Source organism: Ferrimonas kyonanensis DSM 18153 (assembly GCF_000425405.1).
In the GTDB taxonomy this organism is placed as follows: domain Bacteria; phylum Pseudomonadota; class Gammaproteobacteria; order Enterobacterales; family Shewanellaceae; genus Ferrimonas; species Ferrimonas kyonanensis.
Window position 1 is genome coordinate 1 of sequence record NZ_KE384364.1, and the last position, 46616, is coordinate 46616.

General features: G+C 57.1%; 48 protein-coding genes, 1 tRNA gene and 1 pseudogene. 24 read left to right on the forward strand and 26 right to left on the reverse strand.

The features are described from left to right. Positions 1 to 18 precede the first annotated feature (18 nt). The 3 genes from H598_RS0115450 to H598_RS24635 all read left to right on the forward strand — a co-directional run bounded on the left by H598_RS0115450 (position 19) and on the right by H598_RS24635 (position 1813). Positions 19 to 94: transfer RNA gene (locus H598_RS0115450), tRNA-Val, on the forward strand. Between the two features lie 173 nt (positions 95 to 267). Then, positions 268 to 492, forward strand: a complete 225-nt coding sequence (locus tag H598_RS0115455; protein WP_028113800.1) for a hypothetical protein — start codon at positions 268 to 270, stop codon at positions 490 to 492. A gap of 112 nt (positions 493 to 604) precedes the next feature. Next, the gene (locus H598_RS24635; protein WP_051252783.1) at positions 605 to 1813 is read left to right on the forward strand and encodes an MFS transporter; all 1209 of its coding nucleotides are present in this window, start codon (positions 605 to 607) and stop codon (positions 1811 to 1813) included. On the opposite strand, the gene H598_RS0115465 is transcribed toward H598_RS24635, so the two are convergent. Beyond that, positions 1810 to 3282, reverse strand: a complete 1473-nt coding sequence (locus H598_RS0115465) for a gluzincin family metallopeptidase (protein ID WP_028113801.1) — start codon at positions 3280 to 3282, stop codon at positions 1810 to 1812. The two genes, H598_RS24635 and H598_RS0115465, sit on opposite strands and share 4 nt — an antisense overlap. 108 nt (positions 3283 to 3390) lie before the next feature. Between H598_RS0115465 and H598_RS0115470 the strand changes: the two genes are divergently transcribed. After that, positions 3391 to 4278 carry a LysR family transcriptional regulator gene (locus tag H598_RS0115470; RefSeq protein ID WP_028113802.1) on the forward strand — a complete coding sequence of 296 codons (888 nt, stop codon included), beginning with the start codon at positions 3391 to 3393 and terminating at the stop codon, positions 4276 to 4278. 18 nt (positions 4279 to 4296) lie between these two features. Here H598_RS0115470 and maiA read toward each other — a convergent pair whose 3' ends face one another. The 13 genes from maiA to pspA all read right to left on the reverse strand — a co-directional run bounded on the left by maiA (position 4297) and on the right by pspA (position 16380). Continuing rightward, the gene (gene maiA / locus H598_RS0115475) at positions 4297 to 4941 is read right to left on the reverse strand and encodes a maleylacetoacetate isomerase (protein ID WP_028113803.1); all 645 of its coding nucleotides are present in this window, start codon (positions 4939 to 4941) and stop codon (positions 4297 to 4299) included. Between the two features lie 16 nt (positions 4942 to 4957). Then, positions 4958 to 5938: a fumarylacetoacetate hydrolase family protein gene (locus H598_RS0115480; protein WP_028113804.1), complete on the reverse strand. Its 981-nt coding sequence runs from the start codon at positions 5936 to 5938 to the stop codon at positions 4958 to 4960. 10 nt (positions 5939 to 5948) lie between these two features. Further along, positions 5949 to 7079 (reverse strand): homogentisate 1,2-dioxygenase, encoded by a 1131-nt coding sequence (locus tag H598_RS0115485; protein WP_028113805.1) that lies wholly within the window; start codon positions 7077 to 7079, stop codon positions 5949 to 5951. Positions 7080 to 7128: 49 nt separating this feature from the next. Then, complete coding sequence (gene hppD, locus H598_RS0115490) at positions 7129 to 8196, reverse strand: 4-hydroxyphenylpyruvate dioxygenase (RefSeq protein ID WP_035416037.1); 1068 nt, start codon at positions 8194 to 8196, stop codon at positions 7129 to 7131. 208 nt (positions 8197 to 8404) lie between these two features. Beyond that, entirely contained in the window at positions 8405 to 9952 is a 1548-nt protein-coding gene (gene tyrR, locus H598_RS0115495; protein WP_028113807.1) for a transcriptional regulator TyrR, read from the reverse strand. 160 nt (positions 9953 to 10112) lie between these two features. Continuing rightward, entirely contained in the window at positions 10113 to 10451 is a 339-nt protein-coding gene (locus H598_RS0115500) for a 4a-hydroxytetrahydrobiopterin dehydratase (protein ID WP_028113808.1), read from the reverse strand. A 15-nt stretch (positions 10452 to 10466) separates the two neighbouring features. Then, on the reverse strand, positions 10467 to 11258 hold the full coding sequence (gene phhA, locus H598_RS0115505; protein WP_028113809.1) for a phenylalanine 4-monooxygenase: 792 nt from the start codon (positions 11256 to 11258) through the stop codon (positions 10467 to 10469). Then, positions 11255 to 12460, reverse strand: coding sequence for a trans-sulfuration enzyme family protein (locus H598_RS0115510; protein ID WP_028113810.1), 1206 nt, complete (start codon positions 12458 to 12460; stop codon positions 11255 to 11257). The genes phhA and H598_RS0115510 overlap by 4 nt, the downstream gene beginning before the upstream one ends. Positions 12461 to 12588: 128 nt before the next feature. Then, positions 12589 to 13587: a YcjF family protein gene (locus H598_RS24640; protein ID WP_051252785.1), complete on the reverse strand. Its 999-nt coding sequence runs from the start codon at positions 13585 to 13587 to the stop codon at positions 12589 to 12591. Next, positions 13584 to 14981 carry a YcjX family GTP-binding protein gene (locus H598_RS0115520; protein ID WP_028113811.1) on the reverse strand — a complete coding sequence of 466 codons (1398 nt, stop codon included), beginning with the start codon at positions 14979 to 14981 and terminating at the stop codon, positions 13584 to 13586. The genes H598_RS24640 and H598_RS0115520 overlap by 4 nt, the downstream gene beginning before the upstream one ends. 98 nt (positions 14982 to 15079) lie before the next feature. Beyond that, complete coding sequence (gene pspC, locus H598_RS0115525; protein ID WP_028113812.1) at positions 15080 to 15463, reverse strand: envelope stress response membrane protein PspC; 384 nt, start codon at positions 15461 to 15463, stop codon at positions 15080 to 15082. Then, the gene (gene pspB, locus H598_RS0115530) at positions 15453 to 15695 is read right to left on the reverse strand and encodes an envelope stress response membrane protein PspB (protein ID WP_084144501.1); all 243 of its coding nucleotides are present in this window, start codon (positions 15693 to 15695) and stop codon (positions 15453 to 15455) included. Before pspB ends, pspC begins: the two co-directional genes overlap by 11 nt. A 16-nt stretch (positions 15696 to 15711) precedes the next feature. Continuing rightward, the gene (gene pspA, locus H598_RS0115535; RefSeq protein ID WP_028113814.1) at positions 15712 to 16380 is read right to left on the reverse strand and encodes a phage shock protein PspA; all 669 of its coding nucleotides are present in this window, start codon (positions 16378 to 16380) and stop codon (positions 15712 to 15714) included. A 185-nt stretch (positions 16381 to 16565) separates the two neighbouring features. On the opposite strand from pspA, the gene pspF reads away from it, so the two are divergent. The 7 genes from pspF to H598_RS27020 all read left to right on the forward strand — a co-directional run bounded on the left by pspF (position 16566) and on the right by H598_RS27020 (position 23195). Next, positions 16566 to 17621: a phage shock protein operon transcriptional activator gene (gene pspF / locus H598_RS0115540; RefSeq protein ID WP_028113815.1), complete on the forward strand. Its 1056-nt coding sequence runs from the start codon at positions 16566 to 16568 to the stop codon at positions 17619 to 17621. A gap of 69 nt (positions 17622 to 17690) precedes the next feature. Then, positions 17691 to 19295, forward strand: coding sequence for an ABC transporter substrate-binding protein SapA (sapA, locus tag H598_RS0115545; RefSeq protein ID WP_028113816.1), 1605 nt, complete (start codon positions 17691 to 17693; stop codon positions 19293 to 19295). Further along, positions 19295 to 20326 carry an ABC transporter permease subunit gene (locus H598_RS0115550; RefSeq protein WP_028113817.1) on the forward strand — a complete coding sequence of 344 codons (1032 nt, stop codon included), beginning with the start codon at positions 19295 to 19297 and terminating at the stop codon, positions 20324 to 20326. The genes sapA and H598_RS0115550 overlap by 1 nt, the downstream gene beginning before the upstream one ends. Further along, positions 20313 to 21203, forward strand: a complete 891-nt coding sequence (locus tag H598_RS0115555; protein WP_028113818.1) for an ABC transporter permease subunit — start codon at positions 20313 to 20315, stop codon at positions 21201 to 21203. The genes H598_RS0115550 and H598_RS0115555 overlap by 14 nt, the downstream gene beginning before the upstream one ends. Then, complete coding sequence (locus tag H598_RS0115560; RefSeq protein ID WP_028113819.1) at positions 21203 to 22198, forward strand: oligopeptide/dipeptide ABC transporter ATP-binding protein; 996 nt, start codon at positions 21203 to 21205, stop codon at positions 22196 to 22198. The genes H598_RS0115555 and H598_RS0115560 overlap by 1 nt, the downstream gene beginning before the upstream one ends. Then, on the forward strand, positions 22195 to 22983 hold the full coding sequence (locus tag H598_RS0115565) for an ATP-binding cassette domain-containing protein (protein WP_028113820.1): 789 nt from the start codon (positions 22195 to 22197) through the stop codon (positions 22981 to 22983). Before H598_RS0115560 ends, H598_RS0115565 begins: the two co-directional genes overlap by 4 nt. Beyond that, positions 22980 to 23195, forward strand: coding sequence for a GDCCVxC domain-containing (seleno)protein (locus H598_RS27020; RefSeq protein WP_084144502.1), 216 nt, complete (start codon positions 22980 to 22982; stop codon positions 23193 to 23195). Before H598_RS0115565 ends, H598_RS27020 begins: the two co-directional genes overlap by 4 nt. Before the next feature lie 85 nt (positions 23196 to 23280). On the opposite strand, the gene H598_RS0115570 is transcribed toward H598_RS27020, so the two are convergent. Beyond that, the gene (locus H598_RS0115570; RefSeq protein ID WP_028113821.1) at positions 23281 to 23856 is read right to left on the reverse strand and encodes a sugar O-acetyltransferase; all 576 of its coding nucleotides are present in this window, start codon (positions 23854 to 23856) and stop codon (positions 23281 to 23283) included. Positions 23857 to 23996: 140 nt separating this feature from the next. Between H598_RS0115570 and H598_RS0115575 the strand changes: the two genes are divergently transcribed. Continuing rightward, positions 23997 to 24947, forward strand: coding sequence for a LysR family transcriptional regulator (locus tag H598_RS0115575; RefSeq protein WP_028113822.1), 951 nt, complete (start codon positions 23997 to 23999; stop codon positions 24945 to 24947). A 42-nt stretch (positions 24948 to 24989) separates the two neighbouring features. On the opposite strand, the gene H598_RS0115580 is transcribed toward H598_RS0115575, so the two are convergent. After that, entirely contained in the window at positions 24990 to 25475 is a 486-nt protein-coding gene (locus H598_RS0115580) for a YajQ family cyclic di-GMP-binding protein (RefSeq protein ID WP_028113823.1), read from the reverse strand. Positions 25476 to 25654: 179 nt separating this feature from the next. Here H598_RS0115580 and H598_RS0115585 point away from each other — a divergent pair, with 179 nt between their 5' ends. Together H598_RS0115585 and H598_RS24645 are read left to right on the forward strand one after the other, a co-directional pair. Next, a complete protein-coding gene (locus tag H598_RS0115585) occupies positions 25655 to 26020 on the forward strand; it encodes a VanZ family protein (protein WP_245595609.1) in 366 nt (121 codons plus the stop codon). Further along, positions 26005 to 26898, forward strand: coding sequence for a ketopantoate reductase family protein (locus H598_RS24645; RefSeq protein WP_051252786.1), 894 nt, complete (start codon positions 26005 to 26007; stop codon positions 26896 to 26898). Before H598_RS0115585 ends, H598_RS24645 begins: the two co-directional genes overlap by 16 nt. 42 nt (positions 26899 to 26940) lie before the next feature. On the opposite strand, the gene thiI is transcribed toward H598_RS24645, so the two are convergent. From thiI to pomA, 3 genes are all read right to left on the reverse strand, one after another. After that, positions 26941 to 28395: a tRNA uracil 4-sulfurtransferase ThiI gene (gene thiI, locus H598_RS0115595; protein ID WP_028113825.1), complete on the reverse strand. Its 1455-nt coding sequence runs from the start codon at positions 28393 to 28395 to the stop codon at positions 26941 to 26943. Between the two features lie 138 nt (positions 28396 to 28533). After that, positions 28534 to 29457 (reverse strand): flagellar motor protein MotB, encoded by a 924-nt coding sequence (locus tag H598_RS24650; RefSeq protein ID WP_035416089.1) that lies wholly within the window; start codon positions 29455 to 29457, stop codon positions 28534 to 28536. 9 nt (positions 29458 to 29466) lie between these two features. Beyond that, a complete protein-coding gene (gene pomA / locus H598_RS0115605; protein ID WP_028113826.1) occupies positions 29467 to 30231 on the reverse strand; it encodes a flagellar motor protein PomA in 765 nt (254 codons plus the stop codon). A gap of 175 nt (positions 30232 to 30406) precedes the next feature. Here pomA and xseB point away from each other — a divergent pair, with 175 nt between their 5' ends. From xseB to H598_RS0115640, 8 genes and pseudogenes are all read left to right on the forward strand, one after another. Next, the gene (gene xseB, locus H598_RS0115610; RefSeq protein WP_028113827.1) at positions 30407 to 30646 is read left to right on the forward strand and encodes an exodeoxyribonuclease VII small subunit; all 240 of its coding nucleotides are present in this window, start codon (positions 30407 to 30409) and stop codon (positions 30644 to 30646) included. A 2-nt stretch (positions 30647 to 30648) separates the two neighbouring features. Beyond that, positions 30649 to 31536, forward strand: coding sequence for a (2E,6E)-farnesyl diphosphate synthase (ispA, locus tag H598_RS0115615; RefSeq protein WP_028113828.1), 888 nt, complete (start codon positions 30649 to 30651; stop codon positions 31534 to 31536). 28 nt (positions 31537 to 31564) lie between these two features. Next, positions 31565 to 33430, forward strand: a complete 1866-nt coding sequence (gene dxs, locus H598_RS0115620; protein WP_028113829.1) for a 1-deoxy-D-xylulose-5-phosphate synthase — start codon at positions 31565 to 31567, stop codon at positions 33428 to 33430. Between the two features lie 158 nt (positions 33431 to 33588). Then, entirely contained in the window at positions 33589 to 33837 is a 249-nt protein-coding gene (locus tag H598_RS26885; protein ID WP_211227313.1) for an HAD family hydrolase, read from the forward strand. A gap of 18 nt (positions 33838 to 33855) precedes the next feature. Continuing rightward, positions 33856 to 34299, forward strand: a pseudogene (locus H598_RS26890) (HAD family hydrolase); the annotation flags it as partial. A gap of 410 nt (positions 34300 to 34709) precedes the next feature. Continuing rightward, positions 34710 to 35195: a helix-turn-helix transcriptional regulator gene (locus H598_RS26135; protein WP_169629302.1), complete on the forward strand. Its 486-nt coding sequence runs from the start codon at positions 34710 to 34712 to the stop codon at positions 35193 to 35195. Between the two features lie 270 nt (positions 35196 to 35465). After that, positions 35466 to 37145: a hypothetical protein gene (locus H598_RS0115635; RefSeq protein ID WP_028113831.1), complete on the forward strand. Its 1680-nt coding sequence runs from the start codon at positions 35466 to 35468 to the stop codon at positions 37143 to 37145. A 153-nt stretch (positions 37146 to 37298) separates the two neighbouring features. Then, positions 37299 to 37997 carry a TetR/AcrR family transcriptional regulator gene (locus H598_RS0115640; RefSeq protein ID WP_028113832.1) on the forward strand — a complete coding sequence of 233 codons (699 nt, stop codon included), beginning with the start codon at positions 37299 to 37301 and terminating at the stop codon, positions 37995 to 37997. A gap of 57 nt (positions 37998 to 38054) precedes the next feature. On the opposite strand, the gene H598_RS0115645 is transcribed toward H598_RS0115640, so the two are convergent. Continuing rightward, positions 38055 to 38681: a transglycosylase SLT domain-containing protein gene (locus H598_RS0115645; RefSeq protein ID WP_211227319.1), complete on the reverse strand. Its 627-nt coding sequence runs from the start codon at positions 38679 to 38681 to the stop codon at positions 38055 to 38057. Between the two features lie 222 nt (positions 38682 to 38903). Between H598_RS0115645 and H598_RS0115650 the strand changes: the two genes are divergently transcribed. After that, a complete protein-coding gene (locus H598_RS0115650) occupies positions 38904 to 39521 on the forward strand; it encodes a LysE family translocator (protein WP_028113834.1) in 618 nt (205 codons plus the stop codon). Positions 39522 to 39567: 46 nt separating this feature from the next. Here H598_RS0115650 and H598_RS0115655 read toward each other — a convergent pair whose 3' ends face one another. From H598_RS0115655 to H598_RS0115680, 6 genes are all read right to left on the reverse strand, one after another. Then, positions 39568 to 39984, reverse strand: coding sequence for a hypothetical protein (locus tag H598_RS0115655; RefSeq protein WP_028113835.1), 417 nt, complete (start codon positions 39982 to 39984; stop codon positions 39568 to 39570). A 12-nt stretch (positions 39985 to 39996) separates the two neighbouring features. After that, on the reverse strand, positions 39997 to 41541 hold the full coding sequence (gene gshA, locus H598_RS0115660; protein WP_028113836.1) for a glutamate--cysteine ligase: 1545 nt from the start codon (positions 41539 to 41541) through the stop codon (positions 39997 to 39999). A 59-nt stretch (positions 41542 to 41600) separates the two neighbouring features. Further along, positions 41601 to 44411 (reverse strand): M16 family metallopeptidase, encoded by a 2811-nt coding sequence (locus H598_RS0115665; RefSeq protein WP_035416090.1) that lies wholly within the window; start codon positions 44409 to 44411, stop codon positions 41601 to 41603. A gap of 74 nt (positions 44412 to 44485) precedes the next feature. Next, the gene (locus tag H598_RS0115670) at positions 44486 to 44920 is read right to left on the reverse strand and encodes a YqaA family protein (RefSeq protein ID WP_028113838.1); all 435 of its coding nucleotides are present in this window, start codon (positions 44918 to 44920) and stop codon (positions 44486 to 44488) included. A gap of 12 nt (positions 44921 to 44932) precedes the next feature. After that, on the reverse strand, positions 44933 to 45370 hold the full coding sequence (gene nsrR, locus H598_RS0115675) for a nitric oxide-sensing transcriptional repressor NsrR (RefSeq protein ID WP_028113839.1): 438 nt from the start codon (positions 45368 to 45370) through the stop codon (positions 44933 to 44935). A 73-nt stretch (positions 45371 to 45443) separates the two neighbouring features. Beyond that, a complete protein-coding gene (locus H598_RS0115680; protein WP_028113840.1) occupies positions 45444 to 45842 on the reverse strand; it encodes a hypothetical protein in 399 nt (132 codons plus the stop codon). 415 nt (positions 45843 to 46257) lie between these two features. Here H598_RS0115680 and H598_RS26795 point away from each other — a divergent pair, with 415 nt between their 5' ends. Further along, positions 46258 to 46434 carry a hypothetical protein gene (locus H598_RS26795; protein WP_028113841.1) on the forward strand — a complete coding sequence of 59 codons (177 nt, stop codon included), beginning with the start codon at positions 46258 to 46260 and terminating at the stop codon, positions 46432 to 46434. Positions 46435 to 46616 lie beyond the last annotated feature (182 nt).

Sequence of the window (46616 nt, forward strand, 5' to 3'; positions counted from 1 at the left end):
GTCACCACAGTTTGCTGTGGGCGATTAGCTCAGTTGGGAGAGCACCTGCCTTACAAGCAGGGGGTCACTGGTTCAAGCCCAGTATCGCCCACCACCGTTATCAAAAAAGCGAGTCAACTGACTCGCTTTTTTTGTGCCTGAATATTGGCATTGGCAAGGGCCTCATCGCCTTTTGTGCTCCTTTCCACCTTACAATAAAGCGAAAAATCATCGGCCCACGCTTCACTTTCGTACTAGGTTTAAATTAACCTCACACGGAGATGAATCATGAGCAGTATCTCTCAGTCCGCATCCCAAAGTAGCATTGCCGAGTACCTAAGGCATGTGCAGGGCGTCGATGCCGACGCTGCCGATGCCGAGGCCGCCGCCATTATCGATAACTTTGAACGAATGAAATCGATGGGATACATCAAAGGTTGGTGCTTTGATGAAGGCGGACACCTGGATCTTATCCCCTCGGACACCATAGTCAGAATTTTTGGCGACGAATAGGTCATACCACGCTGCTTGATGGTGACCCCTTCAGGGGCGTTGCAGAGGGCGCTTTACATTTGCCTTGTTTCAGCTCAATATATAAACATAAAACTTTATAAAAGACGATGCGATGGACAGCCGCCCCTACTACACCTTTGGCGTAACTCTGTTGATCACCCTCATCAGCGTGTGCGGCATTGCCATGCCCTACCCTATCCTGGCGCCGCTGTTTCTGGATCTTCAACACCCGATCAGTCAGTTTGCCGGTATTCCGGAAAAGCTGCTGTTAGGTGCGGTGCTGGCCATCTATCCCATCGGCATTTTGATTGGCAGCAACTATCTGGGTGCCTGGTCCGATCGACTCGGTCGAAAACGCGTACTCACCTGGACCATGCTCGGAGCAACACTGAGCTATGGGCTGACCGCCATCGCCATTCAACAGGGCAGTTTTCTGCTGTTCACTGCCAGTCGGCTATTAACCGGCTTGTTTGAGGGAAACCTGAGCATCGCCCGAGCCATTGCCGCCGACCTGCACCCTAAAATCGACCGAACCCGAGCCTTTTCCTACCTTAGCGCTATGGGGTATGCCGGATACCTCATCGGCCCGGTGGTTGGCGGCTTTTTGCTGCCGCTGGGCGCCAGCCTGGCATTCTGGGTGGCGGCAGCGGCCTGTGCGGCAGCCACCGGGCTGATCTTGCTGGCTCTGCCCAAAGATGCCCAAACCCGACCTCAGCGACAGGGCTCCAGCCTGAGCCTGCTGAAACACCCCCAGTACCGAGACTTTTTTGTGTGTTACCTGATGCTGATGCTGGCACTGAATGGCTTCTACGAATTTTATCCGGTCTGGCTGGTGGAATTCCGAGACTTCAACAGCGAGCAGATCGCCTGGGCCACGGTATTGCTCACCTCAGCTATGATCGCCACGGCCGTTATGGCAACCATGAAGGTAAAACGCTGGCTGGGGCTGGTTAACGCCGGACTTGCAGGAATTTTGGTGTACGCGATGGCGATCGCCAGCTTTCCTTATGGCGGTGGCGATTACCTGGCCAGCTTTATTGCCGCCGGCATAGGCATTGCGCTATTTAACGCTATGATGCCGAGCTACCTTTCGGAACACGCTCAGGACAGCCAGGGCCAGGGGCAACTAATGGGACTGCTGACGACGGTATTTTGTCTGGGCAACGTGATTATCGCCATCGTCGGTGCCGCCCTGGCACTGGTGGATACTCGACTGGTGTTAATGGCCAGTGCGCTACTGGCCGTTTTCGCCTCACTGCTGTTCTGGCGCCTGGCTCGCTCTGCTTCTTTGGAGGCCGAACGGGCCCACACCAATGCCTAAGCCAGGTAGCGAGCCGACAGATGATTGAGCAACGCCTCGGCAGACAAGGGCTGACCGGTCATGTTGAGGCAAGACTGGTTCAGGTCGGCGCCACCGCCATGTTGCCAAATTCCAGCCTGCAACTGCTGCCGTACCCACTGACCACGAGCCGCTGGCTCGCGACGCCACTGCGGGGACTGTCGTAATCCGGCAAACACCTGCGCCGCCGCCATCGCCCCGAGGGCATAACTGGGGAAATATCCGAATTCACCGAAGCACCAGTGAATGTCTTGCAGGCAGCCGTCTCGATTGTTGTCTGGGCTTACCCCCAGCAGGGTCTGCATTCCATGACGCCAGGCACCGGGCAGATCAGACAGGGGCAGATCGCCACTGAGCAACGCCTGCTCCAACTCCAATCGCAACAAGATGTGGGCCGGGTAGGTGACCTCATCGGCCTCAACCCGAATCAAACTTGGCTGAACCCGACCAATATGAGCGCCTAAATTGTCGGCCTCCAAGCCAGGGTGGGCTCCCCAGTGACGCTGCAGGAACTCCGACAGCCACTGAATGAAATCCGGCTCTCTGGCCAATTGCATCTCAAACGACAACGCCTGGGCTTCGTGCAAAGCCGCGGATTGCACCCGAGCCATCGGGGTATGGTGCCAGCGTGCAGCAATGCCCTGCTCGAAACAGCCGTGGCCTGCCTCATGGATCATGGAATAAACGGCAGACAATGGCTGGCGATGATCGTAACGGGTAGTAATGCGCACATCTGACGGCACTCCGGCACTAAAGGGGTGGGTACTGGTATCGAGGCGACCGCCGTCAAGATCGAAGCCCAGGTGTGGTAATAATGCCTCCAGTGCCTGTCGCTGCTGGTCAACCTCAACCTGAGGCAGTGGCACGCTGCTTCTGGAGCGGCTTCGCTCAGACGCTTCGGCAATCAGAGCGGGCAAGCGGGCTTTCAAGGGGACAAACAACTGCTGGAGCTGGGTCAGGCTGAGGTCCGGCTCAAACTTGTTCAACAACCCCTGATACAGTGGTGCCTGCGCCGACGAGCGACGAATCTCGGCCTCTTCCTTCAGCAATGCCAACACCGGTTCAAACGCCGCCTTAAACAGCGAGAAGTCATCCTCGTTTCTGGCCTGGCGCCAACGGGTCTCACAGGCCACAGACAAAGTCACTCTGCGGCGTACAAAATCGTCATCCAGCAGAGTCGCGTCCCGAACCCGGCGTGACATCAACTCCAGCAGTCGCTGTTGACTGGCAGACATCGACTGCTGGCTCAACTGAGACAGGCTGTCGGCCAAACCTGGGGCACGCAACCTCTGGTTGATCACCAGTTGCAATTCGGCCATGGCTTCGGCTCTGGCCCCCTGGCCACGGTCACTGAGCAGGGTGGCTTGATCCCATTCCATTAACGCCATGGCGTGCTCTAAGTGGGATATTCCTGAAAAATGTTGCTCCAGATCACTCCATGAACGTGTCATTGGTCTACCCCTTTCAAGTTAGAGTCAGAATTCTATAGGCGTGAGCGCATTTGTTTGGCATAGTAATAAAACATTGATATTAATTCTTCAAAATAACAAGAATTCGTTATGGACCTCCGTCAACTACGCAATTTCGTTACCGTCGCCGAGCAGAGCAGTTTTACCCGGGCTGCCCGTATTCTGGGTGTCGCTCAGCCGGCTGTCAGCACGGCCATCAAAAAACTGGAGACCGAGCTGGGACTGGTGCTATTGCATCGCCAGGACAAGCGGGTTCAACTCACTGCCGAGGGACAGGAGTTGCTGCCCCACGCCAAGGAGATTCTGTCCCGGGTTGAGCTGGCAGAATCGGCCATGACCCGGCTGCAACAACTGGGTCGGGGTGAGGTGCGCATCGCTCTGCCAGGGATGATCGGTTCCTACTACTTCCCTGCCCTGCTGATGGCCTTCCATCATCGCTACCCGGAACTGAAACTGTCGCTGATTGAAGCCGGTACCCGGGAGATTCAATCGATGATCGAGCGGGACGAGATCGACATCGGTATCGTTATTGACGGAGACGCTCAAACCACGTTGGAAACCATTCCACTCACCAAAGAAGAGATGATCGTAGCCTGCAGCCTCGACCACCCACTGGCGGAGTTGGAGTCGGTGAATTTTGAAGACTTCATGGAACATGAGTTGGTGATGTTTAAGCGCGGTTATTATCACCGAGAGCGCATGGACCAACTGGCGAAGGCCCATAACCTGGAACCTCAACTGGCGTTTGAGACCAACCTGATTGAGCTGATTCGCTCCATTGTTCGTCAGGGCTTTGCGATCACCACGGTGCTGAAAATGGTGGTGGAGAATGATCCGCAGATTAAGGCCATCTCCTTTGAAGAACCGTTATTTATGGATCTGCATGTGGCCTGGAAACGAGGCCGGGCACTGACTCAGGCCGACCGCACCTTCCTGGACTTCCTGCTTGAACAACGAGACACCGAGAAATCGCTGTAATTCGGGCTCCGGATGCGGTCAGACGACCGCATCTGGCTGATTTTCCGGTGCTGCTTCGGCAAACGATGTCATCTGGCGACAACGGCGAACAATGCCATTGAGCAAGGGGTACTCCTGCATGGGCACATTGAAACGCTCGGCATTGTAGACCTGTGGGACCAGGCAGACGTCGGCCATAGAGACCTCATCACCGACGCAAAACAACCCGGAGGTCTGCTCCAGCTGCAACTCAAAACCGGCAAACGCGGTTTTGACCCAGTGCCGATACCACCTCGCCTTCTGAGCGTCATCCACTCCCAACTCCACCGCCAGATACTTTAACACTCGCAAGTTATTCAGCGGGTGGCAGTCGATGGCGATGTTTTGTGCCATCGCCCGAACCTTGGCTCGAGCCGTGGGTTCATCCGGTAACAACGGCCTCTCCGGGTAGGCCTCATCCAGATACTCAATGATCGCCAGAGACTGATTCAGAATCAGATCGCCATCCTGCAAGGTGGGCACCAAATGGTTGGGGTTCAATACCCCATACGCCGGCAGGTGCTGCTCTCCGCCGTTTTTAATCAGGTTTACCGAGATGTTTTCATACTCTAGCCCTTTGAGTGCGCACGCTATCCTTACCCGATAGGCGGCACTCGAGCGCCAGTATCCGTACAATTTGAGCATCGGCAATGATGACCCCTTAAGACTCAATCAGTCTCTGTTCTATAGCACCAAAAATGGAATCTTGCCTTAAATCAAACATCTCAATTCTAACGACATCGCCAAATTGCATAAACGGCGTCACCGGTTTGCCCTGTTCGATGATCTCCAGCATCCGTTTCTCAGCCAGGCAGGAGGAGCCAGCACTGCGGTCGTAGTTGGAGACGGTGCCCGAACCGATGATGCAACCGCTGCCCAAGGGTCGGCTCTTGGCGGCGTGAGCAACCAGAGTCGGAAAGTCAAAGGTCATGTCGACACCGGCATCGGGGCGGCCAAAACAGTCGCCATTGAGGTGGGTGACCAAGGGCAGGTGAACCTTGCCGTCGTGCCACTGCTCCCCCAGCTCATCAGGGGTGACCGCCACCGGAGAGAAGGCACTGGACGGCTTCGACTGATAAAACCCAAAGCCCTTGGCCAGTTCAGCGGGAATCAGGTTGCGCAGGGACACATCGTTGACCAGCATCAGCAACTTGATGTGGTCCGCGGCCGCCGCAGTATCGACGCCCATGGGCACATCGTCGGTGATCACTGCTATCTCGGACTCGAAGTCCACCCCCCAGTCGGTAGTGGGCATGCGAATCGCCTCGTAGGGGGCCAAGAAGGTGTCCGATCCCCCCTGGTAGATCAACGGATCGGTCCAGAAACTCTCCGGCATGTCGGCACCGCGAGCTTTACGCACCAGTTCGACATGGTTGACGTAAGCGCTGCCATCGGCCCACTGATAGGCTCTGGGCAGCGGTGAGTGGCATTGAGTCTGATCGAAATCAAAGGCGCCACTGAGCTCGCCCTCGTTCAGCTGCTGGTAACGCTCCTCAAGCCGGGGCGCCAACTGCTGCCACTGATCCAATGCCTGTTGCAGGGTCGGGGCGATGTCTGTCGCAAGGACGGCTTGACGAAGATCCCGACTGACCAACAGCAGCTCGCCATCGCGGCCGCCACGGTTCAAGGTGGCTAATTTCATATGGATTTCCTTATTCTTTTACTTGCCAACTGCTGGCGTAATCCGGGTTTTCCAGGGCCTGGGCGGCCTCGGACAACTGCAGCGGGTCCCGTGTATCGATCATCACCGCCACTTCATCGGTGAAGGTCTTCTTGTGAGCCAGGCCGGCGGCAAATGCTTTGGGGTGGGGCCCATGGGTAAAACCACAAGGGTGGAAGGTCACCATGCCCGCTTCGATGTTATCGCGACTGAAAAAGTCACCGGCATGGTAAAACAACACCTCATCGTAATCGTCGTTGTTGTGGTAAAACGGCACCTTCAAGGCTCCTGGGTCACTCTCGATGGGGCGCGGCACGAAGGTGCAGACCACGAAGCGACTGGCCACAAAGGTGGTGTGAGCCGACGGCGGCAGATGATAGCGATGGCTCATCAACGGACGAATGTCGCGCCAGTTGATGCGCACCGGAGCCAAATCCCCGTGCCAACCAATAGCATCCAGGGGGTTGAACGGGTAACGAACTTCGGACAGCGCATCGAGACGCTTAACTTTAACCGTCCAGGGCTGTTCATCCTGCTGAGCCAGAAATGCCTCATTGATGCGGGGCAGGTCCAGCATGGCCGGGTCAAAGATGGCGTGGGGACCAACGATGCCTTTATCCGGCAGTTGAAAGCTGTCGCCACTGGCCTCAATCATCAGGATCTGCAGCGGCTCCAAGACCTCCAGTCGCCACATGGTCGAGCGCGGCAGCATCAGGTAATCACCGGTTTCCAGTGTCAGATGACCATAGTCGCAATAGAGTTCGGCGCGGCCGGCGTGGATAAACAGCAACTCGTCACCATCGGCATTGCGCATCAGCTCGGTCATGCTGCAATCGAGGTGCCACAGCCGCATCTGGCAATGGCTGTTATGCAGAAATGCCGGCACCAGCCAGGGGACCGAGTGGCGTTGCTGCTGGCGATTGAGATCCAGCGCTCTTGGCCTCAGTGGCCCCTGCCAATCACTCCAGCCTGTGGGCGGGTGACGGTGATGGAAGTGTGCCGCCGGGCCAAAGAAACCGGCCCGGCCGGCTTCCCGCTCATAAATCGCCTGTTCCGGCAGGTCGGCGTGGGCCTGGCGGGAGACCGTGCCCTCTTTGTGTGGAAATTGGATCCATTTACGCATAGCGCCCCCCAAGGTTTGTGGAAATCGGGGCTCGCACGAGCCCCGCCGCTCAGATCACGCCACGGCGAATCTGATCTTCCTCGATGGACTCAAACAGAGCCTTGAAGTTACCTTCACCGAACCCTTCGTTGCCTTTGCGCTGAATGATCTCGAAGAACACCGGTCCAATCACGGTCTGTGTAAAGATCTGCAGCAGAATGCCATCTTTCATCGGCGCGCCATCGATGAGTATACGCAACTCCCGCAGGCGCTCTTTGTCCTCCTGATGGCCCTCGACCCGCTGATCAATCTTCTCGTAGTAGGTATCCGGGGTTGGCATGAACTCCATGCCGCCGGCACGCAGATCGGCCACGGTCTGATAGATGTCTTCGGTGGTGAGGGCGATGTGCTGAATGCCCTCGCCCTTGTACTCTCTGAGGTACTCTTCAATTTGCGACTTGTCGTCGGAAGACTCGTTGATGGGGATGCGAATCTTACCGCAAGGACCGGTCATGGCCCGGCTGACCAAGCCGGTCAGCTTGCCCTCGATATCGAAATAGCGGATCTCGCGGAAGTTGCCAATGCGCTCGTAGAAGCCGGCCCATTTATTCATGTTGCCCTGGAACACGTTGTGGGTCAGGTGATCGATCTCTACCAGTCCCTTATCGTTGCTTGCCAACGCCTGTTGCCATTGATCGTAAAACTGGAAGTCCACATCGTAGATGCTGTTGCTGCCGTAGCGGTCGACAAAATACAGCGTCGACTCGCCGATGCCCTCGACCGCCGGAATATTCAGCTCCATGGGGCCGATGTTGCCTTCAAACAACCTGGCACCATTCTCCAGGGCATGAGCCAGCGCCTTGGCGGAATCGGCCACTCGCCAGGCCATGCCACACACCGACGGGCCATGTAACGCCGCAAATTCGGCGGCCTGAGAGTGAGGCTGAGCGTTAATGATGAAGTTGATGTCGCCCTGGCGATACAGCCATGCCTGCTTACTGCGATGCTTGGCAATCTCGGTAAATCCCAGTAAACCGAACAGTTGCTTCAGCTTATCAATCCCCTCGGCATCGGGGGCGGTGTACTCCACAAACTCAAACCCATCGGTTCCCAGTGGATTGTAATCCGTTATCGCCATGGTCTTCTCCCTTGTTGATTGCGCTGTGGCTGCTCGGCCTTCTCTTTTCTGAGCCGATGCAGGGGCTGCCGATGGCCTGTGGCACACCGGAAACGGTTAACCAAACGCTAACAAAGATTGAGCTTCGTGACAGGGATCACAGAACGGTTAAAGCAGGCAGGAGATGTCACCCCTGCTTTACAGGGGTGACATTTACATTTACTGTCAATTACTTACGCTTTTTTCCGATGCCGTATTCGCGGAGTTTATTGGCAATGGCGGTGTGAGACACGCCCAGCTTTTTGGCCAACTGACGAGTGCTGGGGTAAGCGGGGTAAAGCCGGCGCAACAGGCTGGATTCGAACTGTTTTACCGCCTGCTCCAACGACCCCTCAAACTCTTGATCGAAGTAGCCAAAGCCCTCGGTCCAGGCGGGCAGTCTCAGGTCCTCCGGCTGCAGTTCTCCCATGCCCTCGGCCATGGACACCGCCCGAAAAATGGCGTTCTTCAGCTGGCGCACGTTGCCAGGCCAGGCGTAGTTGCGAATGTAGTCGCGACACTCTCCAGAGAGCTGACGGGCCGGACTGGCCAGCTGCTGGCTGTAGTGCTCCAAAAACAGCTCTGCCAGCGGCACGATGTCACTGGGGCGCTCCCGCAGCGGCGGCAGCATCAGGTTGAGGACATTGATGCGATAATAGAGATCTTCGCGGAACTGGCCCTGCTGACACAGGTCGGACAGATCCCGCTGACTGGCACAGATGATGCGAACGTCAACGGCAATCTCTTCGTCATCCCCCACCCGGCGAAAACAGCCATCCTGAATAAAGCGCAGCAGTTTTACCTGCAACTGGGCCGACATGTCGGCCACCTCATCGAGAAAAATGGTGCCACCATCCGCTTGCTCGATGACCCCCTTTTTCACCGGCTGTCCCGGCGCCGACGCAAAGCCGAACAGCTCACTCTCGGCCACGGCATCGGGCAAAGAGGCGCAGTTGATCACCACAAAGGATTTCTCGGCGCGCAGGCTGGCGTCGTGGCACGCCCTGGCCATCAACTCCTTACCGGTGCCGGTTTCGCCGCTGATCAGCAATGGCGCTTCCAACTGCGCCATGCGCCTAGCCTGCTCCAGCACTGCCTTCATCTTGTCGCTCTGGGCCAGAACGGTATCAAAGCCGGTCAGTTGGTTGCGCAAGGCATTGAACTGCTTGCCAACGCGGGACGGAGATTTAAGCACCACCACCGCCCCGGCCAGCGAGGTCTCTTCACGATTGCCCTCCGGCAGGTGGATGGGGAACATCTCCGCCAGGTAGTCGCTGCCTTGTACCTGCACTCGAATCGCCTGAGGCAAGACTTCGTCGCTCTGCAGCCAGCGCTGAAAGCCAAAGCCCTGTACCCAGTTACTCAGTGGCTGATTCAGTACTTCGTCCCGCGGCGTCCCCAGGACTGCCACTGCAGAGTCATTGGCCATGGTCACCTTAAGGCGGGTGTCGATGGACAACACCGCATCCGGCAAGGTGCTCAACAGAGTCTCCAGAGCGTAGTGCTCTCGCTCAGAAGGCATAAAGGGAACGGTGCGTACATCCTTTACGGCTTCAATTTTACGCAGAATGGGCAGCAACACACTGAGCTCGTCAAAGCTCAATTCCGGTAACTGCAGGTAGATGTAGCCCTGACTTTCCGCATCGATGGCATTGACGTTGATCTGGTGCTGCTCCAGCACTTCCAGTATCTCCCGGGCCAATCCAATGCGGTCGTCACAACTGACTTCCAAGCGCATAAAAAGGTTCCTAACTTACTGTTCACTAATGGACACATCATACCCTGTACCGTCTCGGGAGACCACGGTGTCAGTATTTGTTTACAAATTTGGTGCACAAAAAAGCGCCGCTTTAGGCGGCGCTGTTGAACTCGGTGTGTTGGGCATAGGCGCCAGGGCGCTAGTCCAGTTGCTGGTCGGTCTTGGCCGCCATGATGAAATCGTTGCGATGCAATCCGGAGATGGCATGGGTCCACCAGGTGACGGTGACCTTGCCCCACTCCAGCAGAATGCCGGGATGATGAAACTCCGCTTCGGCCAGCTCCGCCACCTTATTGGCAAAGGCCCAGGCCAGTTTGAAGTTCTTAAACTTGTACACCCGCTCCAGTTGCATGACGCCATCACGCACTTCGGTATGCCAATCGGGGATTTGCGACAGCAACGGTCCCAGTTCCTGGTCGCTGACCTGGGGAGCACCGGCCTGGCAGGCTTCGCATTTCATTTGAGATAATTCAGACATTGTGTCGGTTCCTTTTTACACAGCTTGTTGTTTTGGCGGAAATTTAGCAGGATGAAGCCCCAGCTCCTGCGCCTGGGCCACCAGGGCCATCACATCCAGATTGGCGATGTCGAACAGGGCATCTATGTCATCGAGGACATAGTACAAGGGCTGCATGATGTCGATGCGGTACGGCGTGCGCAGGGCATCGATAACGGACATGGGCTGGCGCTCAGGCTTGTCCGACAGGGCATAATGAGTCTCACCGGGCGACGACAGGATGCCACCGCCATAGATGCGCAACCCGTCATCGGTGTTGACCAATCCAAACTCGACGGTAAACCAATACAGTCGGGCCAGGTACACCCGTTGCTGAGGCGTTGCCGCCAGCCCCAGCTTGCCATAGGTATGGGTAAAATGAGCGAAAGCCGGGTTGGTCAGCAGCGGACAGTGACCAAAAATCTCGTGGAAGATGTCCGGCTCCTGGAGATAATCGAACTCGGCCCGGCTGCGAATGAAGGTCGCAACGGGAAAGCGCTTTTGCGCCAACAGCTCAAAGAAGTGCTGAAATGAGATCAGCGCCGGCACCTGGGCGGTTTGCCAGCCCGTGGCCCGTTGCAGCACCTGGTCCACTTCGGCCAACTGAGGAATGCGGTTCAGGGGCAACGACAATTGCTCCAGCCCCAACAGGTATTCCGGGCAGGCGCGGCCTTCGATGCAGCCGAGCTGGCGTTCAATCAGCTCACTCCAGATTCGATGCTCTTCTTCAGGGTAATGAATGACTCCCTGTGCGTCCGGTTGACGGGCGCTGTAGCTGGATCCCTTCATGACACCTCCTGGGCCAAACCGGCCGTGAGCGGCGCCAACCCCTGGGTCAGATCCGCCAGCAGATCATCGCAGTGCTCCAGGCCGATGGAGAGTCGAATCAGCGTGTCGGCGATGCCGGCCCTGGCGCGATCATCGCTGTCGTAGGTGGCATGGGTCATGGAAGCCGGATGCTGTACCAAAGATTCGGCATCCCCGAGGCTGACCGCAATCTTGAACAAAGACAGTCGATTAACGAAAGCCACCGCCTGCTCAAAATCGGCCTTCAACTCCAACGCCAGGACACCGCCACCTGCCCGCATCTGGGTGCCTATCAAGGCCTTGCCGGGATGACCATCCAGCCCGGGATAGTAGACTCGGGTGACGGCGGGGTGGCGCTGCAGAAACTCTGCCACCACCTGGGCGCTGACGCTGTGGCGCTCCATGCGCAGAGCTAGGGTCTTCATGCCGCGAAGAATCAACCAGGCATCGTGGGGCGACAGCACCCCGCCAATGTCCTTGAGGCTGCGGCTGCGAAGCAACTCCAGGTGCACCTGATCGGCACACACCACCCCGGCAATCACATCGCCGTGGCCATTGAGGTACTTGGTGGCGCTGTGCAAAACGATGTCGATGCCCTGGGTCTTGGGCTGCTGCAACAGCGGCGTCATAAAGGTGTTGTCCACCACCGAGATCAGCTGGTGCGCCCGGGCCAATGTGGCCACCGCCGCCAGATCGTACACCGCCAGGTGAGGGTTCACCGGTGTCTCCAGCAACAGCATGCGGGTGTTGGGCCGAATGGCGGCACGAATGGCCTCGATATCGGCAAAGTCCACCGCGGTGACCTCGATGCCAAAGCGCGGCAACTGCTCACTGACCAGTGAATGGGTGCAGCCATAGAGGCAGGTGTTGCAGATCAGATGGTCGCCCTGATCCAGCAAGCCCAGCAGCACCGCCGACACCGCCGCCATGCCGCTGGCAAAGGCCACGGCACCGTCATAGCCTTCCAGTTCGGCCATGCGCCGCTCGAACTCGGCCACTGTCGGGTTGCCCAGACGGGTATAGATGGGACCCGCCTGCTCGCCGGCAAAGCGGGCAGAGCCGGTTTCGACTCGATCGAAAACGAAGGTGGCCGACTGGTACAGAGGTGACACCAGCGCCCCTTGAGGTTCCTGAAGATGGCCGGCATGGATCACCGCCGTCTCCGGATGCATCTTTGAAGCCATGTTGCTTAACTCCCCGTAATGCACCCTGTAGACGTTATTGTGGTGGGTGCAGGTTTCTCCCCCTAACATAATCCAGCCACCCGCCGGCAACACCTTTTCGCCTAAAAACCCACCACTGGAGTTGTAAATTATTTGTTACATGACTGGCGTTCGCGAGCCTGCCTCAACGCCTTGGCCGACAGTGAGGTCAGCTCGGACAGCAACTTGCCCTGCAGGGTCAGCAGCCTCGGCCTGGCTTCGGTCAACGGCAGGGGTCGACACAGCTTCTGAGCCTGGTAACCCAGTCGGGCGGTCAACAGGCCGGCGCCCATTCCCTGAGCCAGTCGGGCAGACAACTTGCCGGTCAGTTCCGCCGACAGCATCTGGCCACCGAGATCCACCATCAGCTCGCTGCCGCCGGCGTAAATCAGGTTGTGCAGCATCTGCCGCACCAGAGACACCCGCCCCAGGTACCCAGGTTCCACGCCATAGAGTTTGGCCAATTCATCCAGCATGCGCTGGTTGCGCCACAACATCAGCACCATGTCCAGCACCGCCAGTGGGCTGGCCGCCAGCATGACCGCCGCCTGCGCCGAGTAGCGATAGATGATCGCCTCCGCTTGTTTATCCAGCGGCGCCACCACCGTCGACTCTGCCAGCGCCAGCAGTTCGGCGTCACTGTGATGATCCTGCACCCGACTCTGCCACTGGCGCCAGTTGTCGTCACACTGCGACGGCAGGGCCTGGCGAAGCTGATCCAGCAACGGCGCCGCGGCGCCCATCTGCTGACTGCTTAGCAGCGGCTGCAGCTGCTCCTGAAGGTTGGCACGCCCCCGCAGCTGTCTGAGCCGAACCCACTCTTTGACCGTCAGACGCACCAACCCAGCCAGGGCCAGTGAGAAGAACAGCGCGTACAGGGCAAACAACCACGGGCTGGTCTGCCAGGACGCCTGCAGGGTCAGGCCGGCTTCGGCCAGCACCAGAGCCAAACCGGCGCCCAGCCATACCTTAGTCCACACCCCCACTCGGGCGGGCCTGGGTGGCTCGGTGGACAGCAGGGCCGAATCCAGCGACTCCTCGGCCTCTTCAGGCAAAGCCTGCAGCGGCTCTACCGCATCAAACTCCTGGGATTCCTGAATCGGTTTCATCGCATCTTGTCTCCTAATAAAAACTGCAGCGCATAGTCCAGCCTCATGTGCGGCAAGGCGCTGGCCGCCTCAAAGACCGGGGGCGAGAAGGGACGAAAACGAAATCCCTGCTGCTGCCAGAACTCTCGCTCTGGCAAACGGGTGGGCACCTCTCCGGGAAAGCGCACGCAGGACTCGCCATCCAGGGCACGACCGGAGATCACCGCTTTGGTGATGCCATCGCGCTCCACCTGGCCCTGGCGGGTGGCATTGATGGCACTGAGTACCAGAGTTTCCATCTGAGTGCCGAAATAGCGCGGCTGGCGGCGGCTGCCCTTCATCAGGTTGTGCATTAACTGCAGCAGGTTGTGGTGCTGATCCACGGTGACATGATCTGCCTTGGTTGCCGCAAACAGCACCCGATCGATCTTGGGGCGGAACAACCGCCCCAGGGTACTTCCCGGGCCGTAATGAAAGCTGTGACTGAGGGCTTGCAGGGTATGCGACAACTGCTCGACCTGATCCCGTCCCTGGTTCAGTGCGGTCAGACAATCCACCAACACCACCTGGCGATCCAATCGGGCGAAATAGTGACGGAAAAACGGCTTCACCACCTGCTCGCAATAGGCGCTGTACCGTTCGGTCAGACGCTGAATCAGCGGGCTGTCCTCGGCCAGCGCCGCGCGCATGGCTGGGGGCAACGGAAACCACTCCAGTACCGGAGCGCCTGCCAGCTCGCCGGGCAGCAACGCCCGGCCCGGCTGCAGCAGGCTGGCGCCACACTCGCGCTTGAGGGTCTGCAGCAGGGTGGCGTAGTCCCGGGCGACCTCGGCAATCACGGTGTCGGTTTCGTCACTGCTGAGCGCCGCAACCCGGGCACACCAGGACTGGGTTTGACTTTGCCAGGCCGGTCGCTGTAACTGTTGCCAAATGTCGTCGCTCCATTGGTCAAAGGTTTGCTGCAGCAACGGCAGATCCAGCAGCCACTCGCCCGGGTAATCGATGATGTCCAGATACAGGGTCACCGGCCGACCGATCTGCCCTGCCAGCCCCTTTTCCGGCAGGTACCGAAGCGCCAGTCGAATCTCACTGATGGTGCGGGTTGAGGGCGGCCATATCGGCGGCGCTTGCTGCAGGCAGTCTAGAGCGCCGGTGTAATCAAACGGCTGCAGGGTCAGATCGGGCTGGCGGGCAATGCGGGCACCGAGGAACCGCTGCTGCTCCATCACCTGCCAGGCCGGCAGCAGATGGGACTCGCCATGCAGCAACTGATTCACCAGCGAGGTGATGAACGCGGTTTTCCCGGCACCGGAGATGCCGGTCACCCCGAGACGGACGTGGCGATCCAGTCCGCGCTGAGCGATCTCCTCCAGTTGATTACCTAGCTGTTTAACCCGATGTTTTAAAGGATTCATAGGCGTGTATCGTGATCCATGGCTTGGTCGGCAGGGGCCGAACCGACACCAGTCAGAACGGCAACGGTCCGACTGCTGGGCAATCGGACCGGGTGTCATCAGAGGTTATTGATTTCTCGTTTCAGGTGGAAGGCGTCCGAGGTGACGTGTTTTTCCAACCGCCTGAGGCGTAGTTCCAGATTTCGAAACCGGGTACTGACTTCGTTCATCGCCTTCTTCGGCGAATCTCCGGCCTGCCAGACCTTGGTTTTCAGCTCATTGTGGTGAGTGCTGACGGGGGTTACCCCCTTGTCCAGCAGGACCCAAGCGATGATGTACAACAGCAGCGGCAGGCTAAAGACGCCAGTCAGCAAGATGGCCGACAGAGTCACGATTCGAACCAGCCAGACTTCCAGGTTGAAGTGCTCGGCCAAGCCGGCGCAGACTCCGGCGACTTTGCCTTGATCCGGCAGACGCACCAATTGACGTTTCTCATGCTTCATGTCGGGTCCTCCACTCCGGTGACTCCTGGTCAAGAATCGACTCCAGGGTATCGATTCGTTCCCCCATCTTGTCGGCTCGGGTCAGCAGTGCATTGAGCTGTTGATACTCTTCATCACTGAGCCCTTGTGCCAACTGCTTCTTACTGCGGTAATGCAGGATGAGCCAGATGGGAGCCACGATTAACAAAAAGATAATCAGTGGCGCAATCAGTAAACCCATTAATTCTTCCATTCCGACTCCTCCCTAATTAGTCCTGCTTCTTCTTGAGCTTCTTCTTCATCTGCTCAAGTTCGTCGCTGATTTTCTCTTCCGCGGCCAGGGCGGCAAACTCGTCTTCCAGGCTACGGGGCTGAGCCAGCTCGTGGGCTTCCACTTCCGCCTCCAGAGTTTCGACCCGGCGTTCGTACTGTTCAAACTTCATCATGGCGTCGTCGATCTTGCCGGTATCCAGCTGACGTTTAACGTCCAGGCGAGATGACGCGGTCTGCTTGCGCATGATGATGGTCTTCTGACGGGCGCGGGCATCGTTCAGCTTCTCCTGCAGCAGGTTGATCTCCTCCTTCAGGCGCTCGATCTGCTCTTCCACATGCACCAGTTCCCGCTTCAGGGTCTCCACCAACTCAACGCACTTCTGCTTTTCAATCAGTGCGGCTTTGGCCAGATCTTCACGGTCCTTACCCAATGCCAGTTCGGCTTTGCTCTGCCAGTCGTCGACCTGAGCTTCGGCCCGTTCGATGCGGCGCATCGCCTCTTTCTTCTCTGCCAGCACTTTGGCCGAGGTAGAGCGCACTTCAACCAGCGTGTCTTCCATCTCCTGAATGATGAGTCGTACCATCTTTTCCGGATCTTCTGCTTTGTCCAGCAGGGCGCTGATGTTGGAGTTAACGATATCGGCAAATCTTGAAAAAATACCCATAATTAAATTCCTCTGAATGTCTAAATTGGCCCTCGTGACTGTATCTATTACAGGAAACGTGCCAACTTTTTGCTACCGCTAACCACTTGTTTTAAAGCGAGTTTTTCTGAGGCTTTATTTTGAGCAAGGGACGCCCTATTATGAATTCCACTAATAATTAGTAAATCACGCTACATCAGGGACCGATGACCAACTCTTTCAAACAAGACAACTTAATTGGCGAATCCAATGCCTTCCTCTCCGTGCTGGACCATGTGTCACAGGCGGCACCGCTGGACAAACCGGTATTGATCATCGGCGAACGAGGCACAGGTAAAGAGCTGATTGCCAAACGTCTGCACTTCCTGTCTCAGCGCTGGGAACAGCCTTACATCACCCTGAACTGCGCCGCCCTCAATGAGAATCTACTGGAAAGTGAGCTATTTGGCCACGAATCTGGTGCCTTTACCGGCGCAGGCAAACGCCACGAAGGACGCTTTGAGCGGGCGCATAAAGGCAGCCTGTTTCTGGACGAGTTGGCCAACACCTCCGGCCTGGTGCAGGAAAAATTACTGCGAGTCATTGAGTACGGCGAGTTCGAACGGGTCGGCGGCGCCCGCAGTGTCCGCACCGACGTGCGCCTGATCTGCGCCACCAACGAGGATCTGCCTGCCCTGGCCGAGCGCAGCGAGTTTCGAGCCGACCTACTGGACAGGCTGGCATTTGACGTGATTACTCTGCCCCCACTGCGTGAGCGCACCGACGACATCCTGCATCTGGCTGACCATTTCGCCATCAATATGGCTCGGCAGCTATCGATGTCGATGTTCCCCGGCTTCACCAGCAAAGCCCAGCAGGCACTGCTGGAGTTTGACTGGCCCGGCAACGTCCGTGAACTGAAGAACGTGGTGGAGCGCAGTGTCTACCGTCACAACAACGACGCCCTGCCGGTGCATCAGATCATCCTGGACCCGTTTGAGTCCCCCTGGCGACCCGCGCAGAGAATCAAGACTCAGGACCGACAACCGGCCGCGGCCTCAGCCACTGCAGCCGCCGCAGAGGTCGCCACGCCAACCAGCCCGGCCAGCAACCCGGCGCCGGTGTTGCCACTGGATTTTAAGGACACGGTACAAAACTTTGAGGTCAACCTGTTGAAACAGGCGCTGGAAGAGAGTCAGTTCAACCAGAAACGTACGGCAGAGGTACTGGGACTGAGTTACCACCAGCTGCGGGGCATCCTGAAAAAGTATGATCTGTTATGAAATCAAGCTAATGATCGCCAGCCCCAGCTTTGATACACTAGCCGGATCGCATCGACGTCAGTTAAAAACATGGCTAACTTTCGTGCTCTCGCACTGCTGCTGATTCTGGGCTCACTGCTCGGATGCAGCAAGACCGACTCCTCCCTGACATCGGGGCTGGTGTATTGTTCTGAAGCCAATCCAGAACTGTTCAACCCGCAGCTGGTCACCTCCAGCAGCACCCTGGACGCCAGCTCCAAGCAGATCTACAACCGTCTGCTGGGGTTTGATGACATCAGCGGTCAGCTAGTGCCTGAGCTGGCCAGCCGCTGGGAGATGTCTGAGGATGGCCTCAGCTATCGCTTTACCCTGCGCCAGGACGTCTGGTTTCAAAGCAACGATCGCTTCACCCCAAGCCGGCCGATGAACGCCGATGATGTGTTGTTCAGTTTTTTGCGCCTCATCGACACCGACCACCCTTACCACCGGGTGAATGGCGGCCAGTACCCCTTCTTTCAAAGCATCGAACTGGCCGACAACGTACGGGCGCTGAACCGATTGTCTGACCATCAGGTTGAGTTTCAACTGCATCAAGCGGACGCTACCTTCCTCACCAACATCGCCACCGATTTTGCCGTGGTGCTGTCGGCGGAGTATGGCGCACAGCTGCAACGGCAGCAGCGCATGGAGGAGATCGATTACCTGCCCATAGGTACCGGTCCGTTCCAGCTGGTGAACTACCAGAAAAACCAGTACATCCGTTACCGGCGTCATCCCGACTACTTCGGTGAGCCCGCTGGCGTCGACCAGCTTATCTACGACATCACCCCGAATGCCACCAACCGCATGATCAAGCTGATTGGCGGCGACTGTGACGTGGCGGCACTGCCTCAGGTGGGGCAACTGTCGCTGATGCAGGAGTACAACGACCTGCAACTGGAGGCTCAGCCAGGATTCAATGTGGCCTACTGGGCGTTCAATACCCAGAAACCGCCGTTCGACCAGTTGCCAGTCCGCCAGGCCCTGGCCATGGCGGTAAACCGGCAGAAGATCATGCAGGCGGTGTATCACAATACCGCCGCTCACGGTCAGGGGATGCTGCCTCCGATCTCCTGGGCCTATGAGGACCGTGGCACCAGCCTGCCCTACAACCCGGCACTGGCCAAAGCCCAATTGGAACGACTGGGCCTGGGCACGCTGAGCTTTGATATCTGGGCGCCGCCCATCGGCCGCAGCTACAACCCCAATGCCATCAAGACGGCCGAACTGATTCAACAGGATATGGCCGCCATTGGCGTGCAGGTGCGCATTGTCAGCTACGACTGGAACCTGTTTACCAGCCGGTTGCGACAGGCGGAACACGATACGGTGCTGCTGGGCTGGAACGCCGACAACACCGATCCGGACAACTTCTTTACCCCGTTGCTGAGCTGCAGCGGACTGGTCTCCGGCACCAACCATGCCCGCTGGTGCAACGGCGACTTCGATCGGCTGCTGAGCGAGGCACGTACCAATGAAGACCGAGCCCAGCGACGCATTCAATATCAACAACTGGAGCAACATGTGCAACAACAGGTTCCGGTGCTGCCCCTGGCGCATGCCACTCGAACCCTCGGGCGAGTCCGCCAGCTTCAGGGACCGATATTGACCACGGTCGGCGGTATCAAATTTGCCCAGGTTAAACGGGTCGAGTAATGCTTAACTACCTGCTACGAAGAATTAATCTGTTTGTCCTCACCACCCTGATGCTGTTTGCGGTGGTGTACGCGGTCACCCTGGCGCTGCCGGGTGAGCTGGCAAGCAACCTGTCTGGCATCGCCGACCCCACCGCAGCCGAGATGGCGCAAATTCAGGACGACTACAACCTGAATCACGGCCCGGTGCTGGGGTACCTCACCTACGTGGTAAAGCGGATCAGCGGCGACTTCGGCGTGTCTCTGAACTCCGGCGAGGCCATTGCCGACCAATTGTTGCAAGTGCTGCCAGCCTCGCTGGAACTGGGAATATTGTCTATCTTCCTGGCGCTGCTGATTGGTGTTCCCATCGGGATGCTGGTGACATTGAGCCGCAATGCCACCCTGCAACGGCTGGTGATGACCATCACCCTGCTGGGCTTCTCGGTGCCGGTGTTCTGGCTTGGGCTTTTGCAGATCATCACCTTCGGCATCCAGTTTGACTGGCTGCCGGCGTCCGGGCGCATCAACCTGATGTACGACATTCCCGACTTCAGCGGCCTGCTGCTGATCGACATCCTGCTGTCGGATGCCCCCTGGCGCGGTGCGGCCATGATGGACGCCTGGGCCCACCTGATTCTGCCGATGTCGGTGGTCATGGTGTTGCCGCTGACCATCATCATCCGCATTACCCGAGTCTCGCTGGCGGAAGAGCTGGAGAAAAATTACATTCGAGCCTTGGAAGCCCGGGGGATCTCCCGCTACCACCTGATCATGAATCACGCCCTGCCCAATGCCATGGCCGGGGTGATTCGAGTGCTGGGCCTGCAATTGGGACCCATCGCCAGTTCAACCATCATCGTCGAGTTGCTGTTTTCCTGGCCCGGCGTTGGTGCCTGGCTGGTGGCCGCATTGCGCCAAGGCGATTACACCGCCCTGCAGGGGGGGGTACTGGCCATCTCCCTGTTCATCGTATTCCTGAGCATCTTGTTCGACATCGCGCACACGGCGCTCAACCCCATCAGCCGGAAAGAGATCTATGGGCGAAATTAACATTTACTACGAAGAGAAAATCCCCTCTTTGTGGCAGACCATCTGGGACAGCTTTACCCGCAGCCCGTTGGCGCTGATTGGCCTGTGGTCGATGATGCTGATCCTGTCCATGAGCGTACTGGGGCCGCTGATTGCCCCCTACTCGGCCTCCTACCAGGATCCCAACGCCCTGCTGGTGCCGCCCTCATGGGCCGATACCGGCACCGTGGAGCACTTCCTGGGAACCGATGATCTGGGCCGGGATCTGTTTTCCCGTATTCTGCATGGCGCCCACCTGACCTTTGGCTACGCACTGATCATCGTGCTGTTGTCACTGGTGTGCGGCTTTCTGATTGGCAGCCTGTCTGGGATGACCAAGGGACTGAAAGCCAGTGTCCTCAGCCACCTGTTGGATACCCTGCTGTCGATGCCGTCGCTGGTACTGGCGATCCTGTTTGCCGCCGTCTTGGGGCCCGGGCTGTCTAATGTCATCTGGGCCATTGGCTTGTCACTGGTACCGCGCTTTGTGCGTACCATCCACAACGCGGTTCATGAAGAGATGCAGAAAGAGTACGTGGTCGCCGCTCGCCTCGACGGCGCCACCGCCTGGCAGGTGTTCTACGACTCGATTCTGCCCAATGTCTGGAACCCGGTGGTGGTGCAAACCACCCTGGCGTTCTCGGTTGCGATTCTGGACATCGCTGCCCTGGGCTTTATTGGCCTGGGTGCTCAATCCCCCTCTCCGGAATGGGGCGCGATGATCGAACAGGGTCTGGATAACCTGCTGACCGCCCCCTGGACGGTCACCATGCCCGGGCTGGCGATTCTGTTCAGTGTACTGGCAACCAACGTCGTCGGTGACGGCCTGCGCCACGCCTTGCTGGAGGGTCGCCGCTGATGCACCTGCTTGATATCCGCAACCTCAGCATTGAGCTGGATACCCCCCACGGCTGGCTGGTGGCGGTGGAAAAATTCAGCCTGACGCTGCAGGAGGGCGAAATTCACGGCCTGGTGGGTGAATCCGGATCCGGCAAGAGTCTGTTGGCGCAGGCGATCATGGGCATCACCGACAAGCGTACTCGAATCATCGCCGATCGTTTAAGCTGGCGCGGCCAGGATCTGCTGACCATGTCGGTGAAAAAACGGCGCCAATTGATGGGCCGGGACATCGCCATGATCTTCCAGGAGCCGGCATCGTGCCTGGATCCCGGCAGCCGGGTCGGTGGCCAGTTGATCGAAGCGATGCCAACCCCAGAGGGCGTACCCTGGTGGCGCCGCAACCGTGCCCGCAAAGAGCACGCCATCAAGCTGCTGCACCGGGTTGGCGTCAAGGATCACCAGCGGGTGATGCGTGCATTCCCGTGGGAGTTATCGGAAGGACTGGCGCAAAAAGTGATGATCGCCATGGCGGTGTCGCACCGGCCCAAGTTACTGATCGCCGACGAGCCCACCACCGGGCTGGAAACCGCCACGGCGGCTCAGATCTACCGGCTGCTGTCACAGCTGAACCAGACCAAGAGCGTGGCCATCCTGCTGATCAGCCACAACCTCAACTCGGTGGCACGTTGGAGCCACAACCTCAGCGTGCTGTATTGTGGTCAGATGATGGAATCCGGCAGCGTTAAGACGCTGATCAAAGATCCGTTCCACCCTTACACCAAGGCGCTGCTGGCCAGTACCCCCAGTGCCAATATGTCCCTGCTGCCCAAACACCACCTGGATACCCTGGACGGCATGATTCCACCGCTGCAACACCTGCCTATAGGTTGTCGACTGGGGCCTCGCTGTCCCTATGCCCGCAAGGAGTGCGTCAATCCGCCTCGGATTGCCACCAAGAGTGGCCACGCCTATCGCTGCCACTTTCCCCTGAGCCAAGAGGAGGATGCCCAATGACCGCCCCATTGCTTGAGGTGAAAGAGCTGTCGAAACGCTTTCCCGCCGGCTACCGGCGTTTTCGCAAGGTGTACGACACCGCCCTGGAGCCGATCTCTTTTGAGCTGTACCCCAATGAGACTCTGGCCTTCGTCGGCGAAGCCGGATCCGGACGCACCACCCTGGCCCGCATCCTGGCCGGCGCCGAAGATCGCAGCAGTGGAGAGATTCTGCTGGAAGGCAAACAGCTGGAGATGCACGACCATAAGCAGCGCTGCAGCCTGATTCGAATGATTTTCCAGGACCCGACCACCTCGCTCAACCCCAGGTTGCGGATTCGGCAACTGCTGGAGGAGCCGCTGAAGTTCAACACCAGCGAGAGCAAAGAGGAGCGGCAGAAAACCGTCAACCGAGTGCTGAAGAAGGTGGGCCTGTTGCGTGAACATGGCGATTTCTACCCGCACATGATCTCCCACGGCCAGCGGCAAAGGGTGGCCATCGCCCGGGCCCTGATGCTGTCACCGAAGATCATCATCTCCGATGAGGCGTTATCGGGACTGGACTCGTCGCTGCGGGCTCAGTGCGTGAACCTGTTGCTGGAACTGCAGCAGAACCTGGGGCTGAGCTACATCCTGATGTCCCACGACCTCGGTTCTGTGCGGCACATGAGCGACCGGATGATCGTGTTGAAACGGGGCAAAATCGTCGAACAGGGTCGCACCATGGAGGTGTTTGCCAATCCGCAGCACGATTACACCAAGCGTCTGATTGACGAGCAGATGCTGACCATTGAGCGTCAAGTATGACTGTGGTTCTGCACTCGACCCTCACCTGCCCCCACTGCCAGTTTCAGGCACACGAAGTGATGCCGACCGACTGTTGCCTGTGGTTTTATCCCTGCCCAAACTGCAAACAGATGCTGACCCCAAAGGCCGGCGACTGTTGTGTTTTCTGCTCTTATGGGACGGTTTGCTGCCCGCCGGTTCAACAAGGGCTATGCGGCTGCTCTAAAAACTAAACAAGGAGCCTTACGGCTCCTTGTTTCAACCCGGCATCCGAACTGAGTTCCGAAAATTCTCGAACTGGAACTCTGATGGTGACACCTACTGACTGCACATTTCCACACTTTCCCCTATCTCTAAACGGCGAATGCAGCGGGCCGGTGACCCCGCCATCAGCGTCAGCGGTTCGACATCCCGGGTCACCGTTGAGTTAGCGGCAATGACCGCGCCTCGACCGATGGTCACCCCCTGGGCTATCACGACACTGCCGCCAATCCACACATCGTCTTCCACCACGATGGGGCGACAGATGGTCTGCCAATTCCGGCGCTGGTGATAATCAAGAGAATGGCCGGCGGTATAAAACTGACAATTGGGGCCAACCATCACATTGCGCCCCAGGGTAATGCGCGCCCCATCGAGCATGGTCACCCCCATGTTCAGGAAGCAGCGCTCCCCCATCTCGATGTGACGCCCAAACTCACAATGAAACGGCGGCGTAATCCAGCAGCCCTGCCCCAGAGTCATCAATGACCGAAACTCCTGCTGCGCCTGTTCAACACTCTCGGCGTGGTTGATTCGTTGCTGAGCCTGATAGGCCAGGTGTTTGATGCCGTTGATATAGGAATCGCCGCCATCGTAATCCAAGCCCGCCAGCATCTTTTCGTATTCGGTCATTGCAGTCACTCTTCAACATTCCAAGGCACGGTGGTACCCGCCACCAACAATGGGATCATTATGGCGTTGAACTGATATCTACAAAAGTGAATTAATGTCCGTTATGATTTTCCAAAATGGAATAACGTATCGACGCCGCCATGTCCTTTGAACAACTGTCCCGACTCGATCTCAACCTGCTGATCTGCTTGCATGTGCTGCTGGAACAACGCAGCGTCACCAAGGCAGCTCACAAGCTGCACCTCAGCCAATCGGCCATCAGCAAAAGCCTGTCTCGCCTGCGGACGCAGTTTAATGATCCCCTGTTCCTGAGACAGTCCCATGGGCTGGAGCCTACTCCTTACGCCCGAAACCTGGCAACGCCGCTGAAGCAACTGCTGGGGGCGGTTGAAGCCCTCACCACTCCCGGTGACTTTCAGGCCAATCGCAGCGAGCGCTGCTTTATGATGGCGATGGTTGAGACCATGTACCCTCTGTTGTTGCCACAGTTTCTCACCGAACTGCAGCAGCAGGCTCCCTTGGTGACCATTGACGCCCGAACCTGGGCCAGCGACAGCCTGGAACGATTGGCCCGGGGAGAGCTGGATTTTGGCATTACCGGCAAAGACATCCACTTTCAGGATGCTCGCCGAACCCTGCTGCCGCCAAAGGGCATCGTCTATGAAGAGTTGTATCGGGACTCACACTGCTGCTTGGTGCGACGGGGCCATCCGCTGTTACACCAGAACTGGGACCTGGACGCCTACCTGTCGGCCCGGCACCTGCAGGTGCGCTGCGATGAGCACGAACATTGGCTACTGGATCTGAAGCTGGCGGAGCAGCAACGAAGCCGGACCATTGCCATGCACGTGCCCGATTTCAACAGTGCCGCCAGCGTTTGCGCCCATACCGACCTGATACTCACCGCCCCCGGCCGCTATGCCCGACATATCGAGGCAGGGTTGAATCTGGTCATTGTGCCACTGCCAATGGCACTTCCCCCCATCTCCTATACGCTGTTCTGGCATCAACACCATGACAGCGATGCCGGCCACCGCTGGTTCAGGGAGCTGATTCTGTCCCGATGCCAGCAGTCAACGCCTGAGCCATAAAAAAAGGAGCCGTCTGGCTCCTTTTTCACAAGGCGTCATGGTTTAGTCGCGGAAGTTCTCGAACTGGAACGGCTGCCCCAGATCCGCTTCCCGGGTCAGGGCCATCACCGCCTGCAAGTCGTCACGCTTCTTGCCGGTGACCCGCATCTTATCGCCCTGAATCTGCGCCTGAACCTTAATCTTGCTGTCTTTGATGGCCTTAATCAGTTTCTTGGCCACGGCCTGCTCGATGCCCTGCTTAAACTTGCAGTTGCGGGAGAAGGTTTTACCACTATGAACCGCTTTCTCGTCCACCTCCATGGCCGACGAGTCCACCTTACGCTTAGCCAGGCTGCCGCGCAGAATGTCTTCCATCTGCCGCAGCTGAAAGTCGCCTTCGGCTTTCATGATCACCACCATATCGCTCAGCTCGAAGCTGGCTTCCACGCCGCGAAAATCGAACCGGGTGGTCAGCTCTCGACTGGCGTTATCGACGGCGTTACGTAACTCAACTGCATCCACTTCAGACACGATGTCAAACGAAGGCATGGTTTACTCTCCATAAACTGAGGCGGTGGCGTTGACCGGCCACCAGAAATTAAGCTGTTGATGTGAGTCAGAGTTTACTCTCTCTGGGGCCGGAGACAATCACCTCGAGGTAAAACTCTGACCTGGAAAGCCTCGCTCAGGAGTGGGATTTATGGCCGCAGATCGCTATTATTGCCCCCATGATGATTTTGACCTCCCCCAGCCCGCAGCAGCGACAATGGTTTCGATTCAGCCTGTTATTGGTGATCGGCGCCTTCTCCTACCTGCTGTTTGGCGAACCGAGTTACCCTCAGCCTTTCAGCCACACCGACAAGCTGGGCCACCTGGCCGGGTTTGCCACCCTGGCACTGCTGCTGCACCTGGCGTTTGACTGGCCCAAGAGCTGGCAGTTCGCCGTACTGGCGCTGTACGCCGGCCTGGTGGAACTGGTGCAGTCTTATCTGCCCTACCGCCAAGCCGACCCCATGGACTGGCTGGCCGACATGGCCGGAGTGCTGATGTTCCACCTGTTTCTGGCGGCGGTACGACGATGGCAGCGACCCTAGCCATTCTGGGCGGCGGTGCCATTGGTCAGTTGCTGGCGATGGATCTCTGCCAGCAGCAGCACTCTCCGGTATTGCTGACCCGTCCAGACTCCGCCTCCGGGATCATTCGGCACCAAATGCAGCGCCTGGATGGCTCTGTTCAGCATCACAGCCTGCTCCACGCTCCCAGCAACCAGCCTCAGCACTGCGATGCCGTGCTGATTACCACCAAGGCGTACCAAGCGGAAGCGGCTCTGGCACCGGTGCTGGCCTGGCTACCCGCCTCGACCCCCATCGTACTGCTGCATAATGGCATGGGCCCGCAACAGCGACTGGCACAGCGCTTCCCCACTCACAACTGGTGGGCTGGCATGCTGACCGACGGCGCCCTCAAGCGGGAGGCGCACTCGGTGAATCATACCGGCCAGGGCGTGCGTTACCTGGGGCCGCTGGCCGGACAGGGGCGGATGCCCGAGGCGGTGACCGACATCGGTTTTGTCAGCGAAGCGGCCATTTTGCCCCGGTTATGGCAAAAGCTGGCGGTGAATGCCCTGATTAACCCGCTGACCGCCTGTTATGGTTGTGCCAACGGCGAACTGATTCGCCCCGGTTATCGAGCCGAGTTGCAGCGGCTCAGCGACGAGTTAGCTGCGGTGGCCAAAGCCGAAGGCATTACAATGACGGCGGAGCAGATTCTGACATGGTGCCTGAGTGTGGCCGAGGCCACCTGCGGCAACCGCTCATCGATGCTGCAGGACATCGGCGCCAACCGCAGCACCGAAATTGATGCCATCAGTGGCTTTGTGGTGGAACGGGCCCAGGCTCATGGCCTGAATGCCGACGCTCATCAGCACAACCTGACCCGGGTCCGTCAACTCAGCGACCGCGCCCAGGCATAAAAAAAACCGCCAATAGGCGGTTTTTTTTCGGCATCGACACGCTTAAGGGCGGTATACCTTTACGTTGTCATAGCCCTGCTCTTTCAGGTACAGCGCCTGCAACTTACTCATGACGCCGCGATCGCAATACAGCAGATAGGTGCGGCTCTGGTCCAACTCCTTAAAGGCGGAACCCAGCTTGAAGAACGGCAGAGTCACCACATCGACACCGTCCATCAGCAGCGGTTTCTCCTCTTCCTCTTCCGGCGCCCGAATGTCCAGCACTACGGCACCGGCGGTCGGCGTGTCCACGGTTTCCATCTCGGTCACCCGAGCCTGTTCCTCTTTTGCCACGTCGCGAATGTCCATCACTTTGGTCTCCGCCATCACCCGTTCAATCAGGTCTTCAGAAAACTTGGCTTCTTCCGCCTCGATTTTTGACAGCACCGCCTTCACCGTTGGCTTCTGGGAGATCACGCCGCAGTATTCCGGCATTGCCGCCGCAAAACTCTCGGTACCAATCTGGCGGGCCACGTCGATGATCTCCTGCTTGTCCCAGGTCACCAGCGGACGCAGAATCACGGTATCGGTGACCTTATCAATGACGTTGAGGTTAGTCAGGGTCTGGCTGGACACCTGGCCCATGGCTTCCCCGGTCACCAGGGCAGGAATGTTGAACCGCTGAGCCACCTCACTGGCCACTCGCATCATCATCCGCTTAAGAATCACGCCCATCTGGCCGTTGTCGACCCGCTCGAGGATCTCTTCCACCACGGGTTCAAACGGAACCGAGATGAAGCGCACTTTGTGTGAGGAGCCGTATTTGTGCCACAGGTAATAGGCCACCTGCTTAACCCCCTGCTCGTGGGCGGCGCCACCGAGGTTAAAGAAGCAGAAATGGGTCCGAGCGCCACGCTTGATGCACTGGAAGCTGGACACGCCAGAATCGAATCCGCCGGAGATCAACGACAGGACGTCTTCCTGGGTGGCAATGGGGAAACCGCCCATGCCATCGTGACGCTTCTCCACCAGATAGAGTTTATCGTCTTCGATTTCCAGGCCGATCACTTCATCGGGATCCTTGAGGCGAACACCGGCCGCTTCGGTATGCTGGTTCAACCCGCCACCGACGTAACGCTCCACCTCCAGTGAATTGAAGTCGTGCTTGCCGCGGCGTTTGGCGCGTACGCAGAAGGTTTTGCCTTTCAGGCGCTCGGTGAACACCGGCAGAGCATGCTGAAAGATGTCGTCGATGGTTTCAAAGTTGTACTGACGCACTTCCAGGAAGTGGTGGATACCGGGCATGTTTCTCAGGGACACCACCAGCTTGGCGGTGTTGTCGGCATCATCAAGGCTGCTGGTCGCACTGATGTGATCCCAGTTAAAACGCACGCGCACGGACTCGTCGGTTTTCCGCAGCACGTTGCGAATGTTGGACTCGAGCAATTTACCGAAGCGCTTGCGCACCGATTTGCTCTTGATCATGATCTCGGGATGCAGCTTGACGATAAATTTCATGAGCTTCCTGTACAGGCAAAAAAACAAAGCGCGGCATTATACCTGAGCTTAGGGATTCGGGAAACAACCAGGAGATGGCCAAAACCACATTTGAAGCGAGAGTGGGCCGAAGAACACCGCGTGTCTTCGGCCCGGAAACTACTGGATTGCCGGAATCTCTTCCGAAAGTTTAGGCTTACCCTGAGTGATCGCAATCTCGACCCGGCGATTTTTGGCCCGGCCTTTGGCATCATCGTTGCTGACCAGAGGCTGACTGTTGGCCTTGCCAATGACCTCCATCCGCAGCGGGTCGAAGCCTTCCACCTTGATCATTTCATGGGCGACCGATACCGCCCGTTGCGACGACAATTCCCAGTTAGAACGGTATAACTCGTTCTGAACCTTGGCGTTATCAGTATGGCCGGTGACAGTGACAATGCCTGGCACGTCTTTCAGCAGGTCGGCCACCGCTCGAATGACCGGCCGGAACTTTGGTTGCAGAAACGCGGAGTTCGCCGGAAACGCCCCCTTCTCACGAATGCGGATAACAATCTGCTGCCCCAGGGATTCGATCTCGATGGCACCGTCTTCGACCTGCTCCTGCAGTTGCTGAGCCAGCTTTTTCGCCAGCGCATTGGCACTGGCCTGAGTCTGAGAGGACGCGCTGGTGTCTTCACTGGCGCCGCCCTTTAATTTGCCGTCGTTGCTCTGCTCGCTGCCTGCAACCGGATCGGCACCGGGCTCAACGTCAAGGTGATTCTTCGTGAACTCAATGGTTTGCTGGTTGATGACTTCGATGGGTGTTGGTTCGGGGCGACCAGGGCGAAACTCCTGAGCAATGACCGAGGTTCCCTTGGGAATGTCCTTCACCTCCAGCTTATTCTGTACCCCGAACGCGTACTTCATCGAGCCGGCAATCTGCTTAAACTTGAGTACGTCCATCTCAGAGAACGCCAGCAACAGCACAAAGAAGCACATCAGCAGGGTGCTGAGATCGGCAAAGGTGGCCATCCAGGCGGGGGCGCCGGGGGCGACTTTCTTTTCCGGTGGAGCGGCGTCGTCACCGCCTGCGCTAAGCGTCATCTGTGGCATCTACTCTTCGGTGGTGGAAATTTTTCGCTGATTTTCATTGAGGTAATTCTTCAGGAAGCCCTCGATCACCCTGGGGTTCTGGCCATCCTGAATTGCCAGCACCGCGTCCATGATCAGGCGGCGATTGAGCATCTCTTCGCTCATCCTCAGTTCCAGTTTATCGGCAATGGGCGCCGCCACCATGTTGGCAATGATGGCACCATAGAGGGTGGTCAGCAAGGCGACCGCCATGGCGGGTCCGATGGACTTGGGATCGTCCATGTTATTGAGCATGGCCACCAGGCCGATCAGGGTGCCGATCATCCCCATCGCCGGGGCAACGTCAGCCAGGGCACGAAAGATACTGGCGCCGAACTGATGGCGCTCGATGGTCAGCCCGATGTCCTTAGACAGCGCCTGACGCACCACGGTGGCATCGTGGCCATCCACCAGCAGGTCGACCGCTTTCTGCATGAAGCTGTTGCTGATCTCCGCCTCTTCCAGAGCCAAAAAGCCGCCCTTTCGAGCCGAATCCGCCATCACCACCGATTGTTCAATCAAGGCTTCGGGCTTGTCCAGCTTGAACATAAAGGCTTTCGCCGCAATTTTTACCGCACCGAAAAACTGGCCGATATTGAACTTCATCATTACAACGAACAGCGAACCGCCCACAACAATGAAGATAGAGGGGAGGTTGATGAAGACCCCAGGGTCACCGCCATTCATCATTGCCATAACGATGAAGGCAAAGGCGCCAAGAAGGCCAATAAGGGTCGCCAGATCCACGAAATCTCCTGAAGTGTCTGAATTTTCGGCTGTCCCCGAGGGGAACATCGATTGCCTATTGTCTTTATCGGTCCGTCGCAGCGCAAGTTTAATGAAATTTAATGTTAAGCAGCCACTGTCATTGATTCGACGGGCACAAACAAGTACCTTTGTGCAGCAATTCAAGGAGCCTATCATGGCAAAAAAACCGGACAATCTTAGTTTTGAACAAGCTCTGGCAGAACTGGAACAGATTGTTGCCAATCTGGAACAGGGAAATGTGCCGCTGGAACAGGCACTGAAGCAGTTTGAGCGAGGGATTCACCTCGTACGAGCCAGCCAGCTGAAATTAACCCAGGCCGAACAAAGCGTGCAGATGCTCACCAAGGATGAGGAAGGCAACGCGCAACTGGTTCAGTTCGATTCTCAGGAGTAACCATGCTGAGCGCCGCTCTGACTCAGTACCGCCAACGTGTTGATCAACACCTAATTGCCCATTTTGACCGACTTCCCGATTGCGCTCCGCGCCTGCTGGAAGCGATGCGCTATGGCACCCTGCTCGGTGGCAAGCGCGCCAGACCGTTTCTGGTGTATTCCGTCGGCACCATGCTGGGCGCCGAAGAGACCACTTTGGATCCGCTGGCCGCCGCGGTAGAGTGCATTCACGCCTACTCGCTGATCCACGACGACCTGCCGGCCATGGACGATGACGACCTGCGCCGGGGACAATCCACCTGCCACATCGCCTTTGATGAAGCGACCGCCATTCTGGCCGGAGACGCACTGCAGACGCTGGCGTTTGAGATTCTGGCCAACTGCGAGCTGCCTTCGGAGTTGGAGCCAAACCGCATCGCCATGATTCGAGTACTGACCCGAGCCTCTGGCTATCAAGGAATGTGCGGCGGCCAGGCGATTGATCTGGCCTCCACCGACAGCCGTATCTCTCTGGAACAATTGACCCAGTTGCACCGGCTCAAAACCGGCGCCCTGATGCGAGCCAGCGTCGAGATGGCCACCCTGGCGGTGGCCCAACTGGCACCGGAGCATAAACTGGCACTGACCGAGTACGCCGACGCCATCGGCCTGGCGTTTCAGGTTCAGGATGACATCCTGGACATTACCGCCGATACCGAGCAACTGGGCAAACCCCAGGGATCGGATGCCGATGCCAACAAGAGCACCTTCCCGTCATTGCTGGGACTGGACGGTGCCTGTGAAGTGGCTCAGAGTCTCCATCAAGATGCCCTGACATCGTTGGCCAAATTGCCATACAATACCGACCTACTTACTGACTTTGCTCGCTATATTATCGAGCGCGGCCAATAAACAAGATAACAAAGAAGCGACCGTCACAATGAGTTTGGATCTGAACGATTATCCACTCCTGGCCAAGGCTGAATTGCCGTCAGACCTGCGCCAGTTGCCCAAAGCCGAACTGCAGAACCTGGCCGATGAACTGCGCCAGTATCTGCTGCGCTGTGTCAGCCACTCTTCCGGACACCTGGCTTCTGGCCTGGGGACCGTGGAACTGACTGTCGCCCTGCATTACGTTTATAACACCCCGTACGACCGTCTGGTGTGGGACGTCGGCCACCAGGCCTACCCTCACAAAATCCTCACCGGCCGAGCCCGGCAGATGCCGACCATTCGCCAAAAGGGTGGCCTGCACCCCTTCCCATGGCGAGAAGAGAGTGAGTACGACACCCTGAGCGTCGGCCACTCCACCACTTCAATCTCTGCCGCGCTGGGGATGGCCATTGCCGCCGATCGCGAAGCCCAGGGACGCAAAGTGGTGGCGGTCATTGGCGATGGCGCCCTGACCGGTGGCATGGCCTTTGAGGCGCTGAACCACGCCGGAGACATCCACAAAGACATGCTGCTTATCATCAACGATAACGAAATGTCGATCTCCGAGAACGTCGGTGCCCTGAACAACCACATGGCCCGGTTGATGTCGGGCCGCCTGTATACCACCATTCGAGAAGGGGGCAAGAAAGCCCTGGCCGGCATGCCACCGATCAAAGAGTTGGCCCGCCGTGCGGAAGAGCACCTGAAAGGGATGGTGGTCCCCGGCACTCTGTTCGAAGAACTGGGTTTCAACTACATCGGCCCCATCGACGGCCACGATGTCGACGGCCTGGTGGATACCCTGAGCAATATGCGTAACCTGAAAGGGCCGCAAATTTTGCACATCATGACCAAGAAAGGGAAAGGGTACAAACCGGCGGAAGAGGATCCCATCGGTTACCACGGGGTACCGAAATTCAATATTGAAGAAGCCAAGCTGCCGAAGTCCAAACCGGGACAACCCACCTTCTCCAAAGTGTTTGGTGACTGGCTGTGCGACATGGCCGACGCTGACGACAAGCTGATGGGCATCACCCCGGCGATGCGCGAAGGCTCCGGCATGGTGGAGTTTTCTCAACGCTTCCCGCAGCAGTATTTTGATGCGGCCATCGCCGAGCAACACGCGGTTACCCTAGGCGCGGGCTTTGCCTGCGAAGGCTATCATCCGGTCGTGGCCATCTACTCGACCTTCCTGCAGCGCGCCTACGACCAGGCCATTCATGATGTCGGCATTATGAACCTGCCGGTGCTGTTTGCCATCGATCGGGGCGGACTGGTGGGCGCCGACGGCCAGACCCACCAAGGCGCTTTCGACCTGTCGTTCCTGCGCTGTATTCCCAACTTCACCATCATGGCTCCGGCGGATGCCAATGAGTGTCGGCAGATGCTGTACACCGGCCATAAGATGGATTCTCCGGCCGCCGTCCGTTACCCAAGGGGCACTGGGCTACCGGTTGAGATTCAGTCAGAGATGACCGAATTGCCCATCGGCAAAGCGGAGATTCGTCGCCAGGGCCAGGGGCTGTGCATCTACAGCTTCGGCACGCTGCTGCCCTACGCGCTCGAAGCCGCGGAAAAACTGGACGCCACGGTGATCAATATGCGCTTCGTGAAGCCATTGGATGAGCAGATGGTGCTGGAGATGGCCGCCAGTCACGACCGACTGGTGACGCTGGAAGAGAACGCCATTATGGGCGGCGCCGGCTCTGCGGTGCTGGAATGCCTGAATCGCCACAAGGTGGCCAAGCCGGTGTTGCAGCTGGGACTGCCGGATCGCTTCATTGAGCAAGGCACCCAGGAAGAGATGCACACCGAACTGGAGCTGGACGGCCCCGGCATACTGAAACAGATTGGTGCCTACTTCGGCGACTGATCTCCCTCAGCCTGCATCAGCAACCGGAACCGGCCCCGCCGCTTCCGGTTTTTTATTGCTCTAACGACGAAAAATGAGAACGCTCAATTCTGATTTTTAGTCTTTTTTTCCCCTCGTCTCGATGGCAAAGTGTCGGTCTTTACCGTGATGAAACCACCATGCCACTGGACGCCATACTGTGGGACTACGACGGAACTCTGGTTAACTCGGTTCCCAAAAATATCAATATTACCCAGTCCATTCTTGCCGACATCGCCCCTCACCTGACCGGAGCCAACCTGCCCCATTGGCTGCAAAGTGAATCCGCATACCACCACGCCAATCACGCGGCGCGCAACTGGCAGGACTTATACCAGAACTACTATGGACTGAGTGCCCAAGAAACCACCGAGGCTGGCGCCCTGTAGGCCAAGTACCAACGCAGCAACACCACCGAAGTGCGCCTGTTTGAGGGGATCGCCAGCCTACTTCACTCCCTGACCAGCCTGCCCCACGGAGTGTGCTCACAAAACGACGCCAGCACCATCTGGGCGCTGCTGAAACGGGAAGGGGTAGACACGCCGTTTCATAGCATCATGGGATACAACGATGTAGAGGGTGGTCAGCAAAAACCTCACCCGGCCGGAGGCCTGCAATGCGTCGAGGCGATCTTTGGCGCCAAGCGGCCTCGGCAACTGATGTACATTGGCGATCATCAAGGCGACGTTGAGTTTGCTCGAAACCTGAATCAGGCACTGGGGGCGGATTGCAATGTTATCGCGGTCACTGCGGCCTACAGCGGGGCGACGCCGCAGCGCTGGCAACAGCAACCCGACCACGTTGCCGACACGCCACAGTCCCTATTGTCGATATGCCAGAGTTACTTGTAGTTTTCCCAAAGGCAGGATCAAAAAAGCCGGTCAGCGTGGCTGACCGGCTTTGTCACTGCGCGGAAAGTTAACTCAACAGCGGCATCGCAGTGGAGAACTTCTCCACTTTTACCAATGACTCATTAGAGAGGTGCCGACATAGCGAGACCGACGCCACAAAATGAACCACCAAGCCGTAACCCGATTACATCAACAATCAAAATGGGCGATCCAGATCGACTTTTAAACTTTGATTTTGAAACCCGCATTCTCTGTAGATCGGTCAAAGTACCAGCCTCAAATCTGAGTAAACTATTATTTAAGTTTTAAGTTATTGGTAGTTATCAATAATGGCTTTCCCTTGTGGTTGGGCTTTATACAAATTTAACGATACACCTGTATTCGTCTCTGATATTACTCCATTAAACCCAATGAGTTCATTAGAGTATTTTGACTATACATACCTGTCGACATCCGAACAGAAATTTAAAACGCAAGCCGCGTCCATATTTAATCGCTTAAGCCGTCTTAACCGTTCCGGCTTTAATGTGATGATTGAGGACAATCTGTACCGGGTTAAAATTTTTTCCATTAGCGATCCAAGCTCCAAGGATCCGACTGGCGTGCTGCTGACTTTCTTTTCCGCCGACAAGTGGGGTCAGGCTCCTCAATTTACTAGCTCAGAGGCCAAGCGCCTGCTGACCAGTGCCACTCAGCAATGTCCGCTCAAGCTCAAGAGCAAAACCCGTGAGATCATCAAACTCACGGCAATGGGTCTGAGGGCACAAGAGATTGCGGATGCCTTAAATTTAAGCAGCCGTGGGGTGGATTACCACTTGGATATCGCAAAGAAAAACTTTGGTGCCGCCAATAAGGCCAATTTGATCTTTTTGGCGACGAAAGCGGGCTGGATTTAATCTGGCCAATTTAATAAAAATCAATACCATTAATTAGTAGGGGATGTTTTGAATATAATCAAAGCCGGCAAGAAAGCGCTGCCATTTATTTTGGCTTCGATACTAATCGGGTGCGGTGATTCTGATGAAAGTGCTATTTCTCCAAGCCCAGATAAAGAACCTCCGAAGCATGATAATTTCCATCTGGATATCGAACCCAACAGCCAATTTACCCAGTCCGTCAACATCTACTTAGGTCGATGGTACCCCTGCTCCACCGAACACCCGGAAATGTGCATCGACGCCAGCAAAGCATTGCCACTGCAACAATACAGTGCCAACAAGCACAACAATGCTCTGACTCGAAATGACGCTCTCGATATCTTTACCGTCACAGCTGAGCAGTTACGCCAGTTTGCAGCACAGTCGGCGCAGGTTCCGGTTAGGGCCGACCTGTTTGCCAAAAACCAGTTCTCCATTCTGGACGTGATGCTGTACGTCAGCGCCAAGAGAGACGATTTTGAGTTAACCCTGGGAGAGTTCGACCCCAACCTGGGCACCTACCCCTTCAGCGTTTCCTACGATTACGATCGCGACGGTGTTTTTGACGCAACCCTGGATGGCCAGGAGAACGTCAACAGCCCGGATTGGTACGCCGCATTCCTCTACAATGGCGGCGAGTTCAAACGCGCTACCGGTCTTCCCTCCCATGAGCCACTGTACGACCGCCTGGATGAGTTCCTGATACGTGACGGCCTACACATTCGAATTCAACCTCAAGCCAAGCAGATGACCGAGCGACGCCAGCAAGTGCAAGCGGCAGAAGTGGCGCGACTCAAAGCCAACGGAGGCGTCCCGGTGCTACCCCAGTTGCGAGTCAACTTCGGTGATGGCCGCGGCTATGTCACGGTGGCCACCGATGTTGAAGTCAAACCCTTCAACCTGCGCCCGGATCTGTTCCAAACCGGCACCCTAACCATGGCCGATGCGCTGATGTCTGCAGTGGAACAGCACAGTGTCGACATTGAATTCACCTTCTGGCCCAGCATGTCCACCAAGGCCGATGTTGACTCTTACGCGGTATCGGTGATCGATGGTCAACGAGCCGGTGGCCTGGCTGGCTGGGCGTTCACCAGTGGCGAACTGGACAATGAATCTGACTTCTTTTACGGGCCGGAATGGCCCTTGGCCAGCATGCTGGTCGCCAATGACCAAGCCGGCGGCGGCCCCTTCTTTGGCAAATGCCCCTGGCTTACTAAGCAGAACGCCGGCAAGCACACTCTGGAGACGGCTCAAATCTGCATCGATAACTGGTTTGGAAAGTTTGGCGGCAACAACATCCACCGAATGACCGACACCGGCATCATGCGTTACCCGAAAGAGTCAATCTCGTTCAAATGGCACAATATCATGTACGACAAGTTCGAACCGGCTCACCGCAATCAAGTGAACGATGGCCGCTTTGAGGTGTTTGATATCAATCAAGCAGTTGCTCCCCTGAACAACCAGCATTTTGGTTGGGGCATCGCCGACTGCGGCCAGTGCCACAGCCTGGACAACACCCACCTCCAAGGTGACTCACCGGTTCTTGCGGATGTGGTCGAGCCCTACTATTGCGCCTCTTGCCACGGCAGTAACGGTGCCCCCAAAGGACACGGCGAAACCGCACGTTGCTTCTGGTGCCACTCCGAACAGGAAGCGATGGTGAATCACGGTGATGCCTCAAGGTGGAAACGGGTGGCCGAGATCTCCTGCTCCGGCACGACCACGGGAGGAACCAGCCTTGATGGCCTCAGTGGCTCCTGCGCCGACCACGTGGGCAAATACATGCCGGTGCATGATGCGGCAGACAATGACTCCGGCTACACGCTTATGGAACCCAACCAGCAAACCCGGGGCAACTCCGACTGGGCCACCAGTCAGACATTCCCAGACCCCTACTCCTGTGCCACGTGCCATCCATCCTCATAATTTGGACCTGGCTGGTCCCCTCATTGCCCGGCTTGATAATGCAATGAACGGGGCCAGCCCGTCGACTGGCCAAGCCTGTCTGTCCCCAGATTAAGACCGGGGTATAATTCGTTACCGGAGCCAAAGACTCATCCAATCGAGATCATCCGCCATATGAGTGAAGAAACACAGTCGCGCCGTAAAGATGAAATAGCAGCAGTCGCAGCTAAGTTAATAAAGCAACAGGGTCACTTAAAGTTCTCTCTGAACGAGCTGGGTAAGCTCTGCGGTGTTCCAGCCGGTACCCTCTATCGAAGCTTTAATTCCAAGAGCGATCTGTTGGTGTACATCTTTACTCAGGTGGTGCGAACCCAATCGGCGCTGTTGTCACACTTAAGCCAGTTGCCGATAAGTGCCAAAGAGAAAATGATCTGTTTTGCCTGCTTCCCCTATTACTATCGCAGCGTCAACCATGACCTGCTGGGCCTGACATTCAGTGGCGCCAACAACGTCTTGATGCGGGATGCCGATGAACAGCTGCAGACAGAGCTCCGCGCAGTTTTTGCGCTTATGTTCAGTCAACGCGGAGCGTGGTTTCACTCCTTTCTCGAGCAAAACCTAATTGCTTCGCCACAGCCATTACTTCGCACGATCCAGAAACGCCTGACACTGCTATCACGGGGCGGCGCCATTATGGGAGGGCATGCCTACATCCCGGAAGACGAATACAACCTCAATGACATGATTGAATTTGCGGCAGAAATTTTGGCCCCTCTGGAGTGGGGACCAGGACAAGAAAAGATGGAGCATCATCAGATTGTTGTGGCCCTAAGAACCATCAGTGACGCCTATGGCGGCCATGAATCACTATAACCAGGATCAAAAAAGCCGGTCAGCGTGGCTGACCGGCTTTTTGACTGGCCGCAGGGGTTAGCCAAAGAACAGCCGCCACAACCAGCTGCGATCCAGATCTTCTTTGCACTGGTTGTACTGGGCCGCGTACCGTTTTGAGCGACTTTCAACCTTGCGGGAGGTCTTCACCAGCCACTGTTTGCTCTTGTAGCTGCCGCGCTTATAGCCTCCCCAACCCTCGTGGTAATTCAGGTACTGACGGTAGGCGTCCCACTTGGAAACCCCGTTGATCTTATTGGATTTATAGATATACCAGCCCATGAAATCCATGGCGTCGTCAAAGTCACTGCGGCTGGACCAGTTGTTGCCGGTTTCCCGGGCATACTGGTCCCAGGTGACGGTTTTAGCCTGGGCGTAGCCGTAGGCACTGGACGCTCGACCGATGGGGATAAAGCCCAGAAACCACCTCATGGGCGGCTGCGCATTGTGCTTAAACGAGCTCTCCTGATACATCATGGCCATCGGCACATGCACCGGCACCCCCCACTTCTCGCGGGTATTTTTGGCCGCTTTGTACCAATCTCGATTTTCCGTAAAAATATTGCACAAATTTTCCGGATCCCGCGGCGGCGGCGTGGCACAGCCCACCAAGCCGGCCAGCACCAGACCGCTTAAGATAAGCCTTATTAATCTTATATTTAGCATCATGAACCAGTAAAAAGCCCTGAAAGTACCGATTTTGCCCTCCCCGTCGGGGAAATGCCACCGAGGCAGCAACAAAATCCAAAGTTTTGATTTTCACCCGGGCTGTCAGCCAAAGCTGACAACCGGGATCGCATTTGTTGAAAGTGACGCCAACGCAACCCTTTACAGCGACCAGAAACGCTGCTTAAATGCGCCCCTTTCGTATTAACCCAGTAACAAAAGATGTCAACCGAGCTGTATCTGGTTTATCTGACGACGGTCATTGTGCTGTTGATCGCCCCCGGTCCCATGACCCTGCTGACCCTGTCGACCAGCGTCCGCTACGGGCACCGCAAAGCCCTAGCCACCGTATTGGGTTCCAACCTGGCCGGCCTGGTGCTGATGATTCTGTCTGCTACCGGCATCGGCGCGCTGATCACCAGCAACGCCGCCCTGTATGAAGTGTTGCGCTACGCCGGCGCCGCTTACCTGCTCTGGCTGGGTTTCTCTGCCTGGCGCTCCCGCCCCAGCGAAACCCTGGAATCGAGCTTTACCTACCGCAATAGCTGCAGCTTCAGCCTGTTTAAGCAGACCCTGTTGGTCGGCCTGGCCAACCCGAAAGGTCTGATCTTCTTTGCGGCGCTGTTTCCCCAGTTTCTCGATGCCAGCAAACCGATGCAGCCACAGCTGCTGATTCTGTGCTCCACCTTCACGGCGGTGGACTTCGTGATTCTGAACCTGGTGGCCTTTGGAGGCTGCCGTCTGGCGAACCGATTGTGCAGCACCACGGCGCAGCGCCGTTTCAACCGCCTGTGCGGCCTCACCTTCATCGGTCTGGGCAGCGTTATGGTGATTGCCTGAGTCCAGGCTCCAGGCAGCAAAAAGGCCGCTTAGCGGCCTTTTTTGATCAGGGCTCAAAATGGCACTGAGTCTGTTCCTGTTTCCACACCACCGGCTGCCAATACTCTGACGTCGAGTCCGGGCTCTCCTCCCTGACCTCAAACCTGGCCCCGAGGTGGTATTCCACCCCGGCCTCAACTCTGAGGGTGAACTCCTTGAAGTGGCGATCTCGCAAACTAATGCCCAGGCGAGGATCGTCAATCAGCTCCACCACCCTCAGAGTATGGGTTCCCGGGGTGAGACGGTAACTGGCTTTGGTCACCACATTGGCGTCATCGATGCGGGTCACCACCGCTCGAAACAGATTCTCGGTTTCCGAAGGCTGATGAAAGGTCGACAGCTTACCGCACAGCCCCTGCTGATCGTCATGACTGGCGCAGGCGGTCAAGATCAATGCCACGCTGCCTAGCAATACTGTGCGCATTCTGTCTCCCGTTCAGCCCTGAAAATAGTGTTTCAGATAGGCTTCGAAGGTACCGGTTTGCTGCTGTTCCAGCTGCCGCTGCCGCTGCAAGGACTGGCTTACCTCATCCTGCAGGCGCCCTTCCGACAAGGTGGCGTAGTCCCTGGCCAACAGATTGACGTTGTGTGCCTTAGCCAGCGCCATTGCCGGGTTATCCAGTTGACGATGCTCGGCCATCAGTCGCCCGGACAGAGTATGCTCGGGTTCGGCGATGGCCGGACGCCACAAGGTCAGGGCATCCTGATACTGGGTATCCCCATTGAGGCCATCGATGACATCGGCAATCTTCGACCAGCGATCGAAACTCTGCTGCAACCACTGAGCCAGGGCAATCTGCTCGCCACAACCGGCCTCCAGTAGCAGTCCGGGCTTACGCCCCTCGATCACCACCGTCTCGAAATTGCGCTGAGTCTGCTCCTGGCAGGCATCGGTCCAGCACGGGCTGGGCAACAGCGCACAATCCAGCAGGAACAGGTCCAGCAACAAAATCTGATCGCGACCGATCCCCAGCGGCTCAAATGGGTTCACATCCAGCGTCCGCACTTCGATGTACTCTACCCCGGCGCGAGCCAGCGCATCGGAGGGGGTTTCACCGCTATGGGTGGTGCGTTTCGGTCGAATGGCGGAATACAACTCGTTCTCGATCTGCAGGATGTTGGCATTCAGCTGCAGCAACTGCCCCTCCTGCTCGATGCCCAACTTGGCAAACTGAGCCGACGGCAGGGTAATGGCTCGCTTCAGATCGGCCACATATTGATCCACCGAGTTGTACCGAATCTGCAGATTGGCTTGCTCGCTGTTGGTGTAGCCCAGATCGCTCATGCGCAGTGAGGTGGCATAAGGCAAGGTCAGCAGCCCGGACGGCAAGGTGTCAAACTCAAAGGGCACGTCGCGCCCCTCAAGGAACGACGGGCACAGCGTCGGTGACGCCCCAAACAGGTAGGGCAAGACCCAGGCCTGGTGGCGGAAGTTGCGAATCAGGTGGAAATACCCGTCTGAAATCACCTCTTGGCTGTCGCTGCCCTTGAGTCCCTTCCACAGCGCTTTCGGCAGGGAAAAGTTAAAATGCACACCGGCAATGGACTGCATTTTGGCACCGTATCGGCGCTTGAGTCCTTCACGGTAGAGGGTTTTCATGCGACCGACATGGGAATCCCCATACTGGGCGATGGGCACGTCTTCGTGATGATCGATGAAGCAGGGCATGGACTGTGGCCACAGGTACTGACCATCAATACGTTCACTGACAAAGTGGTGAACGTCCCCCAGTTCGGCCAGCAGCTGATCAACGTTGTCATTCACCCCGGTGATCAACTCAAGCAAAGACTCCGAAAAATCGGTGGTGATCCACTTGTTGGTGAGTGCCGACCCCAGCACCTCTGGGTGCGGATCCCTGGCCAAGGCGCCCTGCGGAAGAATGCGCAACGCTTCACGCTCAATGCCCCGTTGCAGCTTCTGCAAAGCTTGTCGACCTTCCCCTTGGGCCAGGCGACTCAGATTCTGTTCAAATTCCGTCAAGGCAGATTCTCGCGTGCGTGGGAGGGCCAAGCCCTCCGTTAAATTAGAAAAAAACGATTTTACAGTGTCAGTGGCGTTACGTCATAGCCCAAAGCGGCCAATGGCGCCTCAATGGTGTTTTTATCACCAACCACCAGAATGATCATCCGACTCAGATCCAGCTCCGTTCGCGCCAGTTGGTTCAATTCATCCAGGCCGATGGTGTTGATCAGTGCCCCTTGCTGGGCGACGAAGTTCTCCGGCAGGTGATAGCGCTGCAGCTTACCCAGGAAGCGGGCTTTCTGACCGGGAGTTTCAAACTTGAGGGCATCCGACTGAGTCACCGAGGCTCGCATGAAATCGAGCTCCTGCTGAGTCATGCCGTTTTCGGCAAAACCGGTTAGTTCAGCGAGCAGTTCGTGCACCGACTCGGCAGTGACGTCGCTGCGAACGCTGGCTCCGGCCACAAAACTGCCCAGCTCTGGTCCACCGCTGAAACTGCTGCGTGCACCATAGGTGTACCCCTTATCTTCACGCAGGTTGAGGTTGATGCGGCTGTTGAACGCACCGCCGAGAGGGTAATTCATCAACCCGGCTTTGAAGTACTCGCCCAACGCATCGAACGCCAATCCGCGCCGACCGACCTTAATGACCGACTGAGCCGCGCCGGGTTTGTCCAGCAGATAGATGACTGGTCCCTTGGTGTTCGGCATCTGCGCCAGTTTGGGCCATTGGCTGGCCTGGCCCTGCCAGTCTGCCAACCAGTTCAGCTTGCTCATCAGCGCGCGCTGATCCATATCGGAGACGGCGACCACACTGGCGTTGCCGCCTCTAAACTGCTGCTGATAGAAGTTTTTGACCTGCTCCAGAGTCAACGCGGATACCGTTTCCAGGGTGCCGCTCAGGGGTTTGCCCATCGGGTTGTCTGCGCCAAACAGCAGCTGGCTCCAGGCGGTGCTGGCCAGCCAGCCCGGATCATTGGCTTGGTGCTGCAAGCCTTGCAACTGCTGCACTTTAACCCGCTCGAAATCTTCCACCCGGAACGCCGGTTTAAACAGTCGCTCCTGCAGCAGAGCCAGGGTCGCGTCCAGGTTCTGGGTCAGGGCGCTGACGTTCACGTAGGTGCGATAGCCGGAGGCCGAGATGGAGATGGAGGAGCCCAACTTTTCCAGCTCTTGCGCCATCTGCTCGGTGGTCATGGCCTCGGTGGACTCGTCCATCATCGCCGCGGTCAACTGGGCCAGGCCGGCCTGGTTGGCCGGAGTCAGTCGCTGCCCCCCTTCCAGGGCGATAAGAATTTCGGTAGTGGGCGTTTCAAGGCTTTGGGTACCCACTACCTCGATGCCATTACCGAAAGTCTGGGTCCACAAACCCGGCACTTTCAGCTGTGGCGCCGGACCGGCCGGCGGCACCAGGCTGCGATCAAAGGTATCGTTGATCTGTGCCGGCACCACTTTCTGTGCGTGTGCCAGGGTAGCTGGATCGATTAACGCTGGCGCGATGAAGGTGGGTTTGGCGGCGGCCAATTCCGTTTGCCCCGGCGGCACCACACTCATGATCACCGCGTGCTGACCTTTGAGGTAGGTATTGAACACCCGCATCACGTCTTCGGCGCTGACATTGCGATAGCGCTCCAGATCCGACTGCAGCAGATCAGGCTCACCAAAGAAGGTCTGGTTGTAGGCCAGCGAGGTCACCTTGCCGCGGACACTCTGCAAACCAAAAATCGTGCCGGCCTCATGACCGACCTGAGCTTTCAGCAGATCTTCTTCGGTCACTCCCCGCTGCTCAAATTCGGCGATGGACTGACGAATCACCGCTTCGATGTCCGCCAGTTTTGGCATCTTGGCCGGATTGGCCAGCGCATACAGGGTGAACTCGCAGGACAACTCTCGGCAGGGGTGGCTGACCCCGGCTTGTACCGCTAATCCCGCTTTCACCAGATTCTTATAGAAGATGGAGGTTTGACCGCCGCCGAGAATATCGGCCAGCAGATCCAGCGCCGGCTCGTCCTGATGGCGGGCATAGACGGTAGGGAAAGAAAGATAAATCAACGGAAGATGAACCTTATCCTCCAGCGTCAGGTAACGATCTTCGGAAAGCTGGGCGGGCGCCTTTGGCGCTTGCTCCACCGCCGGTCCCCGAGGGATGGGGCCGAAGTATTTCACCACCCACTGCAACGCCTGTTGACGGTCGAAGTCGCCGCCAATGGTGAGGGTGGCATTGTTGGGACCGTACCAACGGGCAAAGAAGGCCCGCAGATCGTCGACACTGCCGTTATCCAACTCCTCCATCCAGCCAATGACCGGCCAGGAGTAAGGGTGCCCTTGAGGGTAGAGTGCCTGCTGCACCAACTCATTGAGACGACCATAGGGCTGACTGTCAACCCGTTGACCGCGTTCGTTTTTTACCGTCGCTCGCTGTACTTCGAACGCCTGCTCGGTGACTGCCGGCAACAGGAACCCCATGCGATCGGCTTCCAGCCACAGCATCTTCTCCAACTGATTGGCCGGAACGGTTTCAAAGTAGTTGGTGCGATCGCTGTTGGTGGTGCCATTCAGGGTACCGCCGGACTCGGTCACCAACTGAAAGTGTTGTTCGTCGGCTACGTGTTCTGAGCCCTGAAACATCATATGCTCGAAGAAGTGAGCGAAACCAGACTTGCCCAACTCTTCCCGAGCCGAACCGACGTGATAGGTCACATCCAGGTGCACCAAGGGATCGGAACGGTCCTGATGCAGCACTACGGTCAGGCCATTTTGCAGCTGGAACTTTTCGTAAGGAATTGTGATTTCGGCCTGCTGCGACAGGTTCGAGCCCAAATAGGTGACGCCTGACGGTACTGACGGCGGCGCTGTTTCGGATGCGCATCCGACCAACGCCAATGCCATGCACAGGGCTAACGGCTTAAATAGCTTCACTGAATTCCCTCCTGATACCGGCTGAGATGCGGATCGCAGCCAGCCTAGATGCTTGAAACTACCCCCAGTGTAGTTAGGGCAATCACCAAGTATCGAAAAAATTTACCTACGAATATCAGAAGACTACTAGATAACAGTGAAAACCGGAACCATCCCGCCAGTAAGGGGATTGCATCCCCTACCACTGGCAGCCAGGCCAGCAGCAGACTCCATACGCCGTATTGGCGTACCTTGGGAATCAACCATTGGTGTTTGTCGTCCAACAGCGAGGCTGGAGATTTTCGTCTGCTGGCGAGGTAACCGAGAAGGAAGCTGGTCAACGAGCCCAGAGTGTTGCCGATGGTCGCGACCAGAACAAAAGCCAACCAGGGTTCAGGGGTGTGTTGTACCCAGTAGGCCAGCAACAACTCGGAACCGCCGGGGGCTAGGGTCGCCGAGATAAAGGCGCTGGCAAACAGGCTCCAAAAGGCCGTTACCATTGAAGGGCCGGATTACTCGACCGTCTCGGAGGGGATCATCAGCGCCTTAAGCTCTGAATTGTTGGTCAACATGTCGGCCAGAGTGTAGTTGTCCAGTGTCGACAAGAACGCCTGGGTGGCTTCTTCCAATACACTTTTCAGTCGGCAGGCCGGCAGGATTTTACAGTAGGGTTCGCCACAGTTGATGAGCTGCAACGGCTCCAGCGCACGAATCACCTGGCCAAGGCCAATCTCTTCCGGCTTCATCGCCAGACAGATGCCGCCTTTCTTTCCGCGGACGGTCCTGACAAAGCCTGCGTGTCCCAGCTTATTGATCACTTTAACCATGTGATTACGCGATACGCCGTAAGTCTCCGTCACCTTAGTGATGCTGGTCAGTTCCCCTTCAGGAAGGGTGGCCATGAAAAGCAGAGATCGAAACGCGAAATCGCTAAAACTGGTGAGTTGCAAGTTACCTCCAAAGCTCCCCGAAAGGGAGGTGAATCTGACATCAAAGCCTCAGAGTGAAGCCCGATGGCGAAGCCTAAAAGCGCTGTGCCTGTAAACAGCTGTAGCGGTCGATTCGAGTTTCCTGAACCGTTTCACCGTTGCTGCTTTGATACTGATGACGGTAAACCATGCCGAGATCCAATCGCTTACGGTAATAGCTGCTGCTGCAGAAGCTGTTGACCGTCTCCTGACTGTGATTTTCCACTACCGCGCCAAAGGCGCCAAGGCGGTGGCTATCCAACTGGCGGTAATGCATGATCATCACGCCATCGTCATATTCGGCATTAATGAAGTTGGGGTTCTGGCTTTGACCGATGCCGCCATTGAGATCCCGCACCAGTTGCTGGCTCTCTTTATCGAGCCAATCGGGCACGGTATCGAACCAGGCGTAGCCCGGAACAGCAAGCAGAGACAGCAGTAACAGTAAGCGCATAATTAAACCGGAAAATCCCCAACGGACTAATGCTACACCCGATTGGCTAAATAAAAAGCCATATCGGCGAATATTTACACACAACTAACACCAGGGACACAAAAAAACCACAAAGGATGATGGTCAATGTTCGTTCTGGTAATTAAATCACTTCAGCGTTCGGTGCTTCCCAAAAACTCGTCCGCACCGGAAAGCGCTAGTGTAATGATTCTACCGGTAATCGGCATCACTTTTTACTCTCATTGGGGCGAAACTGTCGTATTCATCATTCAGGCCGGCTTGTGACCATGGCTGAAGACGCCAGCGCGGCCTGCCGCAGTCCCGACGGAGTTCGTTGTTGATTGCGTTATAATTAAACTATTGGTATCAATAAATAATCAGCTTTACCGCCAGACACTGTCCAGAGGAGCTTTGGATGATCGGACGACTGTTTCTGCTACCCATCGTACTGTCGCTGCTGTGGTGCCTGTTCCTGACCGTGAACGGGTACAGCTTGAAGCAGGGGAAAAAAGGCTTTTACGGGATTTTCGTGTTTTGCGGGCTGGTGATGGCGTTCTTCACCCTGATGATCTGGGTGACAAACCCTTACTAAGGTATTGGATGGGTTGAGGCGTCGAGAACAAGCAGCACTTTCTCCGCCTGAGCAACAATCCTGACAAGCGCGCATAAAAAAACCCGAGCATCAGCTCGGGCTTCTATATTAAGATGGCGCGCTCGGATGGGTTGAGGCGGAGGAAGAAAGCAACGCTTTCGCCGACTCAACGCCGAAGGGCT

Bases quoted from the DNA above. Each gene is read 5' to 3' on its own strand.
- H598_RS0115455 (WP_028113800.1), top strand. From the start codon at position 268: ATGAGCAGTATCTCTCAGTCCGCATCCCAAAGTAGCATTGCCGAGTAC.
- H598_RS24635 (WP_051252783.1), top strand. From the start codon at position 605: ATGGACAGCCGCCCCTACTACACCTTTGGCGTAACTCTGTTGATCACC.
- H598_RS0115465 (WP_028113801.1), bottom strand. From the start codon at position 3,282: ATGACACGTTCATGGAGTGATCTGGAGCAACATTTTTCAGGAATATCC.
- H598_RS0115470 (WP_028113802.1), top strand. From the start codon at position 3,391: ATGGACCTCCGTCAACTACGCAATTTCGTTACCGTCGCCGAGCAGAGC.
- maiA (WP_028113803.1), bottom strand. From the start codon at position 4,941: ATGCTCAAATTGTACGGATACTGGCGCTCGAGTGCCGCCTATCGGGTA.
- H598_RS0115480 (WP_028113804.1), bottom strand. From the start codon at position 5,938: ATGAAATTAGCCACCTTGAACCGTGGCGGCCGCGATGGCGAGCTGCTG.
- H598_RS0115485 (WP_028113805.1), bottom strand. From the start codon at position 7,079: ATGCGTAAATGGATCCAATTTCCACACAAAGAGGGCACGGTCTCCCGC.
- hppD (WP_035416037.1), bottom strand. From the start codon at position 8,196: ATGGCGATAACGGATTACAATCCACTGGGAACCGATGGGTTTGAGTTT.
- tyrR (WP_028113807.1), bottom strand. From the start codon at position 9,952: ATGCGCTTGGAAGTCAGTTGTGACGACCGCATTGGATTGGCCCGGGAG.
- H598_RS0115500 (WP_028113808.1), bottom strand. From the start codon at position 10,451: ATGTCTGAATTATCTCAAATGAAATGCGAAGCCTGCCAGGCCGGTGCT.
- phhA (WP_028113809.1), bottom strand. From the start codon at position 11,258: ATGAAGGGATCCAGCTACAGCGCCCGTCAACCGGACGCACAGGGAGTC.
- H598_RS0115510 (WP_028113810.1), bottom strand. From the start codon at position 12,460: ATGGCTTCAAAGATGCATCCGGAGACGGCGGTGATCCATGCCGGCCAT.
- H598_RS24640 (WP_051252785.1), bottom strand. From the start codon at position 13,587: ATGAAACCGATTCAGGAATCCCAGGAGTTTGATGCGGTAGAGCCGCTG.
- H598_RS0115520 (WP_028113811.1), bottom strand. From the start codon at position 14,981: ATGAATCCTTTAAAACATCGGGTTAAACAGCTAGGTAATCAACTGGAG.
- pspC (WP_028113812.1), bottom strand. From the start codon at position 15,463: ATGAAGCATGAGAAACGTCAATTGGTGCGTCTGCCGGATCAAGGCAAA.
- pspB (WP_084144501.1), bottom strand. From the start codon at position 15,695: ATGGAAGAATTAATGGGTTTACTGATTGCGCCACTGATTATCTTTTTG.
- pspA (WP_028113814.1), bottom strand. From the start codon at position 16,380: ATGGGTATTTTTTCAAGATTTGCCGATATCGTTAACTCCAACATCAGC.
- pspF (WP_028113815.1), top strand. From the start codon at position 16,566: ATGACCAACTCTTTCAAACAAGACAACTTAATTGGCGAATCCAATGCC.
- sapA (WP_028113816.1), top strand. From the start codon at position 17,691: ATGGCTAACTTTCGTGCTCTCGCACTGCTGCTGATTCTGGGCTCACTG.
- H598_RS0115550 (WP_028113817.1), top strand. From the start codon at position 19,295: ATGCTTAACTACCTGCTACGAAGAATTAATCTGTTTGTCCTCACCACC.
- H598_RS0115555 (WP_028113818.1), top strand. From the start codon at position 20,313: ATGGGCGAAATTAACATTTACTACGAAGAGAAAATCCCCTCTTTGTGG.
- H598_RS0115560 (WP_028113819.1), top strand. From the start codon at position 21,203: ATGCACCTGCTTGATATCCGCAACCTCAGCATTGAGCTGGATACCCCC.
- H598_RS0115565 (WP_028113820.1), top strand. From the start codon at position 22,195: ATGACCGCCCCATTGCTTGAGGTGAAAGAGCTGTCGAAACGCTTTCCC.
- H598_RS27020 (WP_084144502.1), top strand. From the start codon at position 22,980: ATGACTGTGGTTCTGCACTCGACCCTCACCTGCCCCCACTGCCAGTTT.
- H598_RS0115570 (WP_028113821.1), bottom strand. From the start codon at position 23,856: ATGACCGAATACGAAAAGATGCTGGCGGGCTTGGATTACGATGGCGGC.
- H598_RS0115575 (WP_028113822.1), top strand. From the start codon at position 23,997: ATGTCCTTTGAACAACTGTCCCGACTCGATCTCAACCTGCTGATCTGC.
- H598_RS0115580 (WP_028113823.1), bottom strand. From the start codon at position 25,475: ATGCCTTCGTTTGACATCGTGTCTGAAGTGGATGCAGTTGAGTTACGT.
- H598_RS0115585 (WP_245595609.1), top strand. From the start codon at position 25,655: ATGATGATTTTGACCTCCCCCAGCCCGCAGCAGCGACAATGGTTTCGA.
- H598_RS24645 (WP_051252786.1), top strand. From the start codon at position 26,005: ATGGCAGCGACCCTAGCCATTCTGGGCGGCGGTGCCATTGGTCAGTTG.
- thiI (WP_028113825.1), bottom strand. From the start codon at position 28,395: ATGAAATTTATCGTCAAGCTGCATCCCGAGATCATGATCAAGAGCAAA.
- H598_RS24650 (WP_035416089.1), bottom strand. From the start codon at position 29,457: ATGACGCTTAGCGCAGGCGGTGACGACGCCGCTCCACCGGAAAAGAAA.
- xseB (WP_028113827.1), top strand. From the start codon at position 30,407: ATGGCAAAAAAACCGGACAATCTTAGTTTTGAACAAGCTCTGGCAGAA.
- ispA (WP_028113828.1), top strand. From the start codon at position 30,649: ATGCTGAGCGCCGCTCTGACTCAGTACCGCCAACGTGTTGATCAACAC.
- dxs (WP_028113829.1), top strand. From the start codon at position 31,565: ATGAGTTTGGATCTGAACGATTATCCACTCCTGGCCAAGGCTGAATTG.
- H598_RS26885 (WP_211227313.1), top strand. From the start codon at position 33,589: ATGCCACTGGACGCCATACTGTGGGACTACGACGGAACTCTGGTTAAC.
- H598_RS26135 (WP_169629302.1), top strand. From the start codon at position 34,710: ATGAGTTCATTAGAGTATTTTGACTATACATACCTGTCGACATCCGAA.
- H598_RS0115635 (WP_028113831.1), top strand. From the start codon at position 35,466: ATGTGCATCGACGCCAGCAAAGCATTGCCACTGCAACAATACAGTGCC.
- H598_RS0115640 (WP_028113832.1), top strand. From the start codon at position 37,299: ATGAGTGAAGAAACACAGTCGCGCCGTAAAGATGAAATAGCAGCAGTC.
- H598_RS0115645 (WP_211227319.1), bottom strand. From the start codon at position 38,681: ATGCTAAATATAAGATTAATAAGGCTTATCTTAAGCGGTCTGGTGCTG.
- H598_RS0115650 (WP_028113834.1), top strand. From the start codon at position 38,904: ATGTCAACCGAGCTGTATCTGGTTTATCTGACGACGGTCATTGTGCTG.
- H598_RS0115655 (WP_028113835.1), bottom strand. From the start codon at position 39,984: ATGCGCACAGTATTGCTAGGCAGCGTGGCATTGATCTTGACCGCCTGC.
- H598_RS0115665 (WP_035416090.1), bottom strand. From the start codon at position 44,411: ATGGCATTGGCGTTGGTCGGATGCGCATCCGAAACAGCGCCGCCGTCA.
- H598_RS0115670 (WP_028113838.1), bottom strand. From the start codon at position 44,920: ATGGTAACGGCCTTTTGGAGCCTGTTTGCCAGCGCCTTTATCTCGGCG.
- H598_RS0115680 (WP_028113840.1), bottom strand. From the start codon at position 45,842: ATGCGCTTACTGTTACTGCTGTCTCTGCTTGCTGTTCCGGGCTACGCC.
- H598_RS26795 (WP_028113841.1), top strand. From the start codon at position 46,258: ATGATCGGACGACTGTTTCTGCTACCCATCGTACTGTCGCTGCTGTGG.